Origin of the sequence: Anaerobiospirillum sp. NML120449 (assembly GCF_023051105.1) — a bacterium.
In the GTDB taxonomy this organism is placed as follows: Bacteria; Pseudomonadota; Gammaproteobacteria; order Enterobacterales; family Succinivibrionaceae; genus Anaerobiospirillum.
Window position 1 is genome coordinate 115,344 of sequence record NZ_JALKIL010000006.1, and the last position, 48,310, is coordinate 163,653.

The following is a 48,310-nucleotide window of genomic DNA, read 5'->3' on the forward strand; positions in this document are numbered from 1 at the left end:
TTACCTCGGAGATGCTCAAAGAGGGGCTTACCCCAAAGGCGTGGCTTGATCGCAGACTGATGGCAATATGTGACAATCACAGCTACTTTACCTGGGACCAGAACAAAGACATTCTTTATTGCAATATGCCTGACTGTGCCTGCAGCCTGAGCTTCAGTCGCAACAGCAGCTGCAAGCTCCTTGACGAGCAGGCAGACAACAGAGAGGAATATGAGCTCCTTCATGCAGGCATGCTGGCTCTTTTGATACTTGACCGTCTGGAGTGTGAGGATGAAGTAGATGCTCTGTTCACATCCCGTGAGAAATTTCAGCCTTTCTTTGATGAGGTGCTGGCAACGGTAAGTCTGATTTTTTCTCAGGGCCTGAATAACCTCAATCTCGACATGTGTGAAAAGGTCAAGGCCCTGATTGTTGAGGCAGGCAGCTGCCGTATTGAGTTTCTTCATAACTCCCTGTCTGTCCTGCTCAACATGCTCAAGCGTTTCATGGATGACAGTGCTTCTGCCAGTGTGGAGGCCATTTTCAATCTGCTGTGCCGCATCGTAAATACAGTGGAGGCCATCAGAAAGAATGACAGCCGTGAGGCTCTGATATCTCTTTACGGTATTAACAGCGGTCATTCATACTATGTACAGACCATGCCGGTAGTGGGCTGTGGCTATAACAGGGTCGATACCTCAACGCCAACCAGCGGCAACTGTGAATCAATTGCTTATTACTTCTACGACTTTATCGGACGGCGTTTTCTGGCTATCTATTCAGTTATTAATGACGGATTCAGGCCTCCTCAGACGCTGTTCAGCACCGATTATAGCAGCTATTCTCTTTCAGCAGCAGCCGGCGAAGTACTGTGCTTTTGCGGAGTATGGGTTTGTGATGGCAAGATCAAAAACTCCAAAGAATCATGGACTGATTTTGACTTTATTGTTGATATCTCTAAAGATGAAGAAGAAAACGAAAGCAAAGGCAGTAGCGAAGAGAATGATGTTGCTCACCGGGAGCTCTACGATCTGATAGCATGGCGTGATTATGAGGCATTAAGACGCAGCTCACTGCGCAGTTCATCTGAGTACTTTTCAGTAAAGGGCAGAACAGACAACATTCATCTGGTACATGTGGGCAAGTGCCTGGATATTGATAAGAGCGATCCAGAGCATGTCCGTGCCATATTCAAGGATGAAAACGGCCATAAGATGGACGTTCTCCTGAGGGAGGTCAACAGCTCATCAAAATTGCTTTGCGATTACATGGACAAGTGGAAGACCAGTGCAGATGCTCCTGGCAATTTTTATGCTCTGCTGCGCTGCCCTGTAGTTTCAGGACAGATGCGCCCCGAGCTGGTAACTTTCTTCTGCCAACCAGAAGCTCCTGAAAAGACCAGGAAGAGCAAATAATCCCTCTATTCTGGAAACTGGCGGCCCCGTGGCTGGCAAAGCCAAAATAAGGCCCCTGTATCAGGCAGGCCATGGGCCAGCAAGGCAACGGCGCAAGCTGGTCAGGCCCCAGCCATGTCATTGAGCAAGCTGATCAGGCCCCAGCCATGCCATTGAGCAAGCTGGTCAGGCCCCAGCCATGTCATTGAGCAAGCTGGTCAGGCCCCAGCCATGTCATTGAGCAAGCTGATCAGGCCCCAGCAATGTCATTGAGCAAGCTGGTCAGGCCCCAGCCATGTCATTGAGCAAGCTGGTAAGGCCAAGCCTTGCCATTGAGCAAGCAGGTAAGGCCAAGCCTTGCCATTGAGTAAGCAGGTAAGGCCCAGCCATGCCATTGAGCAAGCTGATCAGGCCCAGCCTTGCCATGGATCGAGGCCACCGGCAGTTTAACTGCGTGTTGCATGGTGCAGGGGCTGACTGAGCAGCGGGAGTCAGGACAAATCACAGTATGCAAGGCTACTATAGTGGCGCTCTATGGCCTATAATTTCAGGCATTACCAGAATTTCAGTCACTGCAAAGTCGCCATCAGGTCTGAACCGCTCTAAGCTTTTAAGCGCAGGTTGAGATTGCTGACAGCAGGCGTGACTGAACTCCAGTCATAGCCGTAAGGCTTTGACTGAGCAAGTAACAGTTGCAGGTTCTGTCAGAGTTATTGTCAAGGAGAATTTCCATGCATATATCAGAGTTAATTGCCTCTCTGGACGAGTTGCTGGAAGCACGTGATTATAAGGATGCTTCCTATAACGGCCTTCAGGTGGCAGGACCAGAGGAGGTCAAAAAGATTGCCACTGCATGCACAGCCTCTCTTGAGGCTATTGATGCTGCAGTTGAGGCAGGCTGTGATACCCTGATTGTGCACCATGGCCTGTTCTGGAAGGGCGCTGATCCGCGTCTTATCGGCAACTACTATCAGCGCGTCAAGGCTCTGATTGATGGCAATCTTAACCTTGTAGCCTATCACCTGCCACTGGATGCCCATATGGAGCTCGGTAACAATGCTGTGCTGGCCCATATCCTTGGTGGTGATGTGGTTGACTATATTGAGCCGGGAGTAAAGCAGTCAATTGGCATGCGTGTACGTCTTGCTGAGCCTCTGGCTGTAAAGGAAATTGCAGCACTGCTGTGCCATCGCCTTGATACCAAGGTAACCTTGCTGGGCAATATCACTGATGACATCATGATCGATGATCTTGCTGTATGTTCAGGATCAGGATCCTCACTGCTTGATGACAACAAGCAGCCGAATTTCCAGGCTTTAATAACCGGTGATGCCAATGAGCAGACCTACCACATGGCAGTTGAGACCGGCACTCTGGTATTTGTTGTAGGTCATCACGCCTCAGAGCAGCTTGCTATTGGCCGCCTTGGAGACATGCTTGCCGATCGCTTTGGCCTTGAGCACTTTGCCTCACATTTCACTTATGAAAAGGACGTTCCTACCTACACCATAGGCCCGGCCGGATCCAGCGACGAAGACTAGGAAAAACCGGAAAAACCGGCAATACCAGCCTGATAGGCAATACCAGCCTGGCCTGCCTTTCAGGCACTCTCGAAAGGTAACCTCACAAGTCATTCTCACAATGACTCCTGACGATGACTGCTCATAAGTCAGCCGCATGAGCAGGCTGACGAGCCATCCTGATGAGGACGTCTTTGCACCATGCTTACTGACTGTATCATGCCCGTATGGCTGGTATGGCTGGTATGGCTGGTGTGACTGCTCCAGAGAGCAAGCTTTATGCTCTGATTTATGGCATCGTCCATTTCATCTACAGCTAAACTGTCGATGATCTTGTGATTTTCCTCATACTTATTAACGAGAGCTGCAAAAGCTGCATGAGTCACAATGTGGCCATTAGATTAAACGCACATAATGATGAATAACGCTCCATCATAGTGCTTTAACATAATATTTTAGAAAGCAAAATAGAAAGCCCAGGCATAAGCCCGGGCTTTTTATTTTTTCAGGGACTGGCTGAAGATCAGTTGTCATGCTCAGTGCTGGTGCCGGCATCAGCTGCAGTTTCAGGAGAACAGTTCTCACTGTCTGATCCCTGATGGGCGGCAGCGCATGAGGAAGGGACGGGTTCGGCACAGTCGTAGTCTTTGCCCTCAAGGGTGATTGGGGTAGGAACAAGGCGTCCTTCGGCGTTCTTGCTGAAAGCGCAGACTGCACCTGTCTTTAGTACGCTGAGAACTTCAGGGTCGTAGTTGGCAATGACATTGAGCGAGTAGATAAAGGCGTAGCGGGGATCGCTCATATAGCCTTCGCTTTCGTTACCTGCCATAAAGCGCCAGCCGCTGTCGGTAGGATCCTGGGGCTCTTCACGGTAGCAGTAGCCCACCTTGAAGTTCTGAACTGTTACTCTTGAGGTGGCAATACATGCATCAGGACCTTCCCAGTCGGTAAGTACAGGCTTTATCTGATCGGCCTTGATGGCGTAGTTATGGCGGACGAGGGCAGGGTTATAAAGCTCTTCATGCAGCTCAGTAACGACCTCAACCATTTCGGCAATGCCGTCATCATCAAGCATTTCACAGATGTCATATTCCTTTGGACTGGCAATAAAGTCCTGAAGAACATGGCTGATGAACTCATGATTGCCAAGGGAGGCGACAATGTTAATCTCACGCTCGCTTTCAATATAGTCATCCAGTTCAGACAGGCGCACAGATCCGTTGACATAACACTCAAGCATGATTGCCGCACAGTCGAGAATCTGGTTGATTGCGTAGGCGAACTGAACAGTAACTCCATCGCTGTTGGTAAAGCACAGGTTATCAGTTGACTTGCGGACTGCCTGGAGATCCTGACTGATGCCAATCTGCTCAAAGAGAGTGTCGATTGAGACCTCATTGTCTTCAAGCTCATTGAGCATGGCTACCAGATTAAGGCTGTCGTCGGTGTCGCCTACATAGTTGTGCCAGAACTTATCTGAAATATACATAGCCAAAAACTCCCGAAGTCCAAAGTTGTTGATTATCAGTGATCCACTGCGCCTGACGCGCACTGTATCGGTCCGGATGAAGTTGAGTGCTTAAAGTACAGTCTGATTACCATGTCATCAGCTGTTCTTTGAACACTGTTACCGCGCAGCTGTTACCTGTTTCTGTCGGAAACTCATCAGGTGAGCGGTACATCCTGCATGAGCCAGCCAGCCAGTAATATGATCAGCCTGCATGAGCCAGCTGGCCAGTAATATGATTGGCCTGTATGAGCCTGCTGGCCGGTACGCTGACCAGTCGGCAGGTAAGCTGACCAGCGGGGCATTAAGCTGACATGCCAGCATGATCCAGATGGATGGTACGACTGAGCAGTCGGTGGGTAAGCTGACCTGGGGGCAGCAAGTTGAGCTGCCGGCATGAGCCTGCATGGACAGGCTGGCATGAGGGCTTACTCAGGGCATAAGCTCAATGCTTTCAGGCCTTTGTGGTAAAGCCTGTTGTATGGTCAAAAAACGACTGTCTTACCTCATCGCTGCTCAGGGCAAAACGTTCCATAAGTGCCATGGCCTGTCTTTTCAGATCAAAGGCTCCAGTAGCGGTCATGCGCGCGCTGAGGTTGGCAAAGTGAGTAATATCATTGTAGTTAAGCCAGCCAAATGAGGTCTGAACTGTCTGTGACGGATTGACCTTGAGCGCCTCAAGCTGCTCAGTGCTGACGCCCATGCCATACCTTATGGTATTGGCTGTTGAGGAGAAAAAGGTACGCAGCTCCATGCTGCTGTTAACCAGAGAGCTGTCACCAAAGAGCATGTTAGTCAGCATGGCATGGTAATGCTTCATGGCTGTCGGCATGTCGTGCTCAAGCTCTTCAAGACTTTCACTTACCTGGTGACTTGCATGTTCCGGTGACTGGCTTTCCAGCAGCAGAGAAACGGCCAGCTGTTGCTCTTTCTTACGTTCTTCCTGAGAGTCCTTTTTACGCTGTTCATCAGGATCGATATCCTCGCGTTCAGCAAGACGGAAGTCTGTTGCAGCTCCACGGGCCCGGGACTGTGCGGCTTTGATTTTGGCAATGCGGTCTACAGCACCTACAGGCTCTATAGAGTTGACCATACCTCCTCCAGAAAAAGAACAGGAAAAATACAAGTTACAGCTGTCACTTCATAATGCAGACATTATCTGTGGCATTGTGCTCAGTAAAGGCTGCAGGGAGCGTTTATGCTGCAGTTAGACATGGTGGCGTTCCCCGTCTGTCCATGACGGCTACAGGACAGGGACAGTGTTCTAACGCGGACTGGTTGCCAGCTGAGACAAACAGGCACTCAGCCATGATAGATGAAAAGGGCGCAGTATAGTATGTCCGAGGCCTCAATTCGGAGAAATTTCGGCACAAAATTTCGCTGCAGGGCGCAATGGCACGTTGATGAGCCCCTTTTTTACTGAGGCCGGCACCATGGCTGTTTACCGGCCGACTGGCATTTGGTTCTGCCGGGCTTAGCAGGGGTGGAATGGGACGTTATGAGAGGTGCTTTCGTGCTTAATTATCAGTTGCGACTGGTAACGCATCAATAGGGGTATAATTAACAGCCCGGCCAGGTATAAATGCCATGGAGACAGACGCATAGTAAATTTTGGTGCGGAGCTCGCTCCCGGCTTTGGCTCTGTACTTTATGGGCCATGGTGCTCCTTTATTATGAGGTTGTTATGAGTGATCAGCAGTTAAGCCAGCAGGCTTTAAAAGTTAAGAATGCCCTTATCGAGTGCGGCCTTGAGACTCCGGTGCATGATAATGGTCTGAGCGACGACGAAAAGCGTGAGCGTATCAGCCAGTGCATGCGTACCATGATGGAAACCCTGGGTCTTGATCTGAGCGATGACAGCCTTACCAGAACTCCTTACCGCGTGGGCAAGATGTTCGTCGATGAGCTGTTTTCCGGACTTGATTACCGCAATTTTCCTGAAATCACCGTGATTGAAAACAAGATGCAGGTAGATGAGATGATCAAGGTCAAGGATATTTCCTTTACCTCTACCTGTGAGCATCACTTTATGGTTATCGACGGCATGGCCAAGGTGGCCTACATGCCTGATAACAAGATTATCGGACTGTCCAAGATTAACCGTATTGTGCGCTTTTTTGCTCAGCGCCCTCAGGTTCAGGAACGCCTTACCCAGCAGATTCTGGTAGCTCTCAAGACCCTGCTTGAGACCGAGAATGTGGCTGTTACCATTACCGGTACCCATTACTGTGTAAAGGCCCGTGGTGTACAGGACCCTACCTCATCAACTACTACCACAGCTCTGAGCGGTCACTTCAAATATAATCCATCCTCACGCCATGAGTTCCTGACTGACGACCGATAGTCCCGAACTTGTCCATACCCCGTGACCGTGCCCGGTAAGCTCCTCTGCAGGTCCAGCGACCGCCACGCCCAAAGCGCAGGCCTGGGGCTCATGGTTCAGTAATAATGGCGCTGGCATCAGCATCATGGCCTGGCATCAGCATCATGGCCTGGCATCAGTCATCAGGTGGTGGCCGACTTGCCGTCATCAGGACTGAGTCCTGATTAGGTCATATGGTGGCTTGCGCGGCTTACCGGGCTGTGCTGTCAGTTTTGGGATAACGATAAAGCAGGAAGCTCAAAAGCCCGCCTTTGAAAGGACTGGTGTTCCGGTTCTGAAAAGGGCGGGCTTTTTTGCGCAGGTGATGGCTGAGTCTGATGCATGGCAGATATTGGGCCAGCGCCTATAGCATTGCTAAGTTTTTAGGAATACACTTTAAGCCCTTGATTAAGCTCAAATTTATGTTTGGCTTATCAAAAGGTAAAAATTACCCGAAAGCGCCAGGGCATTGCATTATATCTGTGTCTTGATGACAGCGGTGCTCTGAGAGTATGGCTTTTGTTTCTCTGCGCGGGTATACATAAGTGGGCCCGGGCTCTGGACATTATTCTGGCACTGTGGTGCAGGTGGTCGCTATGGCAAGACACGATGAAAATTACAAGGTTGCTCTTATTGTTCCTGTCTATAACGAGGAGGAGACCATTGCCTCTTTCGTGGAAACAGTAGAGCTTAAACTGGCTTCGGTTATCGACCACATTGAGATTGTCTTTGTCGATGACGGCTCCAGGGACCGCTCAGTTGAGATTATTGAGGGTCTGATGGAGCAGAACAGCCGCATTGCCCTGATTAAGCTGTCACGCAACTTTGGCAAGGAGGCTGCCATGACAGCCGCCATTGACCTGTGCGACGCCGATGCTCTGGTGCCTATTGATGTGGATCTGCAGGACCCTCCTGAGCTGGTACTTGAGTTTATACGTATCTGGCGCGAGGAAAATGTTGATACCGTCTATGGTCGTCGTATTGACCGCTCCAGTGACTCCGGCACCAAGCGTGTATCATCAGGCGGCTTCTACTATGTATTTAACAAGCTCTCAGGCAGAGTAAAAATCCCTGAGAATGTGGGCGACTTCCGTCTTATCGACTCACGCATTATTGAGACTGTACGCAGTCTTAATGAAAGCAACCGCTTTATGAAGGGACTTTATGCCTGGCCTGGCTTCACCTCACGCAATGTAGACTATGTGCGCCCTGAACGCAGTGCTGGCACCACCAAGTGGAATTACTGGAAGCTGTGGAACTTTGCCCTTGATGGCATTGTGTCCTTCTCCTCTCTGCCGCTGCGCGTCTGGTCCTACATTGGTGGATGTGTAGGCGCTCTGGGACTTGTCTATATGATTTACATAATGGTAAGTACCATGATCAGGGGCGTAAACGTACCTGGTTATGCCTCCCTTATGTGCGTGGTGCTTTTCCTTGGCAGTATTCAGCTTATTTCCATTGGCGTTCTGGGTGAGTACCTGGGCCGTGTCAGTGAAGAGGTTAAAAGACGTCCAGTTTATGTAGTTTCCACAGTCAAAGGCGGACTGAGCAACCGTCTTATCGAGGGATGCAGGCGTACTGGCAGCGGTATTTACTTTAACGAGCATAAGAGCGACACGGCCGCCGCCACAGCAGCAGCCACAGCAGCTGCAGCCACTGCAGCATCCACTGAGGTTGCCGACGCTGCTGCAGGTGCAGCAGCAGCTGACTCAAAAACAGCAGCAGAGGCACAGACCAGAGATGATAGCCATGGCGATGTAAGCTCATGTGATGACTGATGTACTGGCTGACAGCGCCGTGAGTCATCCATGGCAGCCGGTCCGCTACTGTCCGGCTGCATACAGCAGGGGCCGCAGATAAAGCCTTAGGAAGCTTTGCTGCGGCCCCTGTTGTTTTACAACACATGCTGTTTTAGACTATGGCGCGAAAACATGGGCTCAGCCACCGTATCATCTCAGTATGATTAGCTTACGGTGCCTGTTTGCCTGGTGAGAAAATGGATTTAGCTATACCAGCTCGGGGAGGGTGGTTATGAGATTTGCTCTTGGTGTTGAGTATTCAGGCTGGAATTATGCTGGTTTTCAGCGCCAGTGGCATGCTCCTGCCATTCAAAATGAACTTGAGAAAGCCCTGTCTCAGATAGCTGCCGAGCCTGTGGAAATCAAATGCGCTGGCCGTACTGATGCCGGCGTTAATGCTACCGGTCAGGTAATCCATTTTGATACCACTAAAGAGCGCTCTGAGCGTGCCTGGATTTTAGGCACCAATACCATTTTGCCAGACGATATCGCCATTACCTGGGCAAAGCAGGTCCCTGATGATTTCCATGCACGCTTTTCAGCTCGTGCCCGCCGCTACCGCTACATTCTGCAGAATACTGACTACCGTCCTGGCATTATGAGGGCCGGTGTTTCTCTATACCGTGGCGAATATGATGTTCAGGCCATGCATGATGCGGCTCAGATTCTGCTTGGCGAAAACGATTTTTCTTCCTTCCGCTCAGCCCAGGATGAAAACCCTCATGCCATGCGCAATGTTCATTTCATTAATGTCATGCGCCGGGGCCGCTATATTATCTTTGATATTCAGGCAAACGCTTTCCTTCACCATATGGTACGCAATATTGTAGGATCGCTGCTGCTGGTGGGAGACGGCTCAAAGGACAGGCAGTGGCTGCAGGATGTCTTTGATGCGCGCAACCGTGAGCTGGCCGGACCAACCGCCCAGGCTGCCGGCCTGTATCTGGTTCATGTAACCTACGAGGACCAGTGGCAGCTGCCAATCCGTCCTGAAGACATGGGCCCCCTGTGGATTTAGCCGCGTCAGGTCAGCATGCAGGCCCTGCACCGGGCAGCATGGCTGCTGCCTGCTGCAGCTGCAATCTGACACAGCAGCATGACCTTGACGCTTTACAAAAGCAGATCTTTCTTTGAACGTCAGGACCTGGTGACGGGCAGCCTGACCATGGCGCTTTACAAAAGCAAAACTTCCTGTGAGCTGTCAGCTTTGCTGACGGGCAGCCTGACCTTGACGCTTTACAAAAGAATAACTTACTGTGAGGAGCCTTGCTTACTGATGGGCAGCATGACGTCTGGATGCAACTGCCATGATATTGCATGCACTGTTAATTGCTCCTGGTACTCATGGGGACCAGCCGTGGATAAGACCATGGATAAGGTATCCCTGGAGTTTATGGTCTGACTGAGTCTGGTACAGTATGAAAATGGCATTGCCTGAAAGGGGCGCACGGATCTGTGTTCCTGAGGTCAGAACTCATAATATAAGAAACAAATTATTGATTAATAAACCAACATTCAGACTGCAGATTTAATATAATGTCCAGGTGTCATTATCAAGAGTTTTAGAGCGGTCAGAATGAAAGTTCGTAAGTTTGTTAATGATCCAGCAGTTCTCAAGGAGGCTGGTCTTCATTTTGTTCAGTCAAGCAACGACAGGAAAACAGTATATAGGGCTACTGTCGTCAGTCTGGCATTAGGCGGTATCTCAAAAAAAGAGCTTTCAGCGTGCTGTGGCGAAAGTATCGGAACAATCAACAACTGGATAAAAACAGCTGATGAAAAAGGGTTTGACGCATTAACACCCACATCTCCTCCTGGAAGAAACAGCAGATTGACTGAAGAGCAGCTTTCTATGCTTTATAAAGCAGTGAGCTCATCTGCTGAAGATTATGGATTTAGAGTATGGGATGGCAAGTCTGTTTCTGTCTACATTGAACAACAGTTCAACGTATCTCTTGGAGTCAGACAGTGTCAGAACATTCTCAAGCACAAGCTAAACCCTTCATTGATTAGACCAGACCTTTCCGTCAAAGGGGAGGGCTAACGAAGAGGAGCGTGCAGCATTTAAAAAAATCCTGGAGAAAAATAATGACTTGAATAAAGTCCTCGTTTTTCAGGATGAAGCGCACTTCCATCAGACAACAAGTGTGTCAAGGATATGGGCCTTAAAAGGCTCAAAACTTCAAGTGCTATCTGCTCCTGGCAGGTGATCAGTTGCTGTGTCCTGGTATGTATTTCCAGAGACTGGTGAGCTCATTGTAACAAGGCCGTCATGGTTTAACTTTGAAACGGTTATTCAGTCCTTGAGAGACTTCATAGCCGAGGCTAATTGTTGATGAGCAGCTTCCGGAGTATAAGGACATCAGGGAAAAGCTGGACATTATAAAAATGCCCCTTACTCACATGACCTTAACCCTGTTGAGCAATTGCTGGCGAGTAACACGTCGCGAAGTAACACATAATCGGTACTTCGAGACGCTCGACAAACTTGACGACACCTTGTTTAGTTACTTTTAGCTTTATAGAGCGTCTAACGACAGGTTTAGAACTCTATGTAGCTTCAGTTGGTTCACAGACCACTAGTCCGATTAATAATCAAATCTTTAATTCGTTTACTATAAGGTCAGGGAATAGCTCCTGAGCCAGGGAGCGCAAATTGTCGTTCAGGACGGCATTGTGCCTGATTATGACTTCGCGGGATGATTCTATGGCTACTTTGCTGTAGTAGTAGAACGAGTAGAAGACATTGTCAGGGTAGTCCAAATCGTCCTCAAAACAGTCATCTTCGTCCTCCTCCCAGTCATCATCCTCATCATCGCTCTCCTCATCCTCATCCCCGTTCTCATCAGCAACATCGTTTTCGTCGTCATCATCGTTATCATGGCTGTTTACATCAGGCAGCAGGTAGCGCTCATCGAGCAGGTCGGCAAAATGCTCAAGCGGGGCGGCGTGTTCGTATGCCTCAATTTCATTTATGCCCCGGTTAAGCCATGCAAACCAGTCAATCAGCTCGCCTGCAAGAAAGTCTGCAAGCTCGTTTTGCTCAAGCTGCTGCAGAGCATTGTCCAGAGCGCGCACGGCAAAGATGAGGGCAAATGGAGTGCAGTGCCATAAGGTGGACTGATGCTCCATATCCTGGCTCAGGCTGGACAGAGCAAAGTTGATGTTACTGCGGCTTTTAAGCTCACCGAGATCATTGAGCCACTGAGGAAAGTTCCCGGCACGGCCCGAAGAGCATACAAGGCGGCGCCATGGTATGTCAGTGATGCTTACCGAGCTGATAAACTCGCGGTCTTTAAGGGAAATATCCATATCAGTACTCCACATGATCATCGATCATTTTGTTAAGCATAAGTCCTGGATTTGCTGTAAAGTCGGACCATGAGCCCAGCTTTTTGAGCTCTTCATGCTCGATGTCAAAAGCCCAGAGACTGCGGTCAGTGCGGCTCCACAGCAGCTTCCAGTCGCTGTAGTTGTCAATTTCAGCCAGCAGGGAAAGGTATTTTCTGCGGCCCCGGGAAAACTCCATGACATCCATGAGCTGATGCAGACGGACAAAGCGTACCAGCGGAGCATCAGGAAACTCAATGAGCCATGGCCCCTGGGTCAGCTGCTCAATCATGGCTGCAGGTGCCTTGTATCCGCGCAGCATCCTGAGTTTTTCCTGTTCGTTATGCCACTGTTCAGGCTCAAGGGTTTTAAGCCAGGCAGCAAGATCCTGATTTTTGCTGCTCAGTGCGGCCGAATAAGGGCGGTCACCGTCGCGATCGCATATGGTGACATCAGCGCCGCGTTCAACCAGCAGTTTTGCCGTTTCCATATCACCTTGACGGGCCGCCTCAATGAGCGGAGTTGAGGCATAGGGAAAGACCATGTCCGGCTCATGCCAGTTGATGTCAGCTCCCATATCAAGAAGCAGCCTGACCGTGTCTCTGTCGCCCTTAGAAGCTGCTCTGCGCAGCGCATCTCCTCCATACAGGGCAGCGGTGATACCGGCATTTTCAAGAGTTTTGAGATGCTCGGTATGGCCGCCCCAGAATACCTCAAGAAATATCCTGCGTTTGTGTTTTACGTTCAGATCGGCCGCCTGGTCGATAAACATGGACAGGACCTCACTGCCGCAGCAGCGCACGGCCGTCATCACCAGCGGGTTTTCAACTGCAAGGTCACGGCGGGCCCCATGCTCAATCAGGAAAGTAATCATGTCCGGCAGGTTGCAGAAGACTGCAGCCTCAAGAGGCATGAGGGTGATATAGCGGCTAATTTCCACTTTGCTGTTGAGATCGAGTCCCTGAGCAAGCTGAGAGAGCAGACTGTCCTTATCTCCGTCCAGCACCGCACGCACCGGCTCGGGAACACTGTCGAAATTACCCAGATATGCAATCTTGTACATGCACACTCCTTAACTTTCACTGATACTGCACGCCCATGCCGTACACAGCCCGTCCATGCCATGCAAGGCAGGAGCGGGGACGGCCCGACCTGCGCTCATGCCCGGCCATGTCCGTAAGGGCATGCCTTCCCATGAGCGAAGGCGCATGCCTGCATAAGCGCCCGGAAGTGGCCTGATGCCACGTCATGAGGCCGGCAGGGCCGGACGGGCTCATGGGAGCATGGCCAGGCTGCAGAGAGGGGCCGGGGCGGCCGTGGTGGCCAAGACGGCCGGTATTACATGCGCCACCAGCGCCATGCAATCCACAGCAGCAGCCCCAGGGTACAGGCAACAAAGACCATCAGGTGGTACCAGGGACGTTCAACCACACTGCGGATAAAGGCTGCGCCACCAAAAATCAGCGCAACCAGTCCCAGAATTATCAGGGGACTGAATCCATTTCCCATGAGAACCTCCATGCGCCTGAGTTACGGGCGCATCAGACAAATTAGCAGAGTGAAGCCGTCATCAGGAACCAGGCAGCTGCAACAGCAGCGGCCTGCAATCGGCCAGGGCCGGAGCTGCAGGTGATGTTCGCAGCTCACTGAGCCTGAAACGGCCCCTCATAGCGCTGCGCAGACCAGACACTTTCAAATTGAGCGGCTGTGATTTCCCGGGCGTGAAACTCCTCGCCCCAGATATTGCTGTTGAGCTCTGCAGCTGTGGGCAGGGGAGTGATTTCAATGGCCCCGTCGTACATATCTTCATAACGGACCATGCGGCCATCAGCAAAGACATCAATGGAGCGCCGTCCCAGCCTGTCATCGGCCGTATCGACTTCGTAAAAGATAACAGCGGGCTCTCCTTGCGGTGCATCGGCCCAGAACACCTGCAGATATTCCATCACAGCTTAATTTCCTGTCAAAGTTACTCTTGTAATACCTGGCCTTGCACCCAGCAGCAGGATGGTGATGAAGGTGGCTCGCCAGCTGCTTACGAAGGCTGCCGGGGCTGGGTGCGCCAGCTTTTTACGAAGGCAGCCGGGGCCGGAGCCGTCCCAGCCGTTTACGGTGCCGTGCCAGCAGTTTACGATGCCGTCCGGGCTAGGCTGGAGCCGTGGGCCGGGTGCGCTGGCCGATTATCTGGGCGGCCGGAACCTGATGCAGGTGCCGGATGCTGGCAGCTTATGCGGCCTGTGTGATCATTCTTCAAGTATGCGGTAAGGATCCATGGAGCAGCGGTGGGCATTGGCATAGACGCGGCGCAGCTCGTCGCGTACCTCCATAAGCGCAAAGCCCAGCAGATTCTCGCCTCGCCAGAGCTCAGGATTGCAGGCATGCTCATGATCCCGGGCAAGGCCTGTGCCCCAGATTCTGTCTGCCGGGCTGGCCTCAACCAGAACTCTTGAGCCCGTTCCGATCAGATAATCTCTGAGCCTCTGGGAGCAGGAGAATTTGTACCAGTTGCCCTCAACGACAACAGCGTATTTGAAGCGATCCCAGACGGACTCATCAAAAGGACTGATCGTGCGGCCCAGCTGCTTGATATGGCGCGGGTCGGAGCTGCTCATGATCTTCTTTTTACATTCGCTGTCACTGAACAGGCTGGCCTTGGAGGCCATCATGAACTGCTCGGCACAGCTAAAGCTCTCATGCTCGCGCTTAAAGTCTTCTTTCCACCACTGGCTCATGCAGCTGTGGCTGAGCTTGCCATCAGCCTGAGGCTGGTGTCCCCAGAACATTACAGCTGAACGGCACATGCGAGCCCGCTGATCCATAAGCCACTGGCGGCTGTAGCAGGGCTGACCGTCAGGCTGCCTGACAAAGACCAGCAAATCTCCATGCTCCATGATGTTGAAGCTGTCATCATCGCCGTCGTCTTCTTCCTCATTCCACCAGCCCTGCCAGGTGAATGGTTCAGGAAAGAGTTCCTGTACTTCAGCCCGCTGCTGTTTATTGAGTTTGTCCAGCCACTGACAGAAGATGTCTATTACTCCTTCACCATAGCCCATACGCCACCCAAGCGAGAAGCGTGACAGGTGAGGACATACCATCCATGGGGGAGCCGGAATGCTGTTCATAACAGAGCTCATGATCTTTCCTTAATGCCTGGCGCAAGGACGCCGTCGCCGTTGCTGCAGTGTCTCTGCCGCTGCACCGGCCACAGGGCCGGCAGGCGCGTCCGGATGGACGGGCCTGGCCTGTGGCTGGGGCGCGGTGGGGTGATATCAGAAGTCCATAATGATGGCCGACCTGTTCTTTTCAGCAAAGAGCAGGGCCTCCCACAAAATGGCAAAAGCGTAGCGGGCCAGAGACTGGGTGTCGTAGCTGTCGTGCTTCTGAATCTTCTGCGGATTAACAGAGCCGTCCTCAGCCTGCTCAAGGTCAGCAGGATAGCCCTCGGTGTCTTTCCAGCCTGCAACAGTGGCCTCATCAGCCTGCCATACCAGAGAGTTCAGTTTCTCCAGTTCAAGGCGCAGCGCAGCCAGAGTACTGATGGTGCATTCGCTGCCATTGACCAGGGTGCCGTTAAACAGCAGAGGTCGTGACAGCGGCACCCACATGGTGGCTCCACGAAACAGAGACCAGACCTTTTCAGTGTCTTCAGCGGCCTTTAATACCAGCGGATGCTCCATGAAATCGTGGTTCTTTTCCACGCTTTGAGGTATGGGCTCGCCATAGCGGGCACAGGCTGCAGTTACCAGCAGGGCGCCAAAGGCATCCCAGTCAGGCTTATGGGTAAAGTACGGAGCGGTATTGTTCTCAGGCCACTGCTCATCAGCACCTGAGCCCGGAGGCATGACCGATTCAATGAGCAGGTTGCGCCACTGCTCAACAGCGGCCTGAACCTCAGCCTCATCAGGTTCCTCATCGTCTCCCTGGTCATCACCAGGCCTGATGACATGATACTCATGTCCACAGGCCTCTGCCCACTGCTGAACCATGTTCTTCCAGTTGCCGCAGTAGTAACGGGTTAAAGTACCGGCATAAATATCAAGACCCATTCTTTATCTCCATATGGTTATTCCTTGAGCTCATGCCCCAGATGGCTGGGGTGCCATGCGCCACCGGCCATGGTCAGCCCGACCAGTCCAGGCCATCCCTGGCTGAGGCTGCAATTGGCCGGGCCTGCCCAGACTGGACCGCCCCGGGCCGGGGCAGCTGCAGCCGGCGGCTGCAGCTGGTCAGGAAGGTCAGTCAAGAATGCTGCCCGGGTTGCTGTCTATACCTGCCTCGATGCGCATGCGTTTTTCTATTTCCTCAAGGCACTCTTCGATAACATCAGGAGCCTGCTCATCGTCAGGATCAAGCTCAGCCCAGCGGCGGGCATACGCAATAGCCTGCTCCTCATTGCCATAAAGGTACTGATAGCCATAGGCCATGCGCATGTTCCATTTGACATCGTCCTTTCCGTCTTCCTGAACAGCCTTGAGAACTACAATGGCCCTGTTGAGGGCTATGTCGCCCTTATGGCGCGCAGTGCCATCATTGTCATCGCCTATGATGGCATAGTTTTCAAGGGCGCGGGCCATGGCAATGGCAAAGCGCAGATCGTGGTGACTCTCAGGCACGGTATTGAGCACAGCTATGCATCGTGAGAATTTGTCATCTTTGTTCCACTGCTCGAGCTGTTCATAGAAGGCATCGGCCTGCTCTTCAGACCATGCTATGTACTCAAGACCATCCTCGATTTGAGGATTGATTACCGATGAGGTCAAGCGGCCGTTATCATTGCCATGCTTGAGCGGCACTGTAGCCGCATCTCTTCTGAAGGAATGGAAATAAGCCCAGTCAACTGAGCTGGATTCAAAGAACTCGGCTGCAAGCTGCAGGGTCTTGCCCGGATCCCAGGCAATAAAGTCCAGATAGCCGCAGAAACATCCGGTTCCGCCGCCGGTAACGGTTACGGCTTCACGGCCTTCATCAGTGCTCAGGGCAGCTTCAAGCTCGTCTCTGAAAGCAAAGATCTTCTCGCTGCCCCCGTCTTTGAGCTTATCAAGCGGCCAGATGAAAAAACCAGCAGCCACACCATCGGAGTGCAGGGCATTTACCACATCGTTGTCACCAGACAGATATTCCTGTACCAGGGGGACACAGCAGGTGCTGCCGGCAATGATATCAAGGCGCCAGTCAGCGTTGGGGTCTTCATTGGGCTTCATGCTGTAGCCTGTGTACAGATCAAGGCACTCCCGGGCTGACAGATCAAGCTTGCAGTCATGATCGGCAAGCCATTGAGGCAGCCTGTCCAGAGTAAGTTTTTCCCCAGCATCTTCCCCGGCATCTGCAGGGCTGCGCAGCAAATCAAAGGACTCGATATAGCGCATGTGAACCAGCTCGCCCAGAGTCTGGTCAGTAAGGTTGGTAAGCAGCCACCAGACAAATGATTCAGATTGCTGCTCAAAGGCAGGTTCGAGCTTCTCACAGCAGCATTTGAGGGCAAAGCTGCCGCTCTCTGCAGCGCTCACCCAGACAGTGACATCTTCAGCCGAGATCCTGCAGCCCTCACTTACTATGCAGATATTGGCCGCTGCCTGACGACCGATGGTAAGTTTCCAGTGTTCACGCAGCTGCTCAGGAACATGGCGCATGAAGTATTCGATCTCAAAAAGGCGTACGCGATCGCCCTCAGGAGTGACTATGAGCTCATAGAGCTCACCTGATTTGCCCAGTTCGTAGGATATTGAAGTAAAGGCCCTGTTAAGAGCTCCGCTGCACAGCCTGAGCATCTCCATATTGGCCTCTTGAGTATCATCATTGCGACCGTCAATGTGCTTGCGGATACGCTCTTCTACCTTAACAAACTCATCCCAGGCAAGGCGTACACGCTCGGCAAAGCACTGGTTGAATGCCGGCAGGGCGGTGCGGTGTTCACACTGAGTAATGAAATAGCGGTTATCCTCGCCCCACTGTTCGGGATCATCAGGTCCCAGCAGTTCAAGGGCTTTGCGGAAGTGATCAAGGGCCCAGCCATCCTGGTCCATATAGTACCGCGCATACCCCATTCTGAACTGCCAAAGATGAGTGTTCTCAAGCTCATCCTGACAGCGCTCCAGAGCCTCCACAGCCTTGCGGTACAGCTCAGGCTCATCTTCAAAGGAGGCCAGATTATTCAGAGCACGCGCCAGCTCCATGTCCAGCTCGCAGCTGCGATGATCATCATCAAGAGCCTCAATGGCATCAACAATCTTCCTGAACTTGTTTTCTTCGTGCCATTTCTGGCACTGCCTGAGAATATCCATATAAACTCCTTTAAGACCGGTGCTTATGCCGCATGACCTGCCCGCATCATCAGCACAACACGGTCACATGACCAGCCCGCATCATCAGCACAACACGGTCACATGACCTGCCCGCATCATAAGCACAACACGGTCACATGACCTGCCCGCATCATAAGCACAACACGGTCACATGACCAGCCTGCATTGACTGCACAACAAAGTAATACGACCTGCCTGCATCAACAGCAAAATACGATCACATGACCTTCAGTCCCCTTGCTGAGCCATGGATGGACAGCAATGCCAGAGACGGCCTGTATGGCTGCTGTTGTCATTACAGGCCATAGCGCTGCCAGCCGTTGAGCAGCATGTCTGCACGTTCAATTTTCCAGCCATCAGGTGTTCTTTTAAGCAGGAAGCGGCGTTTAAAGCCATTATTGAGTTCACGGGTGTAGATGTGAATTTTGTTGCGACTTACCTTGCCAGCATCAAGATAGATATGGTCTGAATAGGTACCATGTGGCGACCATGACAGAGCCTCAGGGCGGAATCCGCTGCGGGGCTTTTCACAGACAAAGTTATCCCAGATGGCCAGAAGGGCAGCCATGGCTGTGGTGTCATCGAGATCCTCTGATTCCATTTTCTTTTCCCAGTCGTTGACTGCAGCAAAGAAGTCCCATAGCACCTCACGGCAGGACACCACATCAGGATGACTGCTGTCGAGCGGATCGATAGAGCGGCGCAGCTGAATGCGTTCAAACTCATCCATCTGGCTGTCGCTGAACTGCTCACCGGCCACAATCTTCAGACGGCTGTTATCAGCTGTGGCCATGAGACCGTCAAAGGTCACAGCTGTGTGGCTCAGATGAAGCATGCTCAGCTTCTGCAGGCCGGCAGCGGCTTTGAGGCCCAGGTCATCAAGAGAGGTGTAACTGAGTGAAAGAAGCTCCAGGGGCAGGGCATCAAGCTGTTCAACCCCACGTCCGGTCAGGGAACCATTATTTTCAAGGCTCAGATAACGCAGATTCTGCATGCGGCCCAGCGGTTCAAAGCAGCTGTCATCAAGACTGCAGTTATCAAGGCTCAGGTTGACCAGGCTTTTTATCGAGCTGACAGCTTTCAGTGCAGAGGCATCAAGCGGCAGGCCGGTAATCTGCAGCCCCAGCAGACGAAAGGCACACAGGCGCTCAAAGGCCTCATGGTCGTCGGCAGCCATGGGCAGCACTTTGGTATCGTCAAGAGTAAGCTGACCGTCCTGCCATGCAGCTTTAGTTGCCCGTGCAGGCCAGAGTGGGGCCTGCCCGGGCGGGCCGATCCGGAGCCTGTGCCTGAACCTGAGCCGGAGCCGGACTCCTTTACCGTACCTGCTTTACAGCTGCTGTTGCTCTTACCAGTCGCGCGCACGAATGGCTTCCTCACTGTCGATACCAATACCAAACCAGCTGAGAATGTAGGTTACGCTCTCGCCAATGCTCTCACGGGCAACAGTCTCAATCTCGCTGTCATGGGCATCAAACTCATCCTGAAGATCGTTGATACCCTCTACTGCGCGGTCAAGGCTGTCCTGAATGCGCTCAATGTCAGTCTCACCGCTTTCAAGCAGCTCAATGACTGATATGAGCTCATCACGCACCTTGTCTACCAGAAAAGCAGGGTAGTAATCATCTTCGTACATGTCCTTGAGCAGAACATAAGCAGGGTTAAACTTCTTCATAGACTTCTCCTTAATCCTCATGAAAATGCACAGACCGGCAAATAACGAATGCCGATATGGCTGACAGTCATGGGTGACGGTGGGGCCATCCGTCAGTGGCAGCAGCCGGCAGCAGAAGGTGCCAGCAGCCGGTGCCAGCTGCCATTGACAGTATGTCATGGCAGGGCAGCTCAGGTAAGAAAAGCTCACCTGAGTCCATTTTGGTGGTATTGTTATGCACCGAAAACAAATAGCTCTCAGAGCTGACAGGCAAGGGACTCATCCCAAAAGTGCTTACCGCAATCATAAAATAAAGCCCCATGTGCCCTCGGGACCTTAATGCAACTGAGCCCCATATGTCCTCGGGACCTTAAATGCAACAGAGCCCCATGTGCCCTATGGATATTCATGCGGCAGAGCTCCATGTGTCATCGGGCCTTTCAGGCAGCAGGACCTGATGGACTTACCGTGATGAGCTGTGCTCAGTGCCAGGATAACTGAGCTCAGTGACAATTGCCCTTGCTCATTGCCCGTTTCATGCTGTTGAGGGGGTTAACCTCGGGCAGCGGCGCTCAGGGTCAGCTTACAGGGTATACAGAACAAATAGCAGGTAAAAACAATATGGCTGAATTTTCTCCTGAACACTTTGTCGAAAGATTCAACAAGACAGCAGGCCATGGCCGCACTGTAAAGGACACAGGACGCATGCTTGAGGGCCGCTATATCCTTTCCTATGGCTGGGACGGGGTAGACGAGTCAGCAAAGGGCACTCACTTTTTCCTGGTATGCAGTCCTGATGATGACCGCCAGGTCAAGATGATTCAATGCGACACCTTTGAAGAGCTCGAGCAGAAAATCAAGGACAACAGCTGACAGGGGCTGCACAGCAGTGCAGCTGCCATGCTTCGCTGTCGGCTTGCCATGATGGCCTCGGGCAATATAGTCGCTTTTGCCGCTGGTCCTGCTACGAGCTGCAGCTTACTGCAGTTGCAGGCAGGCGCCTGGAGAGCAACCAGGTCTACAGGTCCGCAAGACAGTACTGCAGCAGTGGCTGTGGCCTGAAGTTAAGTGCTCCAGCAGCGGGCCACAGGGCCGCATATCATGGGGGCAGCGGGGCCATGGGTTTGACGGGGCTGCACAGCTTTGTTTGCAGGTCAGTAGCACTGCAGGATGAGCCAGCAGTTGTCGAAGTTGCGGGCGGCCAGGTCCTCGCGCTTGATAAAGAAGTAGATATGGCCGCAATCGCCCCACATCAGCTCAAAATCATCGGCCTCAACCGTGTCCATCTGCATGAGCAGGGTCCATTTTTCATGGGCGGTAAGCTCAGCTGCTTTCCTCGTTTCTGAGGGAATGAGCTCAGGGGCGCGACCGGTTTCATAGCCTGCCGTTACCAGTTCGCACTTATAAAACATGCTGTTCTGAATAACCTCAGGCCAGCCCAGCAGCCATGAGTGAGGCTCGAAGTTCTCACTGTTAAGGCCCATAATCTTATCTCTGGCCCTGGTAAAGCTCTCGGAAAATACCTTGCAGCGCTCGTGCACGCTCATTGGCTGAAAACTGCTGATTTCATGGTTGCGGGCAGCATTGGTGACAGCCACATAATCGACGCTGTCAGGACAGGTAGTCAGGGGCTCAAACTGCACTCCGATCTGGGGAAATCTGCAGTCTTTGTCCATGTTTTCAGGAAAGTCAGCCGGGCGCAGGACACTGGCGTCCTCAAACCAGTATACCCGGGCACTGCCCATATCCTCAGGGGAAAAGCCCCAGGTCATGCTCAGGACTTCATAGAAGAAAGAGAGCACACCATGATCGGGCAGCAGATGTTCACTGTCATAGGGCGCAAGGTCGGCACAGTTGAACTGAGCCAGAAAGGACAGCGGGCGTACGGCTTTTTTATCCCTGTAGTCAGTTCCATCGTACTCAGGCCAGACAAAGTCTGGCGGCACATCAGGCCTGCCACCAAAGCGGCTTGCGCCTGTGCCCTCAGGGGCATTGCCGCAAAAGCGCTGCCTTATGGCCGGACGGCTCAGAGCCCTGAGGCCCTCCACGTCCTCAAACTCATCATCGCCATCCTCCCCGGCAGCATCAGCATCATAGTCAGCAGCATCAGCAGCGTCATGAGCATGCTCAAGGCTGCTTTGGCAAAACTGGATGAAGAGCTGGGTATCCTTATCGCCAGGGCTGGCCTCAAGGGCCCGGTTAAAACAGTCAAGAGCCTCTTCATAGCGCCCCAGATAATACAGAGCATAGCCCAGACGGTAGTTCCACAAGTGGTCAGAGCTCATGGTCTGCTCATGCTTTTTGAGCAGCTCAACAGCCTTGCCATACTGAGAGCTGTTGTTATACGCACGCGCCAGAATGCTGTCGACATGGGCATCGCGGCAGTCCGCTCCCAGCCCCTCAAGAGCAGTGATAATACGCCCGTGCTGGCTCTCATTATGCCAGCGCTCGCACTGCTCCATCAGCTCAGTCTTATCCATCTCAACTCCTGTCCATTTAATCCTGCTTCACCAGGCCTGCAGGGTGTGGGCTCTACACGGCCGCCACAGGGGCGTTACCTGAGCCCGCTGCCTGAGCACGCAGCCTGTCATTACAGCGCTGACTGCTGAGTCTGTCATTAAAGGCCTGCATGGTTACTGTCAAGCCTGTCATGACAGTACGGCATCAGTTAGCACAAGGCCGCCATCTCAAGGGATGATGGCAAATATCAGTCAGTGCGTCAGGCCAGCTCCAGACTGACAATCTGACAGCGTTTGCCGCTACTGTCGACCATATATATGGCCAGCCAGTCGATGCCATCTGTTTTGACCTGATCCCATGAAATGCGGTCGCCGCAGTTGATGGTTACCATGCCGTTGTCGTCAATTTCGTAGTCTTCTTTTTCATCCTCATAGTCAATACCATGACCAGTCTCAAGCACCAGCGAGGCTGCAGGGTGGTCATAGCGAACCATTGGTCGATGGGCAGCGGCCTCAGGGTCAAAGCTGTCGCAGAACATGGCGTTATATCCGTGGCGCAGGCCGTCAAAAATGACATGGCGCTCTGATCCGTCGATACTGCGCGCTTCAATGAGCAGGGGATGAATGTCATCTGCCACTATGTACAGCTGAGGCTCACCTTTGACCTTACAAAGTTCGCCGCAATACCAGATTTCAAACAGAGAGGTTCCTGCAGGACCTGCCAGTGATATTTCACCTGAGGGCTCACGGTTAAGCTGCAGGCCGTTCAGCCATGAAGGCAAGCAGGTTGTTGTCATTTAATCTCCTTAGTGCACTGTGCCTTTGCCATGAGCTTACCGCCATGGCTTAAGTGATAGCTGACAGTTCATGGCTGCATGACTGCTGTATTGACGATGTTTGAATGCGGCCGGCAGTGAGGTCAGAACATGCATATGCCTGCCTGTTATCCGGCCTGTTTAACAGCCTCAGGACAGCTTTTCTGTGCCGAAGCGTTTTGCGGCATCTTTGTATACGGTGATGCTCTTTTCCACCCTGATAAGAGAGGCTCTTACCGAGAAGTAGTGGCGCAGCTGTGCCTTGAGCTCATCATTTTCAAGGTACAGGGGCAGCAGGCTTATCAGCATCTCATCGTAGCTCTCCATGAGTACGCCGCTGCGGTTATAGCTCTGCCAGGTAACGGCCGGTTTATTCTCTTCCGGGTTGACGGCCAGATCGTAAATCCAGCGCTCATCTAGATTGACCGGGCGGTCAAAGACAAAGCTGTAATCGTAAACCCCATAGCGTGACATGCCCCAGAAAACCAGTGCTCTCATGCCGTCAGGGCTGCAGCGCTCATATTTCCAGTTGCGGGGATACTGGCAGAAGTCCAGCAGCGCCAGGGCATTGCATATCAGAGCGCGGTCATCGGTTTTGAGCAGGGGAGACCAGCGGTTGTAGACCTCGTCACCAGGACGGTTGATGATGTCGCTTATCAGGGCTGAAATCAGCCAGACACCGCCATGATCCGCATAAAGCTGTGCTGCCAGTTCGTGAAGTCGGGGATCGGAGCTGTAAATGAGCGAGGCGCTGAGAGTAACAGCAGGAATTTTCTGCAGCTCTTCAGGACCCACATGATAAATGCCCATGTGGTCGCCAATATGCCAGGTATTGCAGTTGTCGCCATCATAAAGCGGCGCATGTCTGAGACTGGCAAAGCTCTCAATCCGTCCGGCCATGTAACGGTATACCTCAAGCATGGCCGGGGAGGCCTTGCCCAGCATCAGGTTGATGCACAGATTGAACTGCTCCTGCTCGTCGCGGGTCAGCACTCTGTCTTCAGCAATGTCCAGCATGGCGCTCAGTCTCTTGAGAATTTCAGGACCGGCAGCCTCAGAAACAGTGTCGGAGCAGGCCTTGAGCAATACAGATGAACCCATGAGCTTGCCTTTGACCATGCGGGCCCACATGGGCGCGGCCGGCTCGTACTCGAAGATGGCCAGAGCCTGCTGGGCGGCTGTTTTGTACTTGCCTTTTTCGTTTTTGACGAGGTCAAAGAGCAGGGGCGCATTGCTCTCATCCTGACCAAGCTCATTAATGGCCTTAATCCTGGCCACGCCCTTTTCGGGCAGCACCACCGCCCCGGCTGCCGTCATGGCCTCCGCTGCAGCAGCTGCAGCCTCCGGGGCCGGTGCAGTGCCTGCAGCACCGGTGGCGCAGGATCCAGTGTCGGCTGCTGCGCCTGACGGGGCGGCACAGTCAGCTCCGGCTTTAACGGTGTGGCCTGCTGGGGCTGACGGGGCCGTGGTCTGGTCGTGAGTTTTCATTTCTTGCTCCTGCAGCCCTGTGGCTGCACTGTAATGTGCTGCACCGGCCCGGACTTAAAATTGCGGCCCGTACGCAACGTGCAGGCCGTCGCCTCCATAAGCGCTGTACAGTTACATGTCCTCGCTCAGGATGCAAAGGAAGCCATGATATGAACTGGAATACCTTGTCAGCACTGCCTGAATGTCACTCATTGACTGCCAGGTATGCCGGACCGCCATGGCAGGAAGGGCCGCCCTGTTCTGCAGAGCAGGCATGGTCTGCAAGTTTGCAGACCTGCAGGGATGCAGGGCCATACAGTGGTACCTGTTGATATTAACAGTCACTGCAGCGGCCCTCCACAGAAAGTCCGACTGAATGTGATCCATGACGTTATTTATGTGCAGCGGGCAGCAGTGGCTCTGCACAGCAGCGCAGATGAGGAACCAGCAGCAGATCTGACCTCAGCCGTTGATGATGACGAAAAAGGCCAGCTCCATAAACGGGGCTGGCCTTTGTGGGGATAGAGGGCATTGATTTGGATCGGGCTGAAAAGTATGCCCGGATCCAGATGAACATGAGCATTCTGTGAAAGGTCATGCCTCTGTGTCTGCGTGGCAAGTCAGAATCATACATGATTGCATCAGCCATGGATCCAGTGCCCTTTACCATGCGCTCCTGTTCATAACGCAATTGTCACAGCTACAGGGTCATTGACCGCATCATAGCCTGAGACGCCCTGACAAAGCCTTGCAATAACATGCGGGCTGCGCATCGTCCTCAGACAGTGCCATTCCCTACAAGCATACAGCCACGAGCCATGTTCAGCAGCCAGCTGTAATCAGGTGCACGCGGCTGATAGTGTTCAGATTCAGGCTAACGTAAGCCAATGCAGCAGCCTGGTCGACTGTCTTCTGGTTAGTCAGCAGGGACTGCTGAGGAATGGCAGGCTGCGAGGTTGACAGCCAGCAGAACAGTCAGCTGGGCCGCTGGGGAGCGCTGGCTGCCAGGGGGCAGCCTGCAGAACAGTCAGCGGGGGCCGCTGGGGAGCGCTTGTTGCCAGGGGGCAGCCTGCAGAACAGTCAGCTGGGGCCGCTGGGGAGCGCTTGTTGACAGGGGGACAGCCAGCCGAACAGTCAGCGGGGCCGCTGGGGAGCGCTGGCTGCCAGGGGCAGCCTGCCGAACAGTCAGCGGGGCCGCTGGGGAGCGCTTGTTGCCAGGGGGGCAGCCTGCCGAACAGTCAGCCGGGAGCAGCGGGGGAGCGCTGGCTGCCATGGGGCATGCTGGCAGCCCTGGGGCTGGGTGATCGTGATAAATAAGGCGGTTGTCGTATGGTATGAGGGCTGATTTATGTCAGGAAATGCGGCAATGTTTTGGTTTTTTTTGTTTTTACGGTTTGATTTTTCGTATGGCCTTATGGTAAAAATAGATGCACTGTTAACCGGCAGTACGCCTGAAGCTCTGACGCCTGACATGGGTACAGGAACAACGGCAGAGAACAGGGCTGCAACCGGGGCAGATTCGACAGCAGGTCTTTGACCGGCCGGTCAGCACAGCTGCATCGCAACTGTGTGTCTGCTTTCAGTTTGCTGAGCGTGACTGAGCTTCTGTGTACTCTGTCATTGTCAGTATCGGTGACAGCAGCTGAGCTTTTGAAGCCCGGTGAATGTCTCAGGATGCTGCCGCAAATCAGCAATTGCCCGATGAACCGCAACCGGTCTCATTGAGCACCTCTCCAGACTGAAGGTTTTGTTCAAAACCTTTCAAACCTCCTCATCTTTGATTCAGATGCCCAGAGGCTCTGCCCGGTATCTGCTCTGTCTTTCAGAGAAAATCTGCTGCAGATTTCAATCATTGAAAGGGTTACCCATACCGTACTGGTCCCCTGATCAGTATCTATCTAAAGGCTGCTTTTGACTGAGTAAGCATGGGCAGCTCAGCGGTTTCAGACCATCAGCCTCAGCTCGCTGCAGGAGCTTCTGTGGAAGAAGAGTCCTGTGCGAACATGGCCGGTCTGTAAATGTTCTGTCTTAGAACAAAGGAGTATCTTTCATTTCAGCAAACGGGTTTGAGAAGACCTGGTTACTGCTCTGGAGGATAGTTTGATGACGGGACATGGTACTTTTGTCCACATGCCGCATCTAAATTTCTCAATGTGAGGGACGGCTGAATGCCCTGTTTACAGGCTTTCTTCATTAACTTACATCAATCTTACTCGGAAGTTTCCCGTACTTCCACGACGGCCGGGGATCCCTGGTGATTCATCTGGCTGCTGGCGGGGAACCCGGCACTGGCTGCAAGGTTTACTGAGCAGACCCGGTGCGGAGCTGCAGACATGTCCATGACCTCAGGTCAGGCATCTGCGGTGCAAATAAATTTTTTCCATCATTTGTTCTGAAGTAGAAAAATTTGACTCCGTCATGCCCCTTACATTGGGGACGGGGGAGATTGTATACATCTGCAGAACTGATTGTAAGAAATTTAGTTTAGAAATTTAGAAGAAAGCAGTTTTCAGAAGTTTTAGATAGATATAGATACGATCAGCTCGTCCGCAGCCAATTTTCTCTGTGCTGTGGATGGTTCAATGATCCTGTCTTTCCTGTTGTTAATTCAATAAGTTTCAATCGCTGTAAAGTCAGATCAGGTCATGATGCCTGAGATTAATGAGATGAATACGTCCGTTACTGTGCCTGCCGTGCACTGTACGCAACGTCCAGAACTGTATCCATAGCGCGCTCATGCGCACAGACTCAGCCCTGAACCGTGCTTCCCGGCCTCAAACGGCCCTGAGAGGCGGTAAGGAAACGACTGTGAGCCACTGAGAGCTCCGGTTTTAAACCGGGTGCGGGCGCCGGTGCGAGCTGAACTGGACCTGCTGCGTCCCGAACTGGACTTGCTGCGTCCCGAACTGTGTCCACAGCATGCTCATGAACACAGGACCGATCCTTTGCTGGACCGCCCTGTACTGAGCCTGCCGACCGGTGAGGGAAGGTCAGCACAGTACTGCACTGCCGTGGCATCAGCCCGTCCTGAGCCGGGCCTGCTGCATCCACAGCTGTGCCTGAAGTACTGGTGTGCTGACGCAGCTGTGTGCCGACAGCGGCGGTTTGCCTGCAGTTCAGCTGCGGGATTCGGACGAGAATGAACCAGGGCCTGTCCCTGTGCTTCTGCCTGTACCGGTGGCTGTCCTGCAGCCTGGCTGGTCATCAGTGTCGGTGCGGGCGCCGTAACGGCGTCTGGCGTACGGCGTATGGCGGGGGCAGTGGCCTCAGGCCGAGCCGATCGGCTTGTGCCGGTTGCAGGTTCACAGCATGAAACTTACATCTGTCTCGTAAGTTCACAGATGCAGCGGGCTGTTTACCCAGCTCCAGAGACAGCTCTGATGCAGCGTCAGATCTGTCTTTACGGGCAGATGGGTTACTGACGGGAAAGGCATACCGGCCTGACGTCCCTGACCTTTTGATTCTTTCAGAGGGCAGACGGGGCCGAGAGCCTTTACTCATGTGACCGCCAGGTCTTATGAGTAAGGGCTCCGGGCCAGGTATGCTGTCATCATCTGCTCTCTGCAGTGTACTGGCAGGAAATCATTGAAATGGACTTTGTGCTGCAGGAATGACTTTGGCTGATGCAGCAACTCCTGATGCCACATCAGACCAGTCGGATAGGCAGCACCGGCACCGGTATGACCGCAGCAGTTTATGTGCACTGTTGCGCAGCCCTTGCAGACTGCAGGCCGCAGACAGACGTCAGCAGACCTTAGCTGCAGGATGGACTCGTCTTTCTGGATGAGCTCAGTCCTGAGTTCATGCTCATGCAGCCGACTGTCGTCTCTGCATGCAGTCAGTAGCCGTGAACCGGCCGTGCACAGGCTGAACCTGATTCAGGCAATGCCTGACAGAGCAAAGCCTGATACGGCAAAGCCTGACAGGGCAAAGCCTGAGCAGGCATTGAGCCTCACCTTCATGTGCATGAAATCAGCTCATGGAGTAAAGCGGCCGGGTCTGCAAGTGGCTTATTCATGTCCGGCCTGTACCTGAGGCTTATGCCTTTGGCCGTCAGCGGCCTGCAGTCATGAACCTGGTATTAAGATAACAGCCGTCCATCTGATCGGGAAAAATCACTGCCAGCCAACAAGGCGGTCAGCTGCGTTGCCTGCACATTATGCCCTGGATGCCATCGCCAGGGCAGTAAATGTCGCATGCCATAAGGCTCGGCACATGCCCTGAGGAGCACATGGCTCCACAGCTCACGGCCCCGTGGCCTCGCACCGGCCTTCATGGCCGGTGGTGGCGAGGCCTTGCCGGGCATGGCGGGGCATGGCGAGGCCGGGCCTGCCTCCACGCCTTGAGGCGTGGGGCGGGCAGGTTACAGGGCAGCTGTCTTATCAGGTCCTGAATCTGTCATATCTGTCTTGCTGCATCTCCTCTGGAGACTGACTGCGGCTGCTGAGCCGGCTTTACGGCCATCCTCACCTTCTTCTTTTCTATGCTCTTCTTTCAGTCACTTCTCAGGTCTTTTGACTTCGGGCATGGTGGGTTGTGAACAGAGCATTCATATGACAACCAGACTCTTATCAGTCAGTCGTTCCAGAGTTGATGACCTGAGATTCCGAGCTCAGGGCGGTTCATCTCAATCATCAAACAGTGCAGACTCTGTCTCCGGATCTGCCTCAGATTCGGCATCATCTGCCCCTGTCAGCGGCACTGTCTACTGGCGTTTGCCGCCAGCTGGCGATGCCATGATCACCCTGGCAAAAAGCGTGGATTTTGCCCTGCGCAAGTATCGCCATCTGTATCCTGAGTTCAACCGCGACCGATCCGGAAAAAGCGACGAAGAGCTGTCACGCAGCTTCCTCATGCGCTTCTTTCCTCAGGATCTGAGCCATGATCTTGTATGCTGTATCAGCAATATCAACAACAGACCTGGTGATGACAGCCCTGATCGTCAGTACGACTACTACTGTATCCGTATTCCTGGTCATACTTCCTTTCCGGAGCTGCCGGAAAATGTGGCACTGTGTCTTGTAGGTACCCGCAAGCGCGATACAGATTCGCCATTTCTTCAGATAAGACGTGCCTCCATTACTTTTGGTCAGTCTGAGCCGGCTCCTTATGAGCTTATGGCAAAGGTCAAATTCCATTTGCTTGGAGGAAGCGAGTTTCCACCTGATGACAGACCAGGCACAAGGTCGGGCAATGTACTCAACCTCAGACAGGTTACCTCTCTTGAGCCTTTTGCCTTGAAGAATGCGGCCCGTTTCAAGGGCTGGAGCGACTTCCTTGACTTTAAGGACAATCTGGTCAAGCACAAGGCTCAGGGCCTGCGCTATCTGTTATGGAGTTACGACAGGCATTCGGGATGTATCCTCTTTTATGTTGTGGCTCCTGACAGGTTCTCAATGGACAGAGCCATCAGCACCATGAAAAGAGAGGTTGTCCATGCCTACAAAATTGAAGTTTCATCTGACTCCATGATCTTCAGTCTCCAGCTGGGCAAGGACAATAACAACTCTCTTAGTTCTGCCTTCAGTCAGATGGGACAGATTGTGCCTGGCGGTGTCACCGTTCTCGACCTGCGCCGTGGCAGTTCACGTGGTGGCAATGATTTCGCAAACCCTGACGACATTGCTCATGCTCGAGCAATGCTCCTGGACATAGTCAAGGAGGGCCGCACCAGCCTTAATCCTGACAGAGCTGTTATGGCCCTGATCAAAGTACAGCCATCTGAAGATCTGGAAAATGAGCTGTCGAAAATTGATTTTGATTATGTTCCACGTGAAGAGAAGGGCGATGGCAAAGCACGCTCTGTCGATCCCCGTGATCCATCCGTGCTTTTGCGCAAGGCCTTCAAAGGCATGCCAAGGCAGGGATTCATATCCATTTCCCTTTTAGGTGATCTGGCCCTGATCAACCGCCATCGTGAAGCTCTCAGGAATCTGTATTCCAATGATTCCTGTTACGCCCCTCATCTGTCCGGTTATCTTTTTGATATCACCTCGGCTCTTGAGCCTGAGTCAATTGAGGAGATTGACACCTGGTATAACGACAGTCTCAATGAGGCTCAGAAGCTGGCTGTGCGCAAGATGATCAGTGCGCCTAATATCTGCCTTGTTCAGGGCCCGCCAGGTACAGGCAAGACCACGGTCATTGCAGAGGCCTGCATGCAGCTGGCCGGGCGCGGCAACAGGGTGCTGCTTGCAAGTCAGTCCCATGATGCCCTTGATAATGCTCTGTCACGTCTGCAGAGCAACCCTCAGCTCAAGGTCATACGTCTGGCCAGGTTCTCTGAACGTATTACCGATGAGGGCAAATCCTTTACTGAAAGTGCCGTGCTGGGCCGTCAGTACCAGGCAATTGCCGATGATCTCAATGGTCGCTGTCTGGGACGTCTTACTCAGCTGCAGAACACTGCATCAGGACTGAAAGAATGGACTGAGGAGTTTGATTTCCTGCTCTCATCAATAGCCTCAGTCAGATCTGATCTTGAAGCTGTAAGCGCCATGCGTCAGAGCCAGGAGCGTCTTTTGACTGTATCTGATGATGTACTCAGAGAGCAGCAGATCATTGATGGCCGTATCAATGCCCTGGAAACATTGCAGAACTTCTTCAAGGCAGTTCAGCAGATCTGTATTGCCAGTGAGAGCCCGGACGTGCTGCAGCTGCGTGATGCTCTCAGGGAGAACAGCTCCATTGATGTGGTCCTTGCCAATATTACCTGGCCTGATGATGAAAAGCTCATGGCGGCCGGAGAGGCCTTTATGCGACTGGAGCAGCTGCTCCCTGAGGTCGGAGCCTTTGCTGATGATTACCTTGATCATCATGACAGGCGCGGCGCCATCATTGCCTCTGTCTGCAGGATGTGGCATCAGCTGAACCTTGATCTGTCATCAATGAAAATGGATCTGGAGAACACAGGGACACAAAGGTCATCTGTAAGCGCTCAGAACAAGGCCGAGCTTGAAAGCATCAAAAGGCAGATTTCCCTGCTCAAAGAGCAGCTGGGGGCATCTGATGAAATTGATAACAGCATGCTCGATGAACTGCGCCGTCTGAATGGACGTCGCACGGCTCTGACTCTTGGCAGCAACGCTGCAGGGGCGGGCCTTGCTTCCGTATGTGGTGATTATTCAGAGCGCTTCCCTGATTTCATCCAGGTACGTGATATTGGAGATGAAGGCCAGCTCAGGTTCTGGCTGAAAGATCGCAGCTCCATGATTGTCAATTTCAACCGCACTCTAAACCGTGCCATGGCCAGAGGTATTGAGGCTGCTGCAAATATGGAGCTTGAGCTGCTCAGCAAGAGCGAAGCCCTGGATGAGTCTTTAAGCACAGCCCGCAGAGCAAAGCAGGAGCTTGAGCTTATCAATGCTGAGTACAAGGAGACCGAAGAGCGTCTTGAAAAGTGGCTGGATACCCAGTACCAGCATGAAGCCTCTTTAAGAGACATTTATCTGGGGCTGCCGGAACTTGCAAGTCAGCTGGAAGCAAAGAATGAGGCTGCAGTATCCAGTAATGGAGACGCATCGAGCAAGGGGGCCGCATCCAGGAAGGGCTCAGCATCCAGGAAAGGAGCTGCATCCGGGCAGGACGCCGCAACCTCAACGGATCTGGCTGTGCCTGAGCTTACCCGTACTGTGCTCACCTCGCTTGCAAGGCAGTCAAACAGGCACGTACGCAGAGCCGCTGATGAGCGCGCATCCGAAGACGGACTGGCTGCACTCAGCGCAGCTGATGTCGGTACTGGCGATGCACTTAGCGGGCAGGCCGGTGTGGCAGGTGGTGCAGCTGCAGAGGTCCTGGACGACAGGTCAGTAAGCTCCGGCGGGGCCCTTGTACTAAGGCGCGGAGGCCGCCGCTGGCGTCTTGATGATGCTGATCTTGCCCGTCTGCTTGAAGAGCAGAAGAAGATGCAGGCCATGGTTCAGGAGCAGCTTGTCAGCTTTGAAAAATCAAACGGCCAGATGCTGCCTCTGTATCGCAAGATGGCAGAGATTCTCAAGAATCCTGAAGAGCGTGCAACAAAAGAATGGAAGCTTATGAAGGACACATATCTGGCCAGCTGCAATGTGGTGGCCATGTCCTGCAATGAAAGCGAGAAGACCCTTGTCAACAACAAATTTGACGGCTTTGATGTGGTCATTATCGATGAGGTTTCAAAGGCAACTCCTCTTGAGATGCTGCTGCCTCTGATGCGTGCCCCGCGCGCCATTCTGGTAGGCGATCACCGCCAGCTTCCGCCAATTTTCAATGAGTCTGACGGCGTCTCTCTCAGCGAGCATGTCGAACAGTCTGTAGATGATTATGGCTTTGACCATGACGCCAGACAGGCAGCTCAGGACACCACCTCTCCGGCTGCGCTTACCCAGCAAAATCTGGAGCGCTATCAGGACATGGTTACTGCCAGTCTGTTCAAGGAACTGTTTGAAAAGTGTCCGGATACCTTAAGACAGCGTCTTAACATCCAGTTCCGCATGCATCCAGCCATTATGCAGCTCATCAACCGCTTCTATGATGACGCCCTGATCTGCGGTAATCCTGAACAGCCACGTGAACATGGCCTTTCATTTACCACACCGTCAGGCACCAGGTTAATGAGCGAAAAAGATCATGTGCTGTGGGTGGATACCACTCTCAATGAGAAAGGCGCATCTTTCCAGATTTCAAAGGAGCGCAATGTCAATGAGGTTGAGGCCCGCCTGATTGCCCGTACTCTTGTGGACATAGACCGTCAGTGCTCACTTAAGGGCTACAGTCGTGATAACCGTCTCAAGGTTGGTGTGGTGTCTTTCTATCAGCCTCAGTGCAGAGTTATTCGTTCTGAAATCTCAAAACTGCTTGGCCGCAACAACAACCTCTTCTCCTGCATTGATGTGGAGATCAATACCGTGATCCGCTATCAGGGCAAGGAAAAGCCGGTGATTATCCTGTCCCTGGTCAAGAACAACGGCGGACCAATGGACCAGAAGTTCGGTTCGGGCAGAGCCAATATTGCCCGCTTTGAGTTTATCAACGTGGCCATGAGCCGTGCCCAGAACCTTCTTATGGTCTTTGGTGCCCGCAACATGCTGCAGAACCGTTCAGTCAGACTGCCGCGCATGGACAGCACCGGCTACGACGACAGAATGGTCTACAAGAATATGTTTGACTACCTGGAGTTCACAGCCAAAGACGGCTCAATTACCACTACCAGGGAGTTCCTGATGACCCTGCCTGATGATGAGGCCATCAGAAGTCAGAGCATGGCATCCGCCTCCGGCAGGGGCAGCGTTAAGAGCAAGGGCAGAGGCGCACAGTTACGTGCCGGGAACAGTTCAGGATCTGCAGGACCAAAAGTGTTCAGAAACGGGCAGGCTGCAGATGGCATAACAGTTAATCATGATGCCGCAGATGATCAGGCAGGCACTCAGGATAAGGATGGAGAGTAGGAAGATGAGCAAAACAGAAAAAGAAAAGCGCGTAGATCTGCTTGCTTTTGATCTCAGTGCCTCAGCCACGCCTTATGCCATCACGTACGAGTATGCCAAGGTACGCGTTCTGACCATGCCTGAAGAGCTGGTACTGGCTCTGCTGTGCGATACCTCGCTTCAGGACAGCGGGTACGAGGACATTCCTCTTTTTGAGCTCACCCGTGAACTGCGCATTGATGATGGCTTTGTCCACAATGCCCTGGATAATCTGATGAGCGAAGACATGATCGAGATGTACGGTTCTGAAGGGGAGGAAATAACCTCAGACAGGCTCGAGGAGGCGCTGGTCGGTGATTTTGATGTTAACGACAATGCAAGTCGCTTTTACAAATACAAGCGCTTTGTCGGCAAGCCTAATCTCAAGGAGGAGAACCTCTATTTCTGTCCATTCTATGATCGCTTCGTAGACAAAGAAGAAATCAAGAGTGCTCTCAAAACTGATCATGACCAGTATCATGGCGATGACGATGGTTATGATGATGATGACTTCTATGAGCAGTCGGCAGCTTCACAGAAAACTGAACAGAACGACTCTCAGGTTTCTTCATCCCGCCTTAAGCTCTCCTGGCAGTGCAGTGCCTCACAGGCATCCGGAGCTGGAGCGGCGGCGGGAGCCGGGGCAGGCGCCATGCGCGCCGGGGGTGGACGCTCAGGTACCGGACGCTCAGGTACCGGGCGCTCAGGGGGTCGTGCCGACAGCGCTGTCTTTGAGCAGACAGATCCCGTACCGCCTTCGGCAGTTGCCTCAGATGATCTGCTGCGCCACATGGCTGTAGCCAGAGTAAATGATGGCAGATTGTTTCCTGAGGACTGCTCTCTGACAGAAAACGGTGTAGAGTTTAAGCCTCTTGATGAGGAAGCAGGTACCGTGACCTCGGAGATCAAGATAATGATCGAGCCTGGCAGCGGCAATCTGTCACTGTTTTCTTCAGAAGGCATGGTTGATTCATTTTTGAACCGCTGTGATGACAGACTCAAGCTCAATTATCTGATTTCTCCGCTGCTGTCACGCATCGCCACCATGCACCGCAAGGCCTGTCAGGGCGCCATGGAGGCCTTATCCGAGCATAAAACAGATCTGTTTTCGGGCCTGAAAAAGGCTCTGACCAGAAGAGGCCGGGAAAATGAGCAGGAGCATGAAGTCATTGCATCAGGTCAGTTCATGCCGTCCATGCCTGATGGTGCCAAGCACAAAATCAGCTTCATGGCCACGGATCTTTATTACCGGGCTGCAGACGGATCCTGTTTGCGTCGGGACAATCCTGATCTCAGCTGCTGGCGTTTCATGGACAATGATGAGCCTGCAGTGGTGATATGCGATCGCTCCATGGTTGAGCGCATGCTGGGCATGACCGCTGACGATGAGACATATGTTGGCTGCTGCAATCAGGATGTGGTGACCATGTTTATGCACGAGATTCTGGATAAAAGAGAGCGCCACCGCAGACCTACCATGGTGATAGTGCTTGACCAGGACAATGCAGACTCACTGCATGACATGACGGACTATGCCACCGGAGAGATCAGCGCTGCAGCCCGGGAATTTGCCCGACGTATCAGTGCTGTAAATCCATGGAAGCATACCGGATTTATGATGCGCAGCCGACCTGAACTTGCCCGTGAGTATGAAGTCAATGCCAAAGCGGTCAGTGACAGCAAGGATCAGAAGAAAGTCAGAGAGTGCTGGCAAAGGATCATCAATGACAGCTTTTCCTTCATGGCAATGGTCAATCTCAGATCAGGCGAGAGCCTGCTGCTCAGGCCTGAACATGTTGACTGCCATTTTGCCGGTCAGACTTTTGAACTGGACCGTGCTTCGGTATGGGCAATAAATGCTCCGGATATGCTTCAGATGCGGCCTTTTGCTGCCTGCAGCGACGAAGAGCTGGTCATGATGAGCAGGATGGCAGGTCAGATATCAGTCCATAATCATGTGGGTCCTTTCACTGTGAATCGCCTCGAAAGCCTGATTGACAGGGGCTTTGTCAAGATTGACTCGGTGCCGGACTCCTTCTTTAAAGGACTGCATTCAGTCAGCTCCTCTGATGAGCTCGATCGCCTCAATAAAACAGTCTACAGCTCCTATGGCCGCAAGAAGCTCTCGCTTAAGTCTTTTGACACCGGCATTCGTTTCGAGGTCATGAGGCGCAGTCTTGGTTATGTCAGCAGCAGAAATTCAGGCCGGAACAGGAAACTGTTCAACATTGCTGCACTGAGCGGACAGGGCAGCAAACTCAACTTTGATGTCTATGAGTTCAGCCGCCTGATAAAGCTGCGTGAGTTTGCTGACGGATTTGACAGCAACAGACCTCAGAGCCTTATTGGGCAGAAAGATCTGTGGCCTGATCTTCTGGATCCTGACAATCTGCAGCTTGAGATGATGGAGCTGTTTGAGGAAAAGGATTTTGATTCTGTAGAGCAGTACTTTGAGCCGCTCAGCCGGGTACGTCGTGAGATTTTCAAGATCTTTGAGCCTGTAAACAGAAAGGCATCCTATGCTGTTCTTGACACCAATTATGTTCTTGATCACGCCACTGATCTGCACCGCCTGTTCCATGATCGAACCGTGCTGATTCCTGACACTGTCATGAGCGAGCTTGACGGTATCAAGCACTCACGCAACAAAGCTCAGTCAGTCAAGGACAAGGTAAGCCGCAGCCTTAACTCTCTGGAAATGATCAGGGACCGAATGAAGATCATTACTGCAAGTGAGCCGCTCATTAACATGGTAAGAAGCGTCAACACCCAGACCAACCAGGATGACCGCATTCTGGCTGCAGCTCTCAGGTATATGTTCAACAATACTGTTTTCTATTCATCAGACCGCCAGTGCAATATCAAGGCAGGACAGCTCGGTCTTCAGACAAAATCCTGACGCACCATGTGCACTGTCAGCTGCCGTCACGGCGGCTGGCCGTGCCGCCGTGTCAGCCCCATAAACTCTCTGCACCTGCAGCCATGACATGGGGCTGGTGTCGGGGCAGGGCGACACCACGGGGCTTCATGGCAGAACATAACCGCAGTTTTAAGGGCAGCGTCATCAGGCTGCCATAAGCACATGCTGCAGCAGGCGACGCTTGTCAGGCATTGCCCTGCGACCTGTGGTTACTGTGCTCAGGGCTGCTTGCGGGCAGCTTAGTGTCAGCAAACATAACAAATTAAGGAAGTGTATATGAGTACGATTTTTGAGTTCCAAGTGCTGTTTCGTGGATTTGTTGAGCTCCATGGGAAACATGAGCAGGAACGGGCAGTTTCAGGCCTCAGCAGTTTTGATGACTTAATCATGAAAAGGGGAAAAACATGTGAAAAAGTGGATCTCGTAATGTCAGATGATTTCAGCGTTGACGCAGGCTGTGAAGTTATCTGCATGTATTCAGGACAGGTTTTGAGCAATTCTGATAATACTGGCAGTCTTAGCCATGAGGTGATGGCACTGACCCGGAGGAGGTTGCTGGATAAGACCATTCAGGACCATGGTAATTTGGAACACTCCCCGGGCCAATCGCATGACAGTACTTGCATGTTGCTGCAGGCTCCTTTCGTTATAAAAGTTAACGAAAGTCATGAGCTGACTCTCAGCAGCGGCGATGAATACTTTGCATCATGGCTTGCTGATGCTGACAGGAATTTTCTCTACGAAAATCTGATCAGGCCAGTATTCTCCGCGCTTGAGCAGGAGTCCGAAAGCATTGCCAAAGTACACACAGGTGCACTCAGGATATCAGTACCATCATCTGCTGCTGACACCGCAGCCAATGCCTGTGTTGACAGCTGCAATGACACGGATATCGAGCACAGCTTCGTAAATCATCGTGCAGGTGTGATTACAAGTGACTGTGCCTTGATGCCATCAGCTTTGCCAGATCCTGATACTTTCAGAAGCGAATCCGAATCTGCATCATGGTGCCTCTCTAATGGAGCCAGAGCTCTGAATTTACCGATAAAACTTATGGAAAAAAGCCGTGGTCAGGTTTTTGTAATTGGACATGAGCTTTATCTGGACATGATGAGTCGGTTTGAGCGCAGCAGGTATAAGGACTTTCTGGGCCGTGAGAGAGTGGATGGGCCTCAGTTGACAGCTCTGGAGTTCATACTGGAAAAGTCCCCACATTCTGTTTGTATGGTGCTGTGGCCTGAAAAAGACTACTGCGCAATCAAGCCTGCTGATGAGTGTGATGACAGTTCAGTAACCTGGCTACATGCTCTGGAAGAGGATACAGATGCAGCTGCTTCCGGGGATGAAACCAGGACCTGCAGCTCAGCCGGTGTCCTGGACAGATGGTGGCCATTGCCTGAAGGAAAAAGCAGTGACAGATCATGGCCTCGTAAAGTCGGCTTTGTTATGGCCAGTGCAGTCAGAGTGGCTGACGATCTAAAGTCGATGTACAAAGCAAAGTGCCAGCAGGACGGAATGGAGAGGGACTGTCAGAAAGAGTATGGATACTGGCGTTTTGTAAAGCATATCCAGAGAAAGATTATGGTGCTTGATTACACGGACAAAAAGGCCATGCTTCTCAGTCCTGAGTCACTTGACTGCAACTGGCAGGATAGCAGTGTAAAACTCCCTTTGCTGTTCATATATGAAATGGAGTTTGTGGACATGGTTAATCTTCCGTCGGTTGAGTGTAATGATGCGCAGGCTTTGGTTGCTCTGGCTCAGGTTCTGCCGGTGGACAATCTGCCAGACAGCCTAATAAGGATACATCCTGAGCTTCTCAGGCATTTCAATGTCTGTCCTCAGGGATGTACACAGGACGGATTGCAGCGTCTTGTTGACCGCCTCGATTTTGTCGAGACAGAAGAGCAACTTAATCAGCTTTACTCTTTCCTTAAACACTTCCCTTTCAATGTGTCTATGGCAAATGACAGATTGGAGACTGTGCGCTGTCTGGATGTCCTCACAAACAAGTATTCCGATAATCTTTATGACAATCTTGGCATCAAAGGTATGGAGTGGCTCGATGATATCAGGGAGTTCAATGAGCTCTATAGTGCTTCTGGACTTACCAGGGAGCTGCTCAGTCACAGGGGACTTGCCTGCGTTAATAACATCAGCAGGCTTATTTATCAGGCTGTATATAACTGCCCTGTTTCATGGGAGCTTTTTAACTCCAGTAGTTTGATTACAAAGGCAAAGGAGCTCAAAGAGTTATTCTTATGTATTTACTCAAAGCATGAAGAGTCAGCTGATTTCAAGTCTCTTATGAGCGACTCATGGTGCATTCCTGATCCAGCTACAGCAGCCTTGAGCTTATCAGACCAAAATGTTGTCAGTCGCAGTGAGCCGTTGGCTGTAGTTGATGCCGAATTTCTCATGGGTAACTACCACAACATCGTCAGGGCAGTAGGACGTCGCACTATTGTCATTCCATCTACTGTGCTTACAGGACTTTTCTATCGCAGGTTTCACTTTGACCCGGCAATGAAGCTGATAGCCAATCATGCTCAGAGAGCGATCATTGAGCTTGGTGACAGTGCAGTCTTCTATTCTCCTGATTACTGTCTGACATCCATGGTGGCAAAGAAAGGCAAAGAAAACCAGAAGAACGAGAGCAATGATGACTGGGAGAGCTATATCAGCATCTCCGGTATTCCAGATTTATCTCAGGTATCTGCAGAAGGTTGTGAAGGCAGGAGCGGTGAAAACGCAGGCGTCCTCTGCAGCGACAGCTGCATCAGCGCCGCCATATGTATGCAGGCATATGATGTTGTTCTTTATACCGGCAACAAAGATACAGCCAGAAAGGCCAACCAGCTGGGCGTTAAGACTGTATTCAGCGGTACTGTCAATGAGCTTTACAGCAAACAGGCTCAGCTCAGAGATCAGTCAGTCAGACAGAGTAAGAACAGTGAGAAGGAACTCAGGAGCTATAAGGAGCTTGATCTGTATACATATGACAGGTCCCTGAGCTTTATCAAACAGGATCTGGATGAGCTTTCATGGATGGACTGCTACCATGCGCGAGAACTAGGCTTGCCTGAGAACTTTATCATGGCACTTTACGCTCATGATAAGAAGCTGCAGGAGGCGACTGAAAAGGCCCAGCTATTTAGCAAGGGATTTAATCCAGGCTTTTTCGCTGAATATATCAAGGTAGCATTACGTCCTCCATCCAGCTCTGTTTACAGAGAGCAGATGCTTATCCTGCGCCGTGGGCAAACCAAACTGTCACGTGAGCTGCTTGATGAAAGCATGCTTATCACTTCAGACGGTATGAAAAAGTGGGGGTCTGAGGGAGTCGGAGACGGCAAGAATTCTTCTGACAAGATTTTTTTTACCGCACCAGGCATCAAGAGCCAGATTGACCATTGCAATGGCCGGTCTGAAGGCTCAGAGAAAATGTCTGACAGATATGAGTCAGAGGGCAGTCATGAAGCAGACATGAAAGCCGCAGCCTACCAGATGAGATACATCAAGTTACATACAAACTACAAGAAGCTGTTTGGAGACAAATACCCATGGTTGTTTCCAGAGGATTAGCAACGGTCATCAGGCCATAAGCTGACTGGTTTCAGACAAAAAATCAGCTTCATGCAGCCCATGTTTAACCAGCCATATCAATACATGACCGCTGGGAGTGCTGACAAAACAATGTCTCAAGAACTTCACGCATTCTCAGCGGCATGTAAATGCGGCCAGCCCGGTCGCGACAGCGGTCGTCACGGTGGACGTACCAGCCTCCGTGTCTGCCCCATAAACTCTCTGCACCAGCAGACAGTACATGGGGATGGCTGGTGTAAGGCAGCACATTCAGGTTCCAGCAAGCAGCTGTCCCTGAGCGATACAGGCCTCTGAAATGTAGCTATACGGGGCAGCTCAAATTGTGGTCAGCAGTTTGTCAGCATACAAGACAAATTAAGGAAGTCTATATGAAAACGACAATTGAGTTCTCAGTTCTTTTTAACGGAAATGTTCGTGTTCGCGAACAAAATACGCAGATCATGTCAGATTCTGGTCTCAGCGATCTTGATCACTTAATCATGACAACGGGCATCACACTGGAAAATGCCAGTCTATTAGATGTAGACAACGGCCAGGTTGACGAATGCTATGCATGTATATGCAACTATGAGGGAGATGTGTTGATCAGTTCTGATAAGACCTGCAGTCAGAGTCATGTGGTGACGGCATTAACATGCAGGGAGTGGCAGAACAAGACCAGCCATAACAATGGCATTTTGGAGGATTTTTTGTACCTGTCTCCTGACTTTTCCCCGGCACAGAGATATACATACAAAATGTTGCAAGTTCCCGTGGTCATAAAAGTTCAAGCTGATAATTATTATAAGAATGGTATCAATGTACTTAATGCCATTAGGATTCGCCGTGGACTCAAGCCTTTAGGCGATGATGAAGAGTTTCATGCTCTTAGAGGTTTTAATTTTGATTTTAGCAGCCGAGATGAGCACTTTGCAGCCTGGCTGGAGAGCGCTGACAAGGATTTTATGATTGAAAATATGATCATGCCGGTATTCTTGGCTCTTGGGCAGGAAGATGATGGCATTGCCAGCATAACAAGCCTGGTTGACATGGTTAAGGATTTAGAGAGTTTAGAGGATCTGGCCCAGCTGAATTCTCGCCTTAAACGCTTCAATTTCAAGGTAACGCTTTCTTCTAAAAGCCAATTGTTAATAAAAGGCTTAGTACCTCAGTTTCTTAATCAAAGATATGGTGAAAAAAATGATTTTGATCAGCTGAGTATCGAGGGCTTTGAGTGGCTGGATGAGGTCAGGGAGTTCTGTGAAATCTTCAATGAGTCTGGGCTTACCGGAGATCTGCTCAACCACAGGGGGCTTGCCTATTTAAATAACATTGAGTTACTGATGGGGCATTACTGCTCGCTGGATGAGCGCAGGAGTTTAGAGAACACAAGTTTAATTAAAGAGACCATTCATCTCAGAAAGCTGTTAGGACCTGTTTTCTCCAGGTATGAAGATTCGCCTGAGTTCAGATCTCTTACTAGTAATGTCTGGTACAGGGCGGATCATGATACTGTTGATAAAATCCTGTCATATGACAATGCTGTCCATTTCGATAAGCCTCTTGCGGTAGTGGATGCTGAATTTCTTATGGGCAACTATCTCAATATAAGACAGGCAGTAAGAAATCGGACAATTGTTATTCCGGCAACTGTACTGGCCTCGCTTATATGCCACAGGTTCCACTTTGATGTTGCAATGAGTCTGATAGCCAACCATGCGCAGAGAGCAGTAATTGAGCTTGGAGAAACTGCAGTTTACTACGTTCCTGATTTCAACTTGACCTCCATGTTTGTCAGGACTGCAGCTGATGGCAGCGAAGGAAATAGCGGTACCTGCAGGTACAGCTGCATCAGTACGGCCATCTGTCTGCAGGCATACGACACAGTCTTGTATACAGGTAACCAGGAAACAGCCAGAAAGGCTGAGAAGCTGGGCGTGAAAACTGTATTTAGCGACTCTGTCAATGATCTTTACAGCAAGCAGGCTCAGCTTAGAGATCAGTCAATAACAATACTAAGGGACAATGATGATTATGAACTCAGGCGCTATGAGGAGCTGGAGCTGTATACATATGATAAGTCGTTGAGCTTAATTAAGACCAATCTGAATGAGCTGTCCTGGGGGAGCTGTTACATGTATTGCCGTCCGGAGCTGCCTGAGGAGCTGGTTAATGTAATGGCGGAGCAAAGAAAGCAACGCATTAATGACATGGATCATGAGCGTCAAATAAGAATGTGGACTAGCCATTATGGTGACAGCCATATGGCCTATTTTGATGATGATGATGATTGTTATGTTGATGAGGGACACTTAAACGACGTTGCATCAATGCCTTTATTCGAGTCTATCTACAGAAAGCCGCTGCTCGCAGTGCACATGGGCAGAACTGATTTATCCAGGGAACTGATTGATAAAAGAATGCTTATCACTACTGAGGGAATGAAGAAGTGGGCGGCTGAAGGGGGCAGAGATGGCCTGATATCTCCTGATGAAAGTCTGTTTGTATCACCTGGAATGAAGAACCTGCTTGAGTGTTGCAGAAGCATTTATGACAGCTCAAAGGAGCAGTTTGAAGGCGGTGACTCATAGGGAACCGGCTGTTGCCCGGGGATTGGCTGCGGGCATCAGGCCATATGCCGGTGTGCTGACACCGGCAGGTCTCAGGCCGTACATAAACGGCCCCAGGTGACCATGAAGACATATGACCGTATCAAGGCATGACTGCCGTCCGTACTGACTGAACAATTTCTCACGGGCTACACGCCTTATTATCGGCCTGTCAATACGGCCAGACCGGTAGCAACAGCAGTCGTCACGGCGGCCAGCCCGGTAGCGACAGCAGTCGTCACGGGGGCCAGCCCGGTCGCGACAGGGGGAGTCCCGGCGGCCGTACCAGCCTCCGTGTCATCCCAATGAACGCTCTGCACCTGCACCAGCACCTGCGCCAGCAGACATGATGATGGGCTGGAGCAGGGCAGCGCCATAGTCTTCATTGCCGAGCCATTGGCAGGCCGTAAGCTCGGCTGTAAGGCATTGGTCCCTGACCTGTGGTCATCCGGGCAGATCCAATTGCGATCAACCGCCATCAGATGCATGTCAGCAAGCAAAACAAGTTAAGGAAGTGTATATGAGTACGATTTTTGAGTTCTCAGTTCTGTTTAACGGACATGTTCATGTGCACGAACAAAATGAGCAGGACAGCCCTGTCTCAGTCCTCAGAGGCCTTGATGACTTAATCATGACCAGAGGCAGGATACAGGACAACGATGAAGTCGAAGATGACCAGAGTTACGGTTACTTTGAAGGCGATCCATTCTTTCAAAACTGTTACCAGCCATATGAAGAAACATTAGGGCATACGGGCAATGGCGACGAAGCAGATGTACTGAATTACAGTTATGATCATGGATATGAATGTGTCTGCAACTATCATGGTCATGTGCTGAGAAATGCCGATACGACCGGAAGTATGAGCCATGAGGTGACGGCAACACTATGGCGGCGTTTTCAGGAGGAAGCTCTTGTCAGATCCGGCAAATCATTGCATCTGTCCGATCGCAGGTTTATGTCGCATTGTGCACAGCCTGTAGATATTGGGCCGGATTATGATCCTTACATGATCCAGGATTGTGAAATACCACCTGCCAGAGAACAGGCAGAGGATCATCAGATCATGTTACTGCAGGCGCGTCTGGTCATAACAGTTAATGAAAGTCATGAGCTTGCTCTGAGCAGCAGCAACGAGAGCTTTGCGGCATGGCTTGCAGGTGCTGACAGAAACTTTCTGTATGAAATGCTGATCAGGCCGGTGTTCGCTGCTCTTGAGCAGGAGTCTGAAAGCATTGCAAAAGTACACACAGGAGATCTGAGGATATCAGGATCATTATCTGCAGTCTCTGCTGACCATATTTCTGATGCAGACAGTGATAAGCGAGCCGGAGAGCAGCGAGCAGGTTTGATTGCCAGTGACTGTGCCCTGATGACATCAGCTTTGCTGGGACGAAACACTTTTAAGCTTGTGGCTGAGGATCCTGCTTCAGGTTATGAATGTAGACTTGATCCAGAAGAAGGTTTACTTCCTAAAACCAGCAGTCTGAAGTGTGCGAAACACTTTATTGAAAATAGTTATGGTCTGGTATTTGTCATTGGACATGAGCTCTATCTGGACATGATGAGTCTGTTTAAGAGCAGCAGGTATAAGGATTTTCTGGGCCGTGAGCGATTGGAGGGGCCTCAGCTGACAGCTCTTGAGCTCATAATCTCCAACGCGTGTTTCAAACTGTGTTTCTATCAACCATGTGTCTGTGTTGTGCTGTGGCCTGAAAAAGAATACCGCGCCATCAAGCCCGGTGAGGGAGGTTTACGCGATTCCATAATGTGGTTACACGCACATGAAGAGGATGCAGATGCAGCCGCTTCAGCCGGGGGCATGCCCAGATGGACTTCATGGTGGCGAAGGTTTGATCCTGATAGTTACCAGTACGAAATGATTGATGAGAACGGCTTTCGTCATCTCTTTGATGGTTTTGACAGGTATGGCTCGCCTGTTTACGTCGAGGAGCCGTTATGGCCAAGTACTTGCGGCTTTGTTATGGCCAGCGCCGACAGACTGGCCGACGATCTCAAGTCTATGTACAAAGCCCAGTGCCAGAAGGATGGACGGGAACGCGAATACCAGAAAGAGTATGGCTACTGGCGCTTCGTAAAGCATCTCCAGAGAAAAATCATGGTGCTTGATTACCAGAGCAAATCGGCCATGATGCTCAGTCCTGAGTTTATTAACTGCAGCTGGCAGGACAATGACTTGAATTTGCCTTTGCTGTTTGGTTATGAAATGGAGTTTGTGGACATGGTCAATCTGCCGTCTTTTGAGTGTAACGACGTGCAGAGTTTTGTTTCCCTGGCAAGGGTGCTGCCAGTAGACAGTCTGCCAGACATCAGCTTCAAAATCCCTCCTGATTGTCTCAGATACTTCCGTTCTGACATTAAATTCGACAGGCAGTTTGGATACTCATTGAAATTCCATGACAAATATACGCATGGATCTAAATATTTATATATACCAAGAGGCTATACACGTCCAGGAATGCAGCGTCTGGTAGACAGACTTGCAGAAGTAAAGACGGAAGATGATCTGATGCAGCTGCTCAATTACCTGAGGAAATTTCCTTTCAAGGTGACGATTTCTCCTGACAGCTTCGAATACACGATCTGCCTTGATTTTCTCAAAGACAGATATGAGGAGAACAATCATTCTTACAACTCGGGAGTCAAAGAATTTCATCCGCTGGGTATCAAAGGGTTTGAGTGGCTTGATGATATCAGGGACTTCTATGAGTTATGTGGTAAGCAAGATGTTGACAGAGCGATTCTCAGTCACAGGGGATTGGCATATGTGAATAACCTGGATCTGCTTATCAGTCAGGCTGTTTATGATTGCCCGGTGTCATTGGAGCTGTTTAATTCAAGCAGTTTTATTAAAGAGATTCGCAATTTAAGTAAGCTGACACAGGCTTTTTTCTGCAGGTATGAGGATTCGGCAGAGTTCAGCTCACTTTTGAGCTGCCCATGGTGCCAGCCTGATCCTGATACTGTTGCCATGATCATGTCCGACCGCAGTATTGTCACCCGTGATGAGCCGCTGGCGGTAGTGGATGCCGAATTTCTCATGGGCAACTACCACAATATCAGACAGGCCACAGGCAAGCGTACCATTGTTATTCCGGCAACGGTACTGACGGCGCTTATCTGTCGCAGGTTACACTTTGATGTGGCTATGAATATGATAGCCAATCATGCGCAAAGAGCTGTAATTGAGCTTGGTGACCGAGCTGTCTACTTCACTCCTGATTTCGAATTTACTAACTGTTTGGCCATGGCCAGCCCGGAAAACCAGCAGGAAGTGCCCGTAGAAGAGCAGGATGGTAATGACGGCAGTGAAGGGATGGGGCATGACAGAGGCAACTGCAGTGACAGCTGCATCGCCACCGCACTCTCTTTGCAGACATACGACACAGTACTGTACACCGGCAGCAAAGATACGGCCAGAAAAGCCAACTTTCTCGGTGTTAAGACTGTATTCAGTGGTGCGGTCAATGATGTGTACGGCAAGCAGGCTCAGCTCAGAGATCAGTCATTAAGAAAGGCAGAGAATAATGATGACGAACTCAGGCTCTGTGAGGATCTTGGTCTGTATACATATGATAAGTCGCTCAGTCTGATGAAGAGTCAACTGGACGAGCTGTCCTGGACGAGCAGTTACCAGAGTGGCAACCCGGATCTGCCTGAAAATGTGGTAAAGGCCCTTGGCGTCCATGAGAAGAAGCTCAGGAAGGAGATAGACAGGGCAAAGGCCTTATTACGTTTATGTAATCCTTATCAGGGACTGTCCCAGGATTACACCAGTACGTCATCCCTTCCTCCAGCTGAGTCTGTCTACAGAAAGCAGCTGCATACAGTGCGCAGGGGCAGAACTGATTTGTCACGGGAGCTGATTGATAAACGAATGCTTATTACCGCCGAGGGCATGAAGAAGTGGACATCTGAAGGTGTCAGAGATGGCTTGATATCGCCTGACGAAAGCATGTTCGGCTCACCGGACATGAAGAGCCTGGTTGAGCGTCTGAGGAGCTGGTCTGAAAGCTCAGAGAAACAGTCTGACGGTGATGATTCATAGGGTATTGGCTGTTTCCTGAGGACTGGCATCCGGCATGAGGCCATAGTCCCACAGGCCCGATGCCATAAGGCTACAGGTCATACGGCAGTCAGCCCGAAGCATAAGGGTAAAGGTCGCAGACCACGCAGCCACAGGCCCGATGCCATAAGGCCACAGGTCATACGGCAGTCAGCCCGAATCATAAGGGCACAGGCAGCAGACCACGCAACCACAGGCCAGACGCCATAAGGCCACAGGTCATACGGCAGTCAGCCCGAAGCATAAGGGTAAAGGTCGCAGACCACGCAGCCACAGGCCCGATGCCATAAGGCCAAAGGTCAATTGGCAACAGGCTCACATGACAATCAAACAATAAGGACATGAGGCCGGAAACTGATTTTGCGCTGCTTCAGCTGTCGCAACGGCGTCGCATCAAATGCGGCACAGGTGCTGCGATCAGCAGGCGGCACAGCAGTAGCGCTTAAAGGCAGATTACGGCCTCAGGCAACAAGGATTAACAGAGCTTCAGTCCTGCTGTGTAACCGACAGTCCAGTTATGTGCACACATCCAGGCCAGTGCCCGGACAATCAGTATGCAGGCCCGGCTTAATGAGTCAGGCCCGTGTGATGAAATGAGCAGCCTGGGACTTGCGATGTGGGACTGGTCTTTACTTGCAACGGGGGCCATGCCCAGCCATGGGGCCATGCCCTGCGATGGAGGGCTGGTATGGACTGGTTGCGGCTGTACTGGTCCTGTATGGACAGGACCAGTATCAGATTTCAAAAGTTCACCCACTTAGTACCAGTCTGGACTTTTGGTTTGGGAAAGGGCTGAGAGCAGTCAAATAGATTTGATGGACAGAGCTTACTGTTCAAGGAGTAATTATGAGCAGACATGTAGGTGCCAACTGGCACCTGAAGGCACCAGTCAGAGAGGTGATTGCTGATAACAAAGATAATCTGGACCTCTGCAGGAAAATTTTCCAGAACGCTCAGAAATCGCAGGGTGCTGAGATCCTGCACGAAGAACTTAGTAAGGCGTCAGAGCGGCTTGACAGTTTTACTGCCTCAAACAATCAAAAGAATGCCAGAGATTTATTCCCTCGTATACTCAGGTTCA

Annotated in this window: 28 protein-coding genes (1 of these 28 running past the window's edge); 13 read left to right on the top strand and 15 right to left on the bottom strand. The window is 51.6% G+C overall.

From position 1 onward, the window contains the following. Together MXE41_RS03185 and MXE41_RS03190 are read left to right on the top strand one after the other, a co-directional pair. A protein-coding gene (locus MXE41_RS03185) for a hypothetical protein (protein ID WP_247099337.1) crosses the window boundary here: on the top strand, positions 1-1,394 show its 3' portion. It extends 310 nt beyond the left edge of the window; the window shows 1,394 of its 1,704 coding nt (coding positions 311-1,704); the start codon falls outside the window, past its left edge; it ends in the stop codon at positions 1,392-1,394. Between the two features lie 710 nt (positions 1,395-2,104). Beyond that, positions 2,105-2,914, top strand: a complete 810-nt coding sequence (locus MXE41_RS03190; protein WP_246976393.1) for a Nif3-like dinuclear metal center hexameric protein — start codon at positions 2,105-2,107, stop codon at positions 2,912-2,914. 502 nt (positions 2,915-3,416) lie between these two features. Here the strand turns inward: MXE41_RS03190 and MXE41_RS03195 are convergent. Both MXE41_RS03195 and MXE41_RS03200 read right to left on the bottom strand, forming a co-directional pair. Next, positions 3,417-4,382, bottom strand: coding sequence for a DUF2185 domain-containing protein (locus tag MXE41_RS03195; protein WP_247099338.1), 966 nt, complete (start codon positions 4,380-4,382; stop codon positions 3,417-3,419). A 472-nt stretch (positions 4,383-4,854) separates the two neighbouring features. Further along, positions 4,855-5,493: a hypothetical protein gene (locus MXE41_RS03200; RefSeq protein ID WP_247099339.1), complete on the bottom strand. Its 639-nt coding sequence runs from the start codon at positions 5,491-5,493 to the stop codon at positions 4,855-4,857. 591 nt (positions 5,494-6,084) lie between these two features. Here MXE41_RS03200 and folE point away from each other — a divergent pair. The 4 genes from folE (at position 6,085) to MXE41_RS03220 (ending at position 10,605) form a co-directional block, all read left to right on the top strand. Then, positions 6,085-6,744, top strand: coding sequence for a GTP cyclohydrolase I FolE (folE, locus tag MXE41_RS03205; RefSeq protein WP_246976402.1), 660 nt, complete (start codon positions 6,085-6,087; stop codon positions 6,742-6,744). A gap of 614 nt (positions 6,745-7,358) precedes the next feature. Further along, positions 7,359-8,540, top strand: a complete 1,182-nt coding sequence (locus tag MXE41_RS03210; protein ID WP_247099340.1) for a glycosyltransferase family 2 protein — start codon at positions 7,359-7,361, stop codon at positions 8,538-8,540. Between the two features lie 253 nt (positions 8,541-8,793). After that, a complete protein-coding gene (gene truA, locus MXE41_RS03215) occupies positions 8,794-9,579 on the top strand; it encodes a tRNA pseudouridine(38-40) synthase TruA (protein WP_247099341.1) in 786 nt (261 codons plus the stop codon). A gap of 558 nt (positions 9,580-10,137) precedes the next feature. Beyond that, a complete protein-coding gene (locus MXE41_RS03220) occupies positions 10,138-10,605 on the top strand; it encodes a helix-turn-helix domain-containing protein (RefSeq protein WP_247099342.1) in 468 nt (155 codons plus the stop codon). 551 nt (positions 10,606-11,156) lie between these two features. On the opposite strand, the gene MXE41_RS03225 is transcribed toward MXE41_RS03220, so the two are convergent. The 9 genes from MXE41_RS03225 to MXE41_RS03265 form a co-directional block, all read right to left on the bottom strand. Further along, positions 11,157-11,873 (bottom strand): hypothetical protein, encoded by a 717-nt coding sequence (locus MXE41_RS03225; protein WP_247099343.1) that lies wholly within the window; start codon positions 11,871-11,873, stop codon positions 11,157-11,159. 1 nt (position 11,874) lies between these two features. Continuing rightward, positions 11,875-12,954, bottom strand: coding sequence for an ankyrin repeat domain-containing protein (locus MXE41_RS03230; protein WP_247099344.1), 1,080 nt, complete (start codon positions 12,952-12,954; stop codon positions 11,875-11,877). Between the two features lie 275 nt (positions 12,955-13,229). After that, positions 13,230-13,400: a hypothetical protein gene (locus MXE41_RS03235; protein WP_247099345.1), complete on the bottom strand. Its 171-nt coding sequence runs from the start codon at positions 13,398-13,400 to the stop codon at positions 13,230-13,232. Positions 13,401-13,534: 134 nt separating this feature from the next. Next, the gene (locus tag MXE41_RS03240; RefSeq protein ID WP_348647410.1) at positions 13,535-13,837 is read right to left on the bottom strand and encodes a hypothetical protein; all 303 of its coding nucleotides are present in this window, start codon (positions 13,835-13,837) and stop codon (positions 13,535-13,537) included. Between the two features lie 297 nt (positions 13,838-14,134). Further along, entirely contained in the window at positions 14,135-15,025 is an 891-nt protein-coding gene (locus MXE41_RS03245; protein WP_247099347.1) for an NADAR family protein, read from the bottom strand. 135 nt (positions 15,026-15,160) lie between these two features. After that, entirely contained in the window at positions 15,161-15,937 is a 777-nt protein-coding gene (locus MXE41_RS03250; RefSeq protein WP_247099348.1) for a hypothetical protein, read from the bottom strand. Between the two features lie 189 nt (positions 15,938-16,126). After that, the gene (locus tag MXE41_RS03255; RefSeq protein WP_247099349.1) at positions 16,127-18,172 is read right to left on the bottom strand and encodes a hypothetical protein; all 2,046 of its coding nucleotides are present in this window, start codon (positions 18,170-18,172) and stop codon (positions 16,127-16,129) included. A gap of 316 nt (positions 18,173-18,488) precedes the next feature. Beyond that, positions 18,489-19,370, bottom strand: a complete 882-nt coding sequence (locus MXE41_RS03260) for an NTF2 fold immunity protein (protein ID WP_247099350.1) — start codon at positions 19,368-19,370, stop codon at positions 18,489-18,491. Positions 19,371-19,541: 171 nt separating this feature from the next. Next, entirely contained in the window at positions 19,542-19,868 is a 327-nt protein-coding gene (locus tag MXE41_RS03265; RefSeq protein ID WP_247099351.1) for a DUF5713 family protein, read from the bottom strand. Between the two features lie 600 nt (positions 19,869-20,468). Between MXE41_RS03265 and MXE41_RS03270 the strand changes: the two genes are divergently transcribed. After that, positions 20,469-20,720, top strand: a complete 252-nt coding sequence (locus MXE41_RS03270) for a hypothetical protein (protein WP_247099352.1) — start codon at positions 20,469-20,471, stop codon at positions 20,718-20,720. Positions 20,721-21,001: 281 nt separating this feature from the next. On the opposite strand, the gene MXE41_RS03275 is transcribed toward MXE41_RS03270, so the two are convergent. The 3 genes from MXE41_RS03275 to MXE41_RS03285 all read right to left on the bottom strand — a co-directional run bounded on the left by MXE41_RS03275 (position 21,002) and on the right by MXE41_RS03285 (position 24,609). Next, entirely contained in the window at positions 21,002-22,327 is a 1,326-nt protein-coding gene (locus tag MXE41_RS03275) for a DUF1963 domain-containing protein (RefSeq protein ID WP_247099353.1), read from the bottom strand. A gap of 239 nt (positions 22,328-22,566) precedes the next feature. Further along, the gene (locus MXE41_RS03280) at positions 22,567-23,103 is read right to left on the bottom strand and encodes a hypothetical protein (protein WP_246976448.1); all 537 of its coding nucleotides are present in this window, start codon (positions 23,101-23,103) and stop codon (positions 22,567-22,569) included. Between the two features lie 168 nt (positions 23,104-23,271). Further along, on the bottom strand, positions 23,272-24,609 hold the full coding sequence (locus tag MXE41_RS03285) for a hypothetical protein (RefSeq protein WP_247099354.1): 1,338 nt from the start codon (positions 24,607-24,609) through the stop codon (positions 23,272-23,274). 4,532 nt (positions 24,610-29,141) lie between these two features. On the opposite strand from MXE41_RS03285, the gene MXE41_RS03290 reads away from it, so the two are divergent. From MXE41_RS03290 to MXE41_RS03305, 4 genes are all read left to right on the top strand, one after another. Further along, positions 29,142-34,010, top strand: a complete 4,869-nt coding sequence (locus MXE41_RS03290; RefSeq protein WP_247099355.1) for an AAA domain-containing protein — start codon at positions 29,142-29,144, stop codon at positions 34,008-34,010. Positions 34,011-34,014: 4 nt separating this feature from the next. Then, positions 34,015-36,927, top strand: a complete 2,913-nt coding sequence (locus MXE41_RS03295; RefSeq protein ID WP_247099356.1) for a PIN domain-containing protein — start codon at positions 34,015-34,017, stop codon at positions 36,925-36,927. A 645-nt stretch (positions 36,928-37,572) separates the two neighbouring features. Beyond that, the gene (locus MXE41_RS03300) at positions 37,573-40,533 is read left to right on the top strand and encodes a hypothetical protein (protein WP_247099357.1); all 2,961 of its coding nucleotides are present in this window, start codon (positions 37,573-37,575) and stop codon (positions 40,531-40,533) included. Between the two features lie 389 nt (positions 40,534-40,922). After that, positions 40,923-43,124 carry a hypothetical protein gene (locus MXE41_RS03305; protein ID WP_247099358.1) on the top strand — a complete coding sequence of 734 codons (2,202 nt, stop codon included), beginning with the start codon at positions 40,923-40,925 and terminating at the stop codon, positions 43,122-43,124. A 760-nt stretch (positions 43,125-43,884) separates the two neighbouring features. On the opposite strand, the gene MXE41_RS13055 is transcribed toward MXE41_RS03305, so the two are convergent. Then, positions 43,885-44,013 carry a hypothetical protein gene (locus MXE41_RS13055; RefSeq protein WP_281503479.1) on the bottom strand — a complete coding sequence of 43 codons (129 nt, stop codon included), beginning with the start codon at positions 44,011-44,013 and terminating at the stop codon, positions 43,885-43,887. Between the two features lie 195 nt (positions 44,014-44,208). On the opposite strand from MXE41_RS13055, the gene MXE41_RS03310 reads away from it, so the two are divergent. Both MXE41_RS03310 and MXE41_RS03315 read left to right on the top strand, forming a co-directional pair. Then, positions 44,209-47,211, top strand: coding sequence for a hypothetical protein (locus tag MXE41_RS03310; protein ID WP_247099359.1), 3,003 nt, complete (start codon positions 44,209-44,211; stop codon positions 47,209-47,211). 864 nt (positions 47,212-48,075) lie between these two features. Next, positions 48,076-48,310: hypothetical protein (locus tag MXE41_RS03315; protein ID WP_247099360.1), on the top strand; the 235-nt coding region annotated here is incomplete at its 3' end.

Coding starts and splice junctions, on each gene's coding strand:
- MXE41_RS03190 (WP_246976393.1), top strand. CDS start 2,105: ATGCATATATCAGAGTTAATTGCCTCTCTGGACGAGTTGCTGGAAGCA.
- MXE41_RS03195 (WP_247099338.1), bottom strand. CDS start 4,382: ATGTATATTTCAGATAAGTTCTGGCACAACTATGTAGGCGACACCGAC.
- MXE41_RS03200 (WP_247099339.1), bottom strand. CDS start 5,493: ATGGTCAACTCTATAGAGCCTGTAGGTGCTGTAGACCGCATTGCCAAA.
- folE (WP_246976402.1), top strand. CDS start 6,085: ATGAGTGATCAGCAGTTAAGCCAGCAGGCTTTAAAAGTTAAGAATGCC.
- MXE41_RS03210 (WP_247099340.1), top strand. CDS start 7,359: ATGGCAAGACACGATGAAAATTACAAGGTTGCTCTTATTGTTCCTGTC.
- truA (WP_247099341.1), top strand. CDS start 8,794: ATGAGATTTGCTCTTGGTGTTGAGTATTCAGGCTGGAATTATGCTGGT.
- MXE41_RS03220 (WP_247099342.1), top strand. CDS start 10,138: ATGAAAGTTCGTAAGTTTGTTAATGATCCAGCAGTTCTCAAGGAGGCT.
- MXE41_RS03225 (WP_247099343.1), bottom strand. CDS start 11,873: ATGGATATTTCCCTTAAAGACCGCGAGTTTATCAGCTCGGTAAGCATC.
- MXE41_RS03230 (WP_247099344.1), bottom strand. CDS start 12,954: ATGTACAAGATTGCATATCTGGGTAATTTCGACAGTGTTCCCGAGCCG.
- MXE41_RS03235 (WP_247099345.1), bottom strand. CDS start 13,400: ATGGGAAATGGATTCAGTCCCCTGATAATTCTGGGACTGGTTGCGCTG.
- MXE41_RS03240 (WP_348647410.1), bottom strand. CDS start 13,837: ATGGAATATCTGCAGGTGTTCTGGGCCGATGCACCGCAAGGAGAGCCC.
- MXE41_RS03245 (WP_247099347.1), bottom strand. CDS start 15,025: ATGAGCTCTGTTATGAACAGCATTCCGGCTCCCCCATGGATGGTATGT.
- MXE41_RS03250 (WP_247099348.1), bottom strand. CDS start 15,937: ATGGGTCTTGATATTTATGCCGGTACTTTAACCCGTTACTACTGCGGC.
- MXE41_RS03255 (WP_247099349.1), bottom strand. CDS start 18,172: ATGGATATTCTCAGGCAGTGCCAGAAATGGCACGAAGAAAACAAGTTC.
- MXE41_RS03260 (WP_247099350.1), bottom strand. CDS start 19,370: ATGGCTGCCGACGACCATGAGGCCTTTGAGCGCCTGTGTGCCTTTCGT.
- MXE41_RS03265 (WP_247099351.1), bottom strand. CDS start 19,868: ATGAAGAAGTTTAACCCTGCTTATGTTCTGCTCAAGGACATGTACGAA.
- MXE41_RS03270 (WP_247099352.1), top strand. CDS start 20,469: ATGGCTGAATTTTCTCCTGAACACTTTGTCGAAAGATTCAACAAGACA.
- MXE41_RS03275 (WP_247099353.1), bottom strand. CDS start 22,327: ATGGATAAGACTGAGCTGATGGAGCAGTGCGAGCGCTGGCATAATGAG.
- MXE41_RS03280 (WP_246976448.1), bottom strand. CDS start 23,103: ATGACAACAACCTGCTTGCCTTCATGGCTGAACGGCCTGCAGCTTAAC.
- MXE41_RS03285 (WP_247099354.1), bottom strand. CDS start 24,609: ATGAAAACTCACGACCAGACCACGGCCCCGTCAGCCCCAGCAGGCCAC.
- MXE41_RS03290 (WP_247099355.1), top strand. CDS start 29,142: ATGACAACCAGACTCTTATCAGTCAGTCGTTCCAGAGTTGATGACCTG.
- MXE41_RS03295 (WP_247099356.1), top strand. CDS start 34,015: ATGAGCAAAACAGAAAAAGAAAAGCGCGTAGATCTGCTTGCTTTTGAT.
- MXE41_RS03300 (WP_247099357.1), top strand. CDS start 37,573: ATGTTGCTGCAGGCTCCTTTCGTTATAAAAGTTAACGAAAGTCATGAG.
- MXE41_RS03305 (WP_247099358.1), top strand. CDS start 40,923: ATGAAAACGACAATTGAGTTCTCAGTTCTTTTTAACGGAAATGTTCGT.
- MXE41_RS13055 (WP_281503479.1), bottom strand. CDS start 44,013: ATGGCTCATACTTCCGGTCGTATCGGCATTTCTCAGCACATGACCATG.
- MXE41_RS03310 (WP_247099359.1), top strand. CDS start 44,209: ATGTTACTGCAGGCGCGTCTGGTCATAACAGTTAATGAAAGTCATGAG.